This is a genomic window from Methylomonas sp. ZR1, from assembly GCF_013141865.1.
GTDB lineage: Bacteria > Pseudomonadota > Gammaproteobacteria > Methylococcales > Methylomonadaceae > Methylomonas.
This window is the reverse complement of sequence record NZ_RCST01000001.1, coordinates 749,729-807,399: the sequence shown is the minus strand read 5'-3', so window position 1 is coordinate 807,399 and position 57,671 is coordinate 749,729. Positions and strand designations below refer to the sequence as shown.

Sequence of the window (57,671 nt, the reverse complement as noted above, 5' to 3'; positions counted from 1 at the left end):
CTCTTGGGTTTGTCTGCCGGCTACGGCAGCAGCACGGCCCTGATTTCCCAACAGGGCGGCAGCCAAAGCATAGACGGGTACACCTTATCAGCCTTCGGCTCGTTAAACCTGACCGATAACTGGTACGTTGATCTGGTCAACAACCTGACTTATAACCAATACGATTCCAAACGTGTCACACTTTATAACGACGCCAACGGCACAGCGATTAATGAAACGGCATCCAGCCAAACCGATGGCTGGCAAAATCGCACCAGCCTCAGCAGCGGTTACGACATAGCGGTAAAAGAATGGACATTCGGCCTTAGAGGCCGCACGGAATACGGTTACAACTTTGTCAACGGCCGCAAGGAACAAGGTGCAGGTTTAGGCATGAACATGATAGTCGGCGAGCTGGACAACGAGTCGTTGAGCAGCAGTATCGGCGCGATGGTCTCGCATGCGCTGAGCACGCCGGTGGGCGTGCTGGTTTCGCAAGTGAATGTCGAGTGGGAGCATCAGTGGTTCAACAAAAACTCCTTGATTACCACCCGCTTCGTCGATTCGCCTAACAATGCCTTTACCACCAACAGTTTTAGCGTCGATAAGGACTACATCAATCTGCGCGCCGGTTTATCCGCCCAACTGCCGTTTGGCGGCTCGGCGTTCGTGCAATACGACACCACCTTCGGCCAGGAATACGTTTCCCGCCACGCCTTTAATGTCGGGATACGCATGGAGTTTTGAGATACGCCCGCAACTACTTTATAGTGGCGAGCATGTTTTGCCGGCGGAATTAAGCCTCGCCAGACCGAATCTGCGTGATGATTAACCCGGCCCTTAAATACCCGGTCACCTATATGCCCTTGGCTATCGAAGGGCATATCCGTCTGGGCTTAGATGAACTCAATTTGATCGGAATATCCGTGATCAATAGGGCCGGGCTAGTAACATGAAATGTGATAGACATATACACGCTACGCCACGGTTATCGAGTGTCCATGTTTTGGCATTGCAAAAACATTGCCGAGTACCGAAGCGCAAACCCAGCTAAAAAGCAAACTAAACAAATACATGCCTTTATTCTCCTACAAAGCTGTCAACAGTCAGGGTGTCGCCGAAGAGGGTGTGCGTAATGCTGCAGACGAGCAGGCCTTGCTGCTGGAATTGCAAAACCAGGGCTTGATTCCTATCCGTATTGAATTGGCGAAAGATAAGACCTTTCTGGGGTTCAAACTAAAGTCTGCTACCGTCAAACTGTCGCAAAAAGAAATCGGTATGCTGACCGGCGAATTGGCGACCTTGCTGGAATCCGGTTTGCCGCTGGATCGGTCGTTAACGATTCTGATGCAGTTGACCGAGGAAAATCCGAAACTGAATAAACTAGTCGGCGAAGTGCTGGAAAAGGTCAAAGCCGGCAAGGCACTAGCCGATGCCTTGGAAAGCCAGAGCGGGGTGTTTTCCAAATTTTATCTGAACATGATCCGCGCCGGGGAAATGGGCGGCAATCTGGGCGGGGTGTTGCTGCGCTTGTCGGAATACATGGAACGTTCGCAGGAACTGAAAGACACGGTCAGCACCGCGTTGATTTACCCGGCCATTTTGTTGCTGATGTCGCTGGCCTCATTGTTCGTAATGCTGACCTTCGTAGTCCCGCAGTTTAAGGAAATGTTCGATAGCGCCGGCCAAGCCTTGCCGGTGCCAACCCAGATAGTGATTGGCCTGGCCGAGTTTCTGCAAAGTTATTGGTGGGTACTGCTGATTGTTATTGTCGGCAGCGTGCAAACTATAAAATTGCAGTTGGCCGATCCGGCCGGCAAGAAAGCCTGGGACGGCCGGCTACTGAAGTTTCCGTTGTTCGGCGAGATCATCCTGACCATGGAAATAGCCAATTTCAGCCGTACCTTCGGCACGTTATTGGGCAACGGCGTGTCGATTTTGAAATCGCTGGGCATCGTCCGGGAAACCGTCGGCAATATAGTCTTGGCCGATCTGTTGGAGCATGCCGAAGCCCAGCTCAAGCAAGGCCGGACCATGTCGGACGCCTTGGCCCAGCAAAACCTGTTTCCCAAACTGGCGGTGCAAATGATTAAAATGGGCGAGGAAACCGGCAAGCTGGAGGAAATGCTGATGCGGGTAGCTACCATTTACGACAAGCAGCTAAAGACCACCATCCAGCGGATGCTGGCGCTGTTGGAACCGGCCTTGATCATTTCGCTGGGCTTGATGATAGGCGGCATCATCGTTTCCATCTTACTGGCTATTTTGAGCGTAAACGATCTGGCGGCTTAGGCGCATGGGCGAATGAATTCGCCGGTACCATCCATTTTTATAGAAGGAGTTTTGCAAATGAAACACATGTTACGCCGCCACGGCGGTTTTACCTTGCTGGAATTATTGGTGGTATTGGGCATTATCGCCATGCTGGCCGGGATTGTTGGCCCGCAGGTGATGAAACATATGGGCGCCTCCAAAACCAAGGCCGCCAGAGTACAAATCGAGGATCTGGCGGCGTCGCTGGACATGTACAAACTGGATGAAGGCCGCTACCCCACCAGCCAACAAGGCTTGGCCGCGTTAGTGGAAAGACCGGCCGATGCCAAGCGCTGGAACGGCCCCTACCTGCGGAAGGACAAAATCCCGCAAGATCCTTGGAATCAGGATTATCACTATGTCTTCCCCGGCCAACACGGTAAGTTCGATTTGTTCAGCTATGGTGCCGATGAAAAAGAGGGCGGCGAAGGCGAAGATCAGGATATCAACAGCTGGGAATAAATGACCGCCCTGCCCGCCCGCCAACGTATGCAAGGCTTTACGCTGATCGAGCTGATCATCGTACTGCTGATCAGCGTGCTGGCTTTTGCGGTGGTCGGCAGCAATATCGGCTCCGGCAACCGCAGTACCAAGCTACAAGCCGTCGCCAGGGATATGGCCTCAGCCCTGCGTTACGCGCACGGCCAGGCACTGATGACGCAAAAGCCGGTCAGTGTCGCCATCGACCTGCAAGACAACAGTTACCGCATCAGTAACCACGACAAAACTTATCCGTTTGCCGAAGAGATTGACGTGTCCTTAGTGGTCGCGGAGGAAGAGTTTAGCGAAGGCGAGCAAGGCCATATTCGTTTCTTCGGCGACGGCTCGTCCACCGGCGGCAGAATCACGCTGGAATGGGGTAATCAATTGCGCCGCATCGACGTTAACTGGATTACCGGCCAGGTCAGTATTTCCGATGCAGCGGCATAAAGGCTTTTCCCTGCTGGAAATTCTGGTCGCCTTTTCCATCATGGCGATAGCGTTGACGATACTACTGCGCATCTTCGGCACAGGCGTTAACAATGCCGTCATTTCCGAGGAATACACTATCGCGGTGCAAATCGCCGAATCGCTGATGGCCCGCACCGGGGTGGAGACAGAGCTGACAACCGGCGAAAGCCAGGGCACGGAAGGCGATAAATACGACTGGCAAATCACGGTCAATCCGGCGACGCCAGTGCAATCCCGTGCCAGTCTGAGAGATACGGATCCCGATCAACAAAAACCGGCGCCGGTGTTGATGTCGGTGCGGGTAGTGGTGGCGTGGGGTGAGGCAGAACAACCGCGTGCCGTGGAATTGCATACCTTAAAACTACAACAACCAGGTCCGGGCTAGTGTCGCAACGTTCATCGGTAAAAGGATTTACGCTGATCGAAATGCTGATAGCCATCAGCTTGCTGGGGATCATGGTGGTCTTGCTCTTCGCCAGTTTGCGGATAGCCGCGGAAAGCTGGAACAGCGGTGAAGCCAAAATCAGCGAAGTGAATAAAAAAGCCGTGGTTTACCAATTCTTCAAACGGCATTTGAGCAATACCAAACCCTTCCCTATCATCCAGGAAAACCAAGCACAAAACGACCAACAACTGGCATCGCAAGAATTGCCGAAACTGGCTTTCGAAGGCTTGCCGCAAAGCATCAGCTTTGTCTCTGCGCTGCCGGCCGCGTCGGCACGCAAGGGCTTACAAGTGTTTCATGTCGGCCTGGACCCGCAGCAGCCGTCGACCCTGAAAGTCGCATTAACCCCTTACCGGCAAACCGAATCGATACCGGCCGACGCCGAACCGGTCGTGCTATTGGAAAACTTACGGCATTTCAAAATCAGTTACTTTGGCGCATCGGCTGACAACGTTGACGGTAATGGTGCTTGGCTGGACGAATGGCAAGGACAAGCCACCGGCCAGTTACCCAAACTGGTAAAAGTCAGCATCGCACTAAACGACGACAGTTTTTGGCCGGACATGATATTTGCATTAAAAATCAACGGCCAGCCGAACGCAGAAGCGTTGCTCGGCGAGCAAAATCAGCAGCCCGGCATCGCGAATGAATAGCATGCTTCGTGCACAGGCAACCCATCGGCAACGCGGCCTGGCGCTGGTAATCGTCATTTGGATTTTGACGCTGCTGAGCCTGATGGCCGGCAGTTTTGCGTTAAGTATGCGCAGGGAAAGCAGCGTCGCCGGCGCGTTGAAAAACAATGCCCAAGCCCAAGCACTGGCGGAAACCGGTTTAAACATTGCCCAATTCATGCTGCAACAGGCCGATCCCGAGCGGCGTTGGCACGCGGATGGCAGTATCTATCGAATACCGGGCAACGATAGCGAAATTCGGATCCGAATTATCGCCGAATCCGGCAAAGTCGATATCAACGCCGCGGAGGAACCTTTATTAAAGGCCTTGATTAGTTCGGTAAGCGACGACAAAAAGCTACAGCAGAATTTGTTGGATGCTCTGCTGGATTGGCGAGACGCCGACGATGATCCGCGTCCGCAAGGCGCCGAGAAAAAACAATATCGGCAAGCCGGGCTGGCTTATCAGCCCAGCAATCAACCTTTTCAATCCCTGGAGGAGTTGCAATTAGTGCTGGGGTTCAACGCGGATATTTTCGAGCAGCTGCAACCGTGGATTACCATCTACTCCGGACAAGCGGAATTAAACTTGCGGCGGGCACCGTCGGAGTTACTGGAAATGGTTGGTGACAACCTGAAGGCACAGAATATTCATGATGTATACTTGGACAAACGCTTGTCTGAATCGGCTGCGGCAGACGATAGCACGGCCGATCAGACCGATCCGGCATTGGCGGATGAAGAGCAAACGTATACTATTATGGTACAAACCCTGCTGGAAGATCAGGCGACGGCCGCTATCGAAGCAGTGGTAAGAATCCAGAACCAAGACCCCAGCCAAGCGCCCTACCAAATCCTGGATTGGAAACAAGGTCAGCAAGTATTGGCCTTATTCGACTCGGCCAAGGAATCCCAGCTCATTACCGTTCAAGATGAATTTACAAACCAGCATTGATTTCGATCTGAAACGTTTCTTCCAGTGGTGGGGGCGAGAATTGGCGTTTTTGGTACCGAGTCGTCTCAGATCCTTGCTGACAGACCGTAGTGGCGCACTCGTAATCAGCGCCGCCGACGCGGATTTTCAAATCCGTTTTTACCGCGAGGCCGAACAGCAAACCCCGATGACATGGCGCTTGGACAGCAACCTCGCGGATAGTTATCAAACCTTGAAGGCCCAACATCCGGATTTTGAAAAAGCCGAATGTATCTTGCGCCTGGACAATACCCAGGCACTAAAAAAAATCGTCTATTTACCCGCTGCGGCGCAAGAGAATCTGCAGCAAGTTGTCGGGTTTGAGTTGGACCGTTATACGCCGTTCAAGGCCGAGCAAGTCTATTTTGCCGCCATACCGCTCGGCAAAACCGAGCATGGTCAAATTGAAGTATTACTGGTATTTACACCCAAAACCGTACTGGACGAGCAACTGGTCAAACTACAGGCTTTGGGGATACAGCCGGTGCGGGTGGATTTTTGCCATGCCAGCACCGTGTGCCCTGCCGACGCGCCCGCTTACAATTTACTCCCGGAACGCTACCGGCCGCGCGGCAACGCCTTAGCTCAAGCCATGCATTGGCTGCTGAACAGCTTACTGTTACTGTTGTTTCTGGCAGTTTTGATTTGGCCGGTGTGGCAGGAAGGTCAAGCCGTCGATGTCTTGAAAAATCACATCAAAACGCTGGAAAAAGAAACTCGCGTAATAGAAGAACAACAGCACGAAATCGATGCCTTACGCCAGCAAACCCAACGTTTGATAGACATTAAAACCCAGTCTCCCGCTCTGGTTGCGGTATTGAACGAACTGAGCTCCTTGTTAAAAGATGACAGCTGGTTGACGCATTTTCAATTTGCGGACAAACGTCTGCAAATCCAGGGTCAATCGCCGGGCGCGTCGTCTTTGATCGGTTTGTTGGAAAGTTCCGGATATTTCAGCAATGTCAGTTTCGTCTCGCCGTTGACCCAGGATAAAGCCACCGGGCGCGAGCGCTTCCAAATTAGTATGGATGTTAGCCCGCCACCCGCCGAGCCTGCTGAGGATACTGAGGCGACGACCACCAGCCAGCCTGCTCCAGCAGAATCCGAGGCAAATGGAGGGTCCGAGCAATGAATCAAGCGCGCTATCAGCGCTGGCTGGCACTGGCTCTACTTGGATTGGTGTTATTTACCGTGATATTTTTGGTACTGCTGCCTTTATTCAGCAGCTGGCTGGATTACCGCGAGCAAAAAAACGACCTGTTGTTTCGTTTGCAACGCCAACAAGCCATTGTCGCCCGCCGCGACAGCGTTGCCCAAAACCTGGAATCATTGAATCAGCAATACCAGCAGCAAGGCTATCTAAGCGACAGCGACACCGAAGCCTTGGCCTCAGCTGAGCTGCAAAACATCGTCAAAACCGCGGTAACAGAAGCCGGCGGCCAACTGACCAGCACGCAAGGTTTGCCGGGCAAGGCCGAAGAGGATTTTGTGCGCATCGCGGTAAAAGTGCGCATGAGCGGCAGCATTGAAGCATTGCGCGCGGTGCTGCACAGTCTGGATACCAATATGCCCTTGCTGCTGGTCGATCAATTGGACATTTCCCCGGTACGCGGCGCGCGTAACCGCAGCACCAACAAAATGGACCCCAGTTCTCAGTTGAATGTCAGTTTTGAAGTGATCAGCTTTATGCGAGCCAAAGCCTCATGAATCAGAAGCTGATCAGATTGCAATTACTGGGTTGCGGCACGCTGAGCCTGCTGTTGGCAGCGGAATGGACGTATAGTCAATATACGTTAAAGCAATTGCAAACACTGCTTGAGCCGCGCCCGCAAACCGAATCCCCGGCCGAGCAACTGCCCAATATCGCCGATAATAGCGGCTCTGCGGAAACCTACAGCGATATTGTCGATAGACCTTTGTTTGTGGAAGGCCGAAAGCCAGTCGCCGAAACCAATCCGACCGACAATTTGCAAACTCAAGATTCCGGACAAATCGACGATTGGGAGTTAATCGGCGTTTACGATAAAAATAACAAGCCGACCGCCTTGTTTAGAAAGCGCAACGAAGCCAAAAAGTTTTTAAAAATAACCGAAGAACAAAGCATATCCGGCTGGCTGCTGAAGCAAATACACGCCGACCATGTGCTGCTTCAGCAAGGCAGCCAGGAAAAATCGGTCGTATTGAGAAAGCCGCGTGCGCAAGTCAAGCCTCCGGTACCGGGCAAGCCAGCCGTACCGCCCAGACCGCCGCAGCCCAACGCCGTTGCCAAACCTATAGAACCAGTACCTAATGAAAATCCCGAGAACATCAATGACAACTAAAAAAATCAACATTCCTCCAATGTTGGCGTTGGCGCTGTCCATGACCGGCTGTGAATTTATCGGCCCGCAGTTGCATGAAAAACTGGCTATTGCCGATCACAAACCGGCTCAAGAAGATACTTTGTTGATTCCGGAACTGGCTAACGAGGCCAATAAAAACGCCGAAAATAGAATCACCAAAGTCGAAATGTACCCTAGCGGCGACGCAAGCATCGCCCCGCAAGCCAGCCACCAAGGTGGCGGCAAAACCAGCGGTAAGGGCGAATACAGTTTGAATTTCGATGACGCCGATCTGGGCGAAGTGGCGAAAGTAATACTCAGCGATATTCTCGGCCGGAACTACACCATCAGTCCGCAAGTGGTCGGCAAAGTGACTTTGCAAACCTCCAAACCCTTAAGCAAGGACGAGCTGATCCCAACCCTGGATATGCTGCTGAGCTTGAATAATGCCGCCCTGACCGAACAAGGCGGCATGTATCTGATTAAACCGTCTAACGAAGCCTTGTACAGCAGCTCAATCAGTTCGCTGTCCGGCGCCAAAATGCCCAATGGTTATCAGGTGCGGGTAATTCCGGTCAAAAATGTCGCGGCCTCGGAACTGGCGGAGATATTGAAACCGTTATTGCCGGAAAAATCGTTGCTGCATGTCGATCCGAACCGTAATCTGATATTGGTCGCCGGTTCCGGCGCGGAAATCTCCAGGGCGTTGGATGTGGTCAATACCTTTGATGTCGATATTTTAAAAGGCCGCTCCTTTGCTTTGTTTACACCGGCTAACGTCAGCGCCGGCAAAATCATTGAAGAGCTGGAGCAAATCTTCAACACCAAAAAATCCAAAGACGACGAAGCCAGCTTTTTCCGCTTTATCGAGATAGAAAGGCTTAACGCCGTATTAGCTGTCACCCATCAAGCCGGTTATCTGAAGGACATTGAAAACTGGGTATATAGGCTGGATCGCATTAACACAGCGGCAGCCGGCGGCGTGAATGTCTACCGGGCGCAACATGTCAGCGCCACCGATTTGGCCGAAACTTTAAGCAATATTTTCGGTAGCGGCGGTTCCGGCAAATCCAGCAAGGCTTCTATCGCCTCCGGCCGCAAATCATTATCGGCCACCAATAAAAAGTCGGATAGTTCATCAAGTAGCAGCGCAGGCGGCGCCAACCGGCAGCAGGATTCGATGAGCGATAGAACGCTCAGCGACCGAACCAAAGATAAAAGCAGCAGCGGCGCACTCGGCGGTAGTTTAAGCGGCAGTTCGGGTGGCAGTAATAACAATGACATGCCCAACGTCAAAATCATCGCCGACGAAGGCAATAATGCGCTGATTATCGTCGCGACCGCCCAGGAATATGCAGTGATTGAGCGCGTGTTAAAACAGCTGGATGTGCTGCCTTTACAAGTGATGATCGATGCCACGATTGTGGAAGTTACGCTGAAAGACGATTTAAAGTATGGATTGCAATGGTATTTTAGCCACAATAACGGAGGAAATAACGATACAGCTGGAGGCTCTGCACAAGGCTTGAGTCTCACAAATGTTGCTAAAGATGCTATGAAGGCATTTGGCACAAGTGGTTTCTCCTACGCTTTTTCTAGCGGTTCAAAGGACATTCAAGCCGTACTAAATGCCAGTGCTGTCAATAATAACGTCAATGTCATCTCCTCGCCGTCCTTGATGGTACTGAACAACCAGGAAGCCACGATCAAAGTCGGCGATTCGGTGCCGATACGTTCCTCAGTTTCCAGCAATTTGAGCAGCAACAATTCCAATAACGGTATCGTGCAAACCAGTTCGATCCAGATGATCGATACCGGTGTCAATTTGTCGGTTAGGCCCAGGGTGAATGCCGGTGGATTGGTGCTGATGGACATATTACAAAGTGTTAATCAGGCTATCAAAACCACGACCAGCGACACCATCGACTCGCCCACCATTCAAAAAAGGGAAATCGAGAGCAGCGTTGCGGTACAAAGTGGCGAAACCATTGTTTTGGGCGGTTTGATCAAAGAAAACAACGATTATTTGCGTGACGGCGTGCCGCTGCTGCACGAGATACCCTTAATCGGGCCGCTTTTCGGCGGTACGACGCGGAATAAGGACAAAACCGAGCTGGTGGTGCTGCTCACCCCCCGCGTGATGAAAAGCCGCCAGGATGCTAGGGATATAACAGACGAGTTCAAACGTAAACTGTCCGGCATCTATTATCAAAAACCTGTTGAAATTAATGTTGAAGTGGAGACGGTGCCATAGGCCCAAGCCTTTAGCCCGTATCTACAAAAAAACGGACGATAAACATGAATCCAATCTCGCCGGACCGGCTGATTTCGTTTTGGTCGCTTGCCCAATTGGAAGCCAGCGTGGTGATTCTGATGAATATCGTCGGCGCTTTGTTTTTGGGCATGGTGGTGGGCTACGAACGCTCCTACCACGGCCGAGCAGCCGGCATGCGCACCTATGGACTGGTGTGCATGGCTTCCGCGGCGGTAACGGTTATCGTCGGTTACCCGCAGTTCTGGTTTGGCGGCTTATTGCCGCTCACCACTACCGCCGACCCCACTCGGGTTATTCAAGGCATCGTGACAGGTATCGGCTTCTTGGGTGCCGGCGTAATCATGAAGGAAGGTCTGAACATCAGCGGCTTGACGACCGCCGCATCGATTTGGGCCTCTTCGGCGATTGGTATTTTATGCGGCGCCGGGTTTTATTTTGCGGCCATTTTGTTGGCTTTAATTGCGTCGGCGACGATGATCTGGGGCGGGCGAATCGAAGCAGCCTTACCTTCCCGTCATGCAGTGTCGGTGATTTTGCGTTTTCAAACCAGCTATCGACCTAATCAGACCGAGATTAACGATTTGGCAAATGCCTTGGGTTATCGATTGGCCGAAGGCTCGGTTGCCGTTATCAGCAACAATAAACACGAAGAATGGCATCTGGTTTTTATTGCAACCGGTAATCATAAAATATCGATTCCTGCGATTGCGGAAAGCCTGGAACGCTGCGATTTTCTCAGCGGTTATCAAGTCGCCTTTGCCCGAAACTGAGCGTCAGGAAACAGGGAATCGATAGGACGCCCTGCTTCCTCACCGCTTTTCTCAGTTGAATTGCCGGGTTATTCCAATACGTTTTTCACACATTGTCTGGCGAACGTATTAATCGACAGCGTATCGCTTAAGTATTGGTTGAACAAACCGCTGATATCGACCGGGTTGAGATAGACATAAACGCCGCAGCCGGTTAGCGCGATAAATTGCTGACTCAGCGTTTCAACGAATAAAGTGCGTGTGTTGCTGAGTTGGGTGATTTCGTTGCTTGAGGTTTTCATGACATCCACCTAATTTGCTGGTTAAACCCAACAACCAAGCAGCATGATCCACGCCAAATCACTCATCGATTACGCTTCAATAGCCTGAACGCAAACCGGAATCCGTCCAAGTACCTCAAAATCCTGCTTTTTCTAAAACAAAAGAAAACCGACTGATTCTTTCTCTGGGTTGATGCTTTGAAGGAAACCGCTCTCCTCATGAGCTAAGCATGGAAAACTGTGCACTGACCTGGCAATTTTGTCGCAAAAACTGCCAGAGTTGTCACAAAACCGGCATTTTCAATCCACTCTGTCACAGTCGTTTGGCAGGCATTATTTAAGCTGACAGACAAGTTTCTACCAATCTCACCCAATAGGTCGCGCCTAGAGGCAAAATATCATCGTTAAAATCGTAACTGGTGTTATGCAGGGCACAAGGACCGGCGCCATGACCAATACTGCGATGATCACCGGCGCCGTTGCCGATGAAACAGTAGCTACCGGGTAACTTTTGCAGCATAAACGCAAAATCTTCGGCGCCCATCGTGGCTTTTTGCTCCAAAACATGCCGGTCGCCAACAATAGAGGCCATGACGCTACGCGACGTTTCGACTGCCTCACGGTGATTAACCGTCGGCGGATAGCTACGTTTAAATTCAAAATCACATGCCATTCCATGTGCCAGACAAATATGCCGGGCTACTTCCTGCATACGGGTTTCGATCAAATCCAGTAATTGGTTGGAGAATGTGCGTACCGTACCGGCTAGCTCGCAGGTATCGGCAATAATATTGGTCGCCTCACCGGCATGTAACATCGTGACTGAAATCAAACCGTTATCCAAGGGATGGGCGCTGCGGGTTAAGATGGTTTGAAACGCCATAATCATTTGCGCGGCCACCGGCACCGGATCCAATCCCAAGTGCGGCAATGCTGCATGGCAGCCTTTGCCCCGAATCACGATCCGAAAAGTATTCAATGATGCCATCACCGGTCCGGGACTCACCGCAAATTGCCCAGCCGGCAACTCCGGCCAATTGTGCATGCCGTAAACCGCTTGCATCGGAAACAGTTCAAACAGGCCGTCCTTGATCATCTCATCGGCGCCGCCACCGCCCTCTTCCGCCGGTTGGAATATTAGATAGACAGTCCCGTCAAAATAACGCTGGGTTGCCAGATATTGCGCCGCAGCCAACAACATCGCGGTATGGCCATCATGCCCGCAGCCGTGCATTTTGCCTGGGTACCGCGAGGCATGTGCAAAGCTGTTTTGTTCATGCATCGGCAAGGCGTCCATATCGGCACGCAAGCCGATTGCCTTGTCGGAACTCCCTGCTTTGATGATCCCGACTACACCGGTTTTACCCAAGCCGCGATGAATAGGAATCCCCCATTCGGTCAGTTTAGCCGCGACCAAATCCGCGGTACGCATCTCTTCGAAGCACAACTCCGGATGGGCGTGTATATCGCGGCGCAATTGGCGAATAACGGCAATATTGGCGACAATTTCCGGTATCAGTAAGGCTGACGACAATTCAGCATCGAGTTTATTCATGGCAAGGCGGTGTGCGGTCTAAGCCGTATCGGTTTTGCGCAGCTTTTCCACGAGCGTGGTTCTGCGCATATTCAGCAGTTTGGCAGCATGCGCTACAACGCCATTGCATTCTTCCAAAGCCTGACGAATCAATTCGTTCTCGAGATCGGTCAAATATTCCTTAAGATCGATACCTTGTTCGGGTAAATGCACGGCCGCGACTGCACCGGGTGTCGGCATCGCCAGCGCTTCTCGCTCAGCCGGCCGCACAATGTGAATATCCTGCTCCGGCAATACAATCTGCACGCCTTCCGGTACTTCATAGCCCTGAAATTTTTCCGGTAAATCACTGACATCGACACTAGCATCCGGACTAATGATGGCTAAGCGCTCGATCAAATTTGACAACTCGCGGACGTTACCGGGCCAACTGTGTTGCATCAAGGTGGCGATTGCGCGAGGCGATAAACTGACGGTACCCCGGTTGGCGGCTTCCATGCGGGCAATCAGGTCGTTGATTAAATAAGGAATATCTTCGGCTCTTTCCCGCAAGGCTGGCACTTCGATCGGGAACACATTCAGACGGTAGAACAAATCCTCTCGAAAGCGCTTCTCGGCGATTTCCTGTTCGAGGTGACGATGCGTCGCAGCAATAATCCGCACATCGCAATGGATGGTTTTATTGCTGCCGACACGTTCGAAAGTGCGTTCCTGCAATACTCTTAACAACTTAACCTGCATCGGCATCGGCATGTCGCCGATTTCATCCAAAAACAGCGTACCGCCTTCCGCCATTTCGAAACGACCTTGCCGCGAGGTCAACGCGCCGGTAAATGCGCCCTTCTCGTGGCCGAACAATTCGCTTTCCAGCAGTTCACCGGGAATAGCCCCGCAATTGACCGGCACGAATGGCCTGTCTCGCCGCGCAGAGGCACGATGCAGCGCTTGCGCCACTACTTCCTTACCTGTGCCGGATTCGCCGAGGATAAGCACCGTGGCGTCGGATTTGGCGACTTGATCGATCTGCGCACGGGTTTTTTGAATGGCTTTGCTTTTACCCGCCAGACCCTTATCAGGCAGCGACTTTTTACTGGCTTGCGCAGGCTGCGGCAAACTGTCCAATAGTTGGATCAATAGCGGGTAGACAGTCGGCCACTCCAAGGTTTTATTGACCATTTGCTGAATGGCGCTAACCACCTGCGGCCCACCGGCGTCCACCAGCAAAACCACAGGAATATCGCCGACGCTTTCGGTGACCGTTTTGATCAAGCTGGCTTGCTTGTCTCCGCCGCAGCCGACAAATACCGCACCGAAACTGTCATGATCTCTAAACGCCGCTTCAAAATCGCTACTGGCAACCGCCTCCACGCGATATTCCAAAAACCGGAGTATGCCTTCCACTTGCTGACTGCGGTGGGTGTTGTCATCAATGAGCAAAATTTCTGGCAAAGCCATGCGTATATTCTCTGCAAACTACGTTGTTTTAAGGCGGAAGGGGGGTTGCTGATTTTAAGTTAAGCATCGAATCCGGTTATTGTCAAAATGGCCCCATTTCAAGCTATTGCATAGTTTAGTTCATGTTATTTACATCGATTGACTAATCAGCCATCCCATTTTGCAGCTTGACAAATTTTCCACAACATAGAAACTAGCTCGATGTTTAACAACCAAGAGCCCCGTTGCCTTGAACGACATATCTTTGAGTATACTGTTCGGTATACTGGCAGCCTTACTGATTATTTCAGCTTTTTTTTCCGGCTCTGAAACCGCCTTGATGACGCTGAACCGTTATCGCTTGCAGCATTTGGTGAAAAAAAATCATAAGGGCGCGATTAAAGCCCATCAACTCTTAAAAAGGCCGGACCGTTTGCTGGGCCTGATCCTGCTGGGCAACAATTTTGTCAATATCCTGGCGTCGTCCTTAACAACCTTGATTGCCATCCGCGTCAGCGGAGATAACGCTATAGCCCCCGCTATCGGCCTGCTAACTTTCGGCATGCTGGTATTTTCCGAAGTAACCCCAAAAACCCTGGGCGCCCTCAAACCGGAGTTACTGGCGTTGCTGTCCTCCTGGATTTACATTCCGTTATTAAAGATATTTTATCCCTTGGTATGGGTGATTAACGCTATATCCAGCCTGTTGTTATGGCCATTCGGTATTAAAAGCTCGAGTAATACAGCTATCGAATCGCTAAATAAAGACGAGTTAAAAAGTATCGTTTCGGATGCCAATCATTTGCCGACGCGCTATCAAAACATGCTGTTGAGTATTTTAGATTTGGAATCCGCCAGCGTTACCGACATCATGACCCATCGCAATGAAATTATCGGTATCGATCTGGAAGAATCGGTAGAAGACATTATCGAACAACTACAAAATAGCCCGCATACTCGCCTGCCGGTATACAAAAAAAATATAGACCGGGTGATAGGTTTTCTACATTTACGTACGATTTTGGCACAAATTAGCGACCCTGATTTCGATAAACACAATATCACCAATAGCCTGTCCAAGCCTTTTTTCATTCCGGCCAGCACCTCGATTCACAAGCAAATGCAAATCTTTAAGGCCGAAAAACTCCGTATCGGCTTGGTAGTAGACGAATATGGCGATGTACAGGGCTTAGTGACGCTGGATGATTTATTACAGGAAATCGTCGGTGAATTGGTCTCCGAAGAACCCGATATAAAAATGCAAAAAGACGGTAGCTATCTGGTGGATGCCGGCGTAACCATCCGCGAACTCAATCGCATCACGCATTGGGATTTGCCCACCGAAGGCCCGAAAACATTGAATGGCTTGGTAATCGAATACATGGAAACCATTCCGGAACCGGGTACCAGCGTGAAACTGCATGGGCATATTATTGAAATAATTAAGCGCGATGAAAACGCGATCAAGCTGATTAAATTCAATCCCAAACGCTGACCAAAATTTATTTTAGGCAAAAAAAAGGCGGTTATTTTTAATAACCGCCTTAGAAGCAATAGGAAGAAATATAACGCAACTTTAAACTATCAAACCGAACTAAAAAGTTAGGTTAATCATAGTGGCGAAAATTTCAAATTCAAATGTGACATATTGTCGCAGGTTGAGTTTGAGCGTTAAACAGTTCAGCGGTATGTAAATTGCTCGCTTACCTCAACCAACCCTTCCTTTTAAAGAAAATAAACGGCAATAATACCGAGATAGTCATCAATCCGAGTGCAAAAGGATAACCCAGCATCCACTGCAATTCCGGCATATTCTCAAAGTTCATACCGTAAATACTGGCAATCAGGGTGGGCGGCAACATTGCCACCGAAGCAACCGAGAAAATCTTGATCACCTTGTTCTGATTGATATTGATAAAACCGACGGTGGCATCCATTAGGAAGTTAATCTTGTCGAACAAAAACGCGGTATGGCTATTAAGCGATTCTATATCGCGCAGAATTTGCTGCGCATCTTCCAACTGCGTGGTATTCAGCAGTTTGCGGCGAATCAAAAACGACACGGCGCGCTGAGTGTCGAGCATATTCCGGCGGATTCGGCCATTTAAATCCTCCTCTGCGGCAATATCAGTCAAAATATCCGCGGCTTCTTCGTCGCTAATATCCTGGCTCAAAACTTTTTTGCTGACAATTTCCAACTGCTCATAAATATTCTCCAGCGCGTCCGCGGAATACTCGGCTTCGGCGCCGTATAAATCCAGCAACATATCCTTACAGTCAGAGACAAAGCCTGGCTGCGTGCGGGCCCGTAAACGCTGTAAGCGAAACACCGGCAATTCTTCGCTACGTACCGAGAACAACATGTCGCCACGCAATATAAATGCGACCGGCACGCTGCGAGACTTACCTTCGCGATCCAGTAAAAAATCCGAATGTATATGAATTTCGTGCTGATCCTCGACGTAGAACCGGGCACTGGCTTCCAAATCGGTCAAATCCAGGGGGTCCGGCAACTCCAGGCCATAATGTTGCCCAATAAGCAGCCTTTGCGCTTTGCTTGGCGCCAACAAATCGATCCAAATCGGCTTGATTGCATACAAGTCGTGGCGGCAGGTGATAGCGACCTTAGCGAGGCGACCTTCGACCAACTCGAATGCGCTCATTTGTCCCACGCCACAATGCGGTTCTCGGTCGCCGACCAATTCCTCGCGCAAGGTATCGGACAATTCCCAAAGCACATCGTCCTGTCTGGCTTCCTCGACCTGCTGCCAAACCAAGTTCGCATCTTCCAGGTCCAGAGCATGCAGAATTTGCCCAATTTCGATAGCAGACAGCCGCGCCAACAGACTACGCAGTTCCACCATGTGCTGCTTTTGTACCAAAGCAGTGATTAGCTTACGGCGCGGCATGGGCTGATTGTTCAGCATGCCTTCGACAAGCTTATGTTTTTTCAACAAATCGTTGATTGTTTGTAACGACAAGAGCAACTCCGGAATAAAGCAAGCACCAAATTTTTTATTCGGCGGGTATAAAACGGCTAACTTTAAACCAAAACGCTGACAAAAAATCCTTCGCCGCTCTTCGTTGAACGGCGAACTTCAGTAAATTTAGACAAAAGCACTTAATTTTGATGACACATCAAACGATGGATTGATGCAAACCATCTGCTTAAAGTAGTCACTGACAGATAATTTACACAATATGCAAGTCCAGGCGCCACGTAAACAGACGCGGCGATAAGCAAGCAATTCCGAGTTAAATACGACCGTATTGATCTTCGTAACGGACGATATCGTCTTCGCCTAGATAGCTGCCGGACTGGACTTCCACCATTTCCAATGGAATCACCCCCGGATTCTCCAGGCTGTGAATAACCCCCAAAGGGATATAAATCGATTCATTCTCGGTGACTAAAATTTTCTCACCGTTTTTATCCACCCAGGCAGTACCTTTGACAACTACCCAATGCTCTGCGCGGTGATGATGCTTTTGTACTGATAATTTGGCGCCGGGCTTCACGACAATACGCTTGGTTTGATGGCGCTCACCGGCATCGACCAAATCGTAATGTCCCCAAGGTCTGTAAACTTTACGATGCACACTGGCTTCACTGCGTTTCAATTTTTTCAGTTGATCGACTACTTCCTTGACGTCTTGCACCCTATCCTTCGCGGCAATCATGACCGCATCGTCGGTTTCAACCACCACCAAATTATCCACACCGATCACCGCTACCAATTTGTTGGCCGAGTGAATATAGGAGTTGCAAGTATCCACCGTTAACACATCGCCTTTGATGGCGTTGCCGGCTGCATCTTTATCCGTTACGTCCCAAAGCGCGGACCAAGAACCGACGTCATTCCATTCTGCATCCAACGGGATCACTACCGCCTTATCGGTTTTCTCCATCACCGCGTAATCGATGGAATCTGATGGACACGTCGAAAAAATCTGCTTATCCAAACGCACAAAATCCATATCCGGTTTTGCCGCCCGCAAAGCTTCTCTACACACTTCCAGCATTTCCGGATTGAATTTTTCCAGCTCACGCAAAAAGCAACCCGCTTTAAAAGCGAACATGCCGCTGTTCCAAAAATATTCGCCACTTTCCAGATAGCGCTGCGCGGTTTGCAAATCGGGCTTTTCAACAAATGCGGCAACTTTATAGGCTTCACCATGACGGGTATCGCCGCGCTTGATGTAGCCATAGCCGGTTTCCGGCTCGGTCGCGACGATGCCAAACGTCACCAAAAGATCCTGTTTCGCCAACAGTTCGGCTTGAACCACCGCCCGATGGAAAGCGGCACGATTACCGACCACATGGTCAGCCGGCAAAATCAACAATACATCGTCTTCGGAACGTGCACTTAATGCCGCCATCGCTACGGCCGGTGCGGTATTTTTGCCGACAGGCTCCAAAATAATGGCAGCCGGTTTGATGCCGATTTCCCGCATTTGCTCTGCGAGCATAAACCGATGATCTTCATTACAAACCGCAATGGGTGCCTGTAAGCCGGCAACGCCATCAAGCCTTAAAATGGTTTCCTGAAGCATGGTGTTGCCGGACACCAAGGGCAAAAATTGCTTGGGATACTGACCACGAGACAAAGGCCATAGCCGAGTTCCTGAACCACCTGATAATACTACCGGGATCATAATGTCGTTTTCCTTACGGGCTGAATGAAAATGGGTTGAGCTAGTCTAACATTTAGGTAACTGCTGGGGTCAAGCCTTGGATCAGGTAATTTGACTCACAAATTTGCCCCTGCGTTTTCATTGAATTGTCACAATAAGCTCAGCGTAGCCGTTTAATCACAACAAGCTATCGCGAGCTGTTTCAATTTTTGCCGGGCCAAATCGTAATCTCCATCCGGGGTTTCGGTATACATCACGACGAGCAACTCAGCGGATGCATCACCTGACAAACGTTTCAGCAATTGCCACCATTTCGCCAGATAGGCATTGGCGGTATTTTTGTTGCCAATCCGATACCAACGCTCAACCAACAAACTCCGATGCGTACTGTTTAGTACCGCTTCTTCAATATCGCCGCTTTTATCGGCCGCCCACTGCATGGCAATGACGTCGTCATGCAACATCCGCCAAATAGGATGTTTTTGCGGCACCAGATAATTTTGCGAATTGACCAGTTCACCACCTTGGGTTTCATCGCCAAAATTGGCAAAATACATACCGACTATCGTTTGACCATCGCTTAAATAAACTTTGGCATCCGCCACCACGCCCTTAAAATTGGGCTCCCAACCCCAATCGGGCGCTGCAACCGGCTGCCAATCAGGCAAAGACGGACTGCTAAAGCGCTCGGGTACCTCGATGTGGGCGGCCTGTAGTGCGGATAGGCCTTGTGACGCAAACGGCCAAATGAAAACGCATAAAGCGCTTATCGTTAAAGCCGGCCAATAATGTTTGTAAATCGTTGCAGCATCAGCAAGGTAAGAGTCACCCGCCAAATCCGGGGTCGATGCGGCCGCTACCCCAGCATCCGAATCGTGCCAAAAAGAGCCAAAATAAAACAACGCAAACATGACGATCCCAAAAAACACCCAGCCGTAAACGATGTGATCGACACCCGCAGCCAGCTTCATGTTACTGAAGTGGCCTATCATCACAATCAAATAGGCGCGCAGACCGTTAGCTAAAATCGGCACCAAAAACGAGAGCGTAATGAAGATAGTCCGTTTCTTGTAGCTGCTGTAATTGAGATACGCATAGACCGAACCCAGTGTTAGCGAAGAAATCAAATAACGCAAACCGCTGCAACCCTCTACCACCGACCAGTTACCCGAGGTTAGCGTAAAAAACAAGCCTTCCCGGTAAACACTCATTCCGGTCAGCCGTATCAGCGTAACGACAAAGGTGGCGGTGTATTCCATTAAAGGCGGAATAAATGCTTCCCCGAATGGCACCATCAAAAATAAAAACACTATCGGAAATAACATTTGCGCGACGGTATGACTGCCAAGCACGGCCCAAAAACCACCGACCAAAACACCAACCACGGCCCATTGCTGAATCACCGCCACATGCACCAAATCCGCAATTAACCAGCCAAATCCGCTAACGATAATAAACAGCAAACCTAACGGGCTAAAAGCCGGCCGTAAATCTTTATAGAACTCCCGGCGCGACCAAATCAACCAAAGACTAACCGGGGCCACTAAAAAACCGTGCGTGAATGTGTCTGACCGAGACCAAATAGCAACAATTTCTGACCAGGTCTCAAAAAAAGCCGCTACTGAAACCAGGGTAACCAACACGACGCCCAGCAGCGGTTTACGCCAGTGTTCAGGCAGTCCTAAAGCTTTTAACATTCTATTTCCTCTGCTATTTAGTGGTTACTCAACTACGAACGCCCGCGTCGTCTATATGCTACAGAGCCTAGACTCATCCCAATGTTTAGCGAATGGCTATTTACCGCTGTTATCATAAGCCTGCTGCTATGTCGACCACATCTAAAGTTTGCACAGTGGTTTTCAGCTAGTTCACTAATCTCTGCTACGATAAAAGTTCAGTGCGTTGGTCGACCCAATATTCAGGCTTTTTAATTATTAAACAAAATCCATGGTAGTTCTGTTTTTTTTAGGTTTCTGGCTGGCCTGCCTTACCGGCTTATGGCTGTGGAAAAAACCCTTATTTATCGCTACCTGGCGTGAGCCCTATTTTGCCGATACGCCGGTTTTAATCGAAAGCGACGACTGGGGCCCGGGTGGCGACTTCCACGCAGCCCGTTTAACAGAGCTGCTCTCCATGCTGGCTCAACACAAAGACGCTGTAAACCGCTCTGCGATACTTACCGCCGATATGGTGTTAGCCGTTCCGGATTTAGCAAAGATCGAATCCACGGGCCAATACCACAGGCGCATGCTGGACAAAGACTTCCCGGCCATTTTTGCAGCACTGCAACAAGGCATACAACAAGACACTTTAGTGCCGCAGCTGCATGGCATGGAACACCTGAACGGCAAGGCCTTCGCGGAATTATGCCGACAACAAGACCCCCGCCTGGCAACCGCCCGCGCAACTAAGGATTGGTGGGACTGGGAAAAACTGGATTCGCCGCTACAAGGCCACTATGTAGACGGACGCAATTTACCTACCCAGGCAATTGACGCTGCGGAAGCCAATTCACTGGTCGCAAATGCCATGCAATGTTTTACCGGCATGTTCGGCTATCCCAGCCTCAGCACAGTCGCCCCCTGCTATTTATGGAACGATGAGATCGAACAAAGTTGGCAACAGCAAAATATCATCGCGATTCAAACTGCCGGCTACCGCTGTACCGGGCGCAATGAAACCGGACATTATTTTCAGGATCCTCCGCTGATACGGGTCGGCAATACCAATCGTTTCGCACAACTTTACCTCGTTCGCAACGTGATGTACGAACCTGTTGACGGCAAAAACACACCGGCCAGCGCGTTTGCCGAAGCTGAAATGGCTTATCGCCAAGCCCTGCCTGTAAGTATTTCCACACATCGCTACAATTACACGCGCTCAGAGGACGAATGCCAACAAGCTATACGTGGGTTAGACCATCTTTTAGGGCAAATCAGGGCAAATTTGCCCAACGTTCGCTTCTTGGCGTCCCCGGAACTCGGCGAATTCTTGCAAAACAAAACCGACAATATCGTGAATCGTTTCAATCAGCGTCAATGGCCAGCAATTTGTTTAGCTGCGACGTACCGCAAAACCGGTGCATTTCTATACCGTGTATACTACAGACACAGAAAATTAGCGCTGATCGGTTATTGCACCGGATTAATTGTACCGGCGTGGTTGATCTGCAAAACCAGTTTATAACCACTCTAACGTATCGAAAATTTTGATTAGCCCAAAATGAAAATCAGCGCCGTCATTCCAGCGTATAACAGCGCGACATTCATTCGTGCCGCCATCGAAAGCATCCAGGCGCAAACCAGCAAAGTTGACGAAATCATCGTGGTGGATGATGGCTCCACGGACAACACCGAACAAGTCCTTAAGACGTTTGCCCATACCGTCATTTATCACAAACAAGCCAATCAAGGCCCGTCCGCCGCGCGCAATAAAGGCATAGAATTGGCTAGCGGTGACTGGATTGCATTTCTGGATGCCGATGATCAATGGACTGTGGACAAAACCACCAAGCAAACCCAAGCATTGCAAACCAATCCGGAACTCCACCTGATTGCCGGCGACATGACGGAAATCGACAACGACGACCAACTGCTAACCCAATCGGTGTTAGCCAAACATAAAATGTTGGACTATTTCCAACAGCTGGCCGGAAAACCAATTCCCAACGCCCTTGCTGCGTTAGTGAAAAAAAATTTTATACCGACGGGTACCGTTTTGGTGAAGCGCCAAACCTTGCTTGAAGCAGGCATGTTCAATACCGAGATTCGCTATGGAGAGGACTTGGAATTGTGGGCAAAAATTGCCACATTTCACGCAGTAACGTGCCTTCCCGACATTTTGATGCTGCGCCGGCAGCACGGCAACAATGCCACGCAAGCCAGCGAAGGTATGTTAATAGACTTGACCAAGGTGACTGAGTCTATTCGGAACTTTGCCTCGCCCCAATTAACTGCTCAAGGCATTTCGCCGAATAGTCTGGTGGCGGAGGCACAATGGACGCTTGGCTACTGGTATTTCAGCGGCGGCAATAATGCCAAAGCCAGAGAGGCCTTTAAAAAAAGTCTCTCCCAGGATTTCACACTTAACAATCTACTCTATCTGATTTTCAGTATCTTGCCAGCCAGCTTAATTAATGCGCTACGTGTCATTAAACAAAAATTCGCAAAATCCTGAGTATATGAGAATATTCCTTAACGCTTTCTACGCTGATATTGCCAAACTCTGATTTCATGTCGACCAACAACCTCCCAAAAAGAATTATCTATGTCGAAAACGGAATTGGTTATGGTGGCGCCATTATCTGTTTGAGGCATTTAGTCAGAAATCTTGATCGTGATCGCTTTCTACCTCTGGTTGTGACAGGACGCAGCGGTCCGCAATATCGGGAGATTGCCGATGAAGCCTTATGGAAACACATCCCGGACCGCCATATAGACATCGTGGCGTGGCGTGCAAAAGCGGAATCGATTCAATGGTTAACGAAGGTGTCTCCCCTGCGGTTTTTCGTCAATCAACTGATAGCCAGAAGCGACGATTTATTTAATTTTTTACCGTTTTTTCTCGACTTGCTTTGGACTGCATGGCGGTTCAAAGCGGACCTGATCCATGCCAATAACGAGCCGCTTTGTAACAGAGCCGCACTCTTGGTAGCAAAGATTTTGCGTATCCCCAGTATTTGCCATGTCCGTGGCAACCCTGACGGACCGCATTCAGCGCGCTGGGCTTATTCCCTACCCGATCATTTTGTGTCCGTCTCCCATTGGGTTGCCAATAGCATGCGTGAAAAATTAGCCGTGCACGACGAGAAAATTAGCGTGGTCTATGATGGCATCGCTTTGGATAAGCTGAACAACCAAGCAGGCGGCTCCTTATTTAGGCAACGATTCGATTTACCTGAAAATATCTTTATCGTAGGTTTAGTAGGCTTACTTATTCCTTGGAAAGGGCAACAACTATTTATCGACGCGGCTAAAATACTGCAAGACCAAATACCCCATTTAAAAATGCTGATTGTCGGTGGAACGCCAGACGATTGCATCCCATACGAACGAGAGCTTAGAGAACGTGTAAGACAGGAATCGTTGTCGGATACCGTCCACTTTATCGGCCACGTCAGCGACATGATAGAAGCCTACAAAGCTCTGGATATTGTGGTCTCAGCATCCACTAGCCCCGAACCATTAGGTACGGTCGTCATCGAAGCGATGGCGTTAGGCCGGCCAGTGATCGTACCAAACCATGGAGGCGGCGCGGAAATGGTTGAAGATAATCAAACCGGACTGTTATTTAACAGCGGTGACGCGGAAAGTTTGGCAGCGTCTATCCTTAAGTTTTACCGCTCCAGCGAGTTGATGAATCGGTTAGCCAGTAACGCCCGGGGCAAAGCATTAGCCACCTTCGACGTCCGGCAGCACACAGAAGCGATACAGTCCATATATCAAAAGTTTTTATAAAACAGTACTCAAGCAAATTCATGCGCCAGAAAAAAGTCAGATTACTTCCATTGCTATATATTGCCTGTATCCGGAATGCGGCAGCCGACTATCCGAAAACAGACGCCGATTACGCCTTCCTGCCACCCTACTGCAAGGCGCGCGCATCCGATCAAAAATCGCCTGACTACCAAAGCTGGAACCGAAAGCTCGGCGACGACTTCATTCATATCCACCACTATTGCGCAGGCTTACACACCATGAATTTAGCCTTCAGAACCCATGACGAGGCAGAAAAACAGTCTAAATACCGCGCGGCAGTGGGAGATCTTCTATATGTACCGGATCACGCCTCGCCTACTTTTAAGTTAATGCCAAAAATATTTTACGATGTCGGTCAAGCCTACCAATTCATGGGTGAAATTGATGAAGCAATTGCCGCCAACTTAAAGAGTATTTCGCTTGATAAAAATAACTCTTTTCCTTATGCCGCCTTGAGCAGTTTGTATCAAAGAAAAAACATGAAAGCAGAAGCTAAAACCATTTTAGAAAAAGGCTTGGAACACAACCCCAACTCGAAAATATTGCTTAAACACATGAAGAATTTCAAATAATCCCCATCTCTAATTAAAAGCTTAACCGCTACCGATTGGATTATTCAGTTAAAATAAATACCCATGTTACGAATCGCCAAAAACTTATATACCTACAGAGAGCTAATAGCCGCACTCACCTGGAAAAACATCGTTATCCGCTATAAGCAAGCATACCTCGGAATTTTATGGGCTGTATTAAAGCCTATTATGTTAATGCTGGTATTTACCTTGGTTAAGGGTTTTGTGGGCATAGAAACCGGGGGCTTACCTTATCCGCTTATTACGTTTGCAGCACTAATACCTTGGGTATTTTTTCAGGAATCAGTTTCTGAGGGCGTCAATAGCGTAACTTCGAATGCCAATTTGATCAAAAAAATATATTTCCCGCGTGAAGTGTTTCCATTAACCGCGATGGTTACTAAACTAGTGGAATTAGTTATCAGTTTTGCGATATTGGCGGCCATGATGATTTATTATCATGTCATGCCCACTCTGCATGCAGTCTGGATCCCGGCTTTCGTGCTATACACGATGATAGTCGCCTTAACAATCAGCTTCTTTGGCGCAGCGATGAATGTATACTACCGCGATATAGCTCAAGCAATACCAATAGCATTATCTTTATTGATGTACGGCTCCCCAGTCATCTATCCGTTGAGCTTGGTACAAAAGAAATTAGTTATCGAACAGGCAGCGGGCGAATGGTCCAATGATTTGTATTTTTTATACACACTTAATCCATTAGTGGGCATTATAGATGGATTTCAAAGTGTTTTAATTAGAGCAACAGAGCCCGATTTAAATGTAATTTATCCGGGGTTAATTTTGATTTTGGTAATACTACCGTTCAGCTATTGGTTTTTTAAGCGCGCGGAAAGTTGGTTCGCCGATGTCATATAAGATTCGGCAAAAAACTTCAAAATTACATCATTAATTAACATATATGGCCATCATAGAAGTCAACCACCTCACCAAGGAATATCAACTCGGTCACCTTACCAGTTTGAAGGAAACCGCTTTAAACACCATGAGACGCCTCGCCTTCCAACCGGTTCAGGAGCGCGAGAGTTTCAAAGCGCTTGACGATGTCAATTTTCACATCAATGAAGGTGAAGTGGTCGGTATCATCGGGCATAACGGCGCAGGTAAAAGTACTCTGCTCAAGCACTTGGCCAATATCAGCAAACCCACCAAGGGCGAAGTCATTGTTAAAGGCAGCGTAGCACCGCTGATTGAAGTGGGTGCCGGTGTCAATCCGGAACTAACCGGCCGAGAAAATATTTATCTTAATGGCGCCATCCTGGGTATTCCCAAAAAAATCATTCAACAGAAATTGGATGAAATCATTGATTTCTCCGAGCTAGAACAATTTATTGACACACCGGTTAAACGATATAGTTCCGGCATGACGGTAAAGCTGGGCTTTTCCATTGCCACTAGCATGGAAGCAGATATATTAATTATTGATGAAGTATTAGCAGTTGGGGATTTAGCTTTTCAAAGGAAATGTTTTGATCGAATGGAAGATCTTATTAGACGCCAAGGTAAAACTGTTCTTCTAGTCAGCCACAACATACGCCAAATTGAACGGTTATGTAATAGAGTTATATTATTAAGTAAAGGCTCAGTTATAGGTGATGGTGACGCCAACAGCTTATGCGCAAAATTTTATCAGGCAAATGACAAAAAAATAAGCATTGACAGCTCTACCACACTTAGCTTGGCAAATAACAACGAATGGGCAACAGGAGAGATACACCTAGTAGATATTAAACTCCTCAACTCTTCAGGCAACTCAATTACAGAATTAAAACACACTCAAGCCGTTACCATTAAATTAGTTTATGAAGTTAAAAATCAGGTTCGATATCCTATGTTTGGAGTGGGCATTCACACCACTGACTTTATTTATCTAGCCACTCAGCAAAGCATAAACCAACTAAAAATAGAAAAACTTGATATTGGCATATATGAATTTAACTTTGAGATTGAATCATTTCCATTTATGCCTGGAGTCTACTCGATCAGAGCGGGAGTCGCTGAAGGATCAGCCAGTAGAACTATTTTTTATGCAGAAAACCTGCTACATTTTCAAGTAACATCTGAAAACCTAGCAGACAAAACTTGGAATGAGGGGTTAGTGTCTCTTCCCGGCACATGGACATTCACAGCAGCCTAGTCAACATATTACATTGAGAGAAAAAAGTGACCTCTAAAAAGTATATATATGAAATTCCAGATAACGAAAACCACCCAGCTAAAAAAGTTATTAAATGGATAAAAAATAATTCAAAGGTACTTGAAATTGGTTGTGCTAGCGGAATTCAATCTAGAATATTGAAAGAAAATTTGGGCTGCAGAGTTACAGGACTCGAAATAGATCCGTCAGCTGCAGTAGATGCTAAACCATATTGCGAAGACGTTATAATTGGAAGCATTGAGGAAATTGATTTATCATTAGCACTAAAAAATGAAAACTTCGATGCCATTCTCTTCGTTGATGTATTAGAGCACCTGATAGATCCTTTAGCAACTCTAAAAAAAATACTTCCTTTTCTTAATGAGAATGGTGTTGTAATTGCATCCATACCTAACATTAGTCACTCAGCAATATGCTGGGAACTTGCTCACGGGAGATTTGATTACCAAAAATATGGACTACTAGACAATACTCATATACGATTTTTTACTAAAAAAAATATAATAAAATTATTTGAAGATGCCGGATACCATATTATTTTATGGGATCGCGTCATTAGGACCCCAGAAGAAACTGAATTTAATGTGCATTGCTCTTCTGCAAAAGATGAATCTTTTTTTGACTGGATTAACGATCTTAACCCAGAGTCCAATACATATCAATTTATAGTAAAAGCAATACCCACATCAAATACGGAAGAGTCTCTGTATACGAAACTAGACAATGTAGACCAATTAGTCTCGAAACTATCAGAACTAAACAAGCAAAATATGTTGCTAAAATCTAAAATTGACTGGCTTGAAAAAAATAGATTTGGCCCTTTTACAAGTTTATTTCAAAAATTAATACATCGCGCCTAATTCATGAATGATAACCCAGTAAAAGCAATTGCATTCTTCCTCCCCCAATTCCACCCAATTCCAGAAAACGATGAATGGTGGGGCAAAGGGTTCACTGAATGGACGAATGTCACAAAAGCAAGACCATTATTTCCGGGTCATTATCAGCCTCATCTACCTGCAGATCTTGGTTTTTATGATTTGCGTTTACCGGAAGTACGGCAACAACAAGCTGAGCTTGCCGGAAAGTATGGAATTTCGGGTTTTTGTTATTATCATTATTGGTTCAACAAGAGACGGATACTCGAACATCCTGTCAATGAAATATTAAATACTGGGAAGCCTGATTTTCCATTTTGTCTTTGTTGGGCTAACGAGAACTGGACCAGAACCTGGAGTGGCGGATCAAAAGACGTGCTTTTAAAACAAAAGTATAGCCATGAAGATGATATAGATCATATTCATTCACTTTTTAGTGCTTTTCGTGACCCACGTTATATAAGAATTGACGGAAAACCTTTGTTTCTAGTTTATCGGACTGAATTGTTACCAGACCCCAAAAAAACTGCTGAAATTTGGCGAGCAGAAGCCATTAAAAATGGCATCGGCGATCTTTATCTAGTCAGAGTAGAAAGCTTTGTAAACAACATTAACCCTGAAACTATTGGTTTCGACGCAGCAATAGAATTTGCTCCAGACTGGGCCAACCTTGGACCAAGGCTGTTTAGGACTGAATTACTTAAAAAAATATCCAATATCGGATTATTCCCTAAGGTTTTTAGTGATAACCAAGTGGTAGATTATGATACTTTAGCTACCAGCATGATGCGAAAGAAAAATCCTGATTATGTAAGGTTTCCGGGAGTCACTCCCTGCTGGGATAATAGTGCTAGGAAGAAAAAAAATGCTGCAATTTTTATTAACTCAACGCCTGATAAATACGAGCAATGGCTTGCAAGTTCAATTCAAAAAGCTTCTTTATTTGACTCTAAAATACCGAAATTAGTCTTTATTAATGCGTGGAATGAATGGGCTGAAGGGAACCATCTCGAACCAGACCAAAAATGGGGTCATGCATATCTCGAAGCAACATTTAATGCCTTGAATGATCCGAATAAAGAGCGAAAAACTTTGCGTACCCATCCAAATCCATTGAATATATCTCATTATCTTAGGTATCTATATAATAGAAACATAGGCTGGCGTCTACAGAAATAAGTCGATGAAAAATGACCTATCAATATCGTTTGATAAATTAACGGTTATCCTATTAAATTGGAACGGCAAAAAAGACACTTTGGAGTGTTTATCCTCGCTACAGCTCCTTAAGCATCCTAATTTTAATATTATCGTCGCCGACAATGGTTCCAGTGATGATTCCGTGAAGACTATACGCGCCGAATATCCGGATGTCTTTGTATTAGAAAATGGAGCCAACTTAGGTTTTGCCGAAGGGAATAATAGGGCCATTCGTTACGCTCTGGATCAAGACGCCGACGCTGTTGTATTGTTAAACAACGACATTATCGTCGATCCCAACCTCTTACAAGCATTTCACGACGCATATAACTCCTTGGCTAATCCAGGCATTCTGGGTGCGGCGAGCTACTATTACGATAATCCTAAGGTAATTTGGGCTGCGGGCGGTTTTTGGGACTCAACTATTCTTGATCTCAATCATATTGGGCTCGGTAAATCCGCTCAGGAATTACCAAGCAATAACCCCTACGAAGTAGAGTATGCCGTGGGTTGCGCCCTGTTTGTACACAAAGATGTCATTTCAAAAATAGGCTTGATGGAGCCATTATTCTTTTTAAATTTCGAAGAGAACGACTGGTGCCAACGCGCCAGGAAAGCTGGGTTAATTAATTACTCCGTACCAGACGCGAAAATTTGGCATAAGGTTTCCGCATCGTTTGGCGGTGAATCTCCGTTATGGAAATATTATATGACCCGTAACCTGCTTTTATGGTCAAAACGGCATTTACCCACTAGCGAGCATCACGCAGTTATTCTAAAAACCATTAAGGCCTGCTTCCCTTCTCTCGCATTTCTATCATGGAAAGCACCATTAACGCTAAAACAGCGTTATTGGGCATTTGGTATGTGGATAAAACAAGTATTCGACCGATTTAATGATCCATTTTATATTGCTCAGTTTTATGGAATAAATCACTACTTTATTAACAAATTTGGTGAATGTCCGCCCGAGTTAAGAATTAAACTGCGCCCAGCAGCTTGATTTAATATATGTCTGCTAATAGCATCTCCCTGCCCGCTATCAGCGTCATCATGACCGTTTACAATACTCAACGGTATTTAACGGAAGCCATTCAGAGTATTCTGTCGCAATCTTTTACTGACTTTGAATTGGTGATCGTCGATGACGGGAGCACCGATGGCAGCCCGGAGATTTTGAAAAATCTCGCCCAACAAGATTCGCGCGTTAAACTCATCACTCAAGTCAATGCCGGCATAGGTGCAGCAACCCAAAGAGGCATTACCGAAAGCCAAGGTGAATATATCGCCATCATGGACTCCGACGATATTTCCCTCCCTGATCGATTAAAGCTACAGAAACAGTTCCTCGATCAGCATCCAGACATTGACGCGGTCGGTAGCCAATGGCGAATGCTGCACGCCGACGGTCGAGATATTGGTATCGATACGCACCCTATTGATTCAGATAGAATTTCGGTGTTGATGTACGCTTTTTTTTCGCTGCATCATCCCACCACGATGATTAGACGACACGCATTGGAAAAAGTGGGTGGCTACTCCGTAGACCGCAGTTGTCTGGTACCCGACTACGACGTATTTATGCGCATGCAATTGGCGGGATGCCGGTTCGCGAATCTGCCGGAAATTCTGTTCATCTGGCGCTTAAATCCAGCCAGTACTACACACCACAAAGCGCGAGCACAGTGTGCGTCGGTAGCGGAGGTTCGCGATGCGGGATTTAACCAACTGCTATTAGACGATCCACGACGAGCTGCGGACACCGCAAAAACGGTTATTTGTTCTTTTCCAACCGGCACATGGCAAGACGAAAGAATCAAACAACTATTACCCGAGCAGGGACCGTCATTGTTGTATCGCACCTGGCGGAATCTGCCAGACGCTACCTCGGGAGACCGTCTTAACAAGGCGCTGGTCTTGTGGCTGGAAAAGCCGGAGCTCTATTGCGAAACCTTGCGCGAACAACTACTCGCCAACGACAAGCCTTGGTTGGCGGCATTACTCAATGCCTACCGCGGCATCGAAAACCTAGACCCCGCCCTGAACGCCACTACGCTGGCGATTATCCCCAGCAATCAGATAGCGGTAAGTTTATTCGTCACCTATAACCAAGCTGGCGAAGATTTCAATCAACGTCTGCAACAAGCCTTCGCCTTGAAGGCTCAGGCCAAGTTTTCGATAGAAATTATTGTAGTTTCGGTCAAACCAGAACTTAGCCTGAAACCTTTTATCCCGTTACTTGCCACTCATGATTGTATTTTCGATGAAAACGGCCTTGCGTGGCACACGGCATTGCATAGGGCTAAAGGTGCTTATTTTGCATATTTGGAAGACAATTTTAGATTCAATATCGATGTAATATTGAAAATCCTGGCTAGTCACATCCAGCACAAAACATCTATTTCATTTATGCCGGATACTCGCTATTTTAGCGAAGCATGCGATGAAAAAGGTCAACCGGCTCTAGATAATCAATTCCATCCAGTTTGGACACGTAGCACTCTACTTGGAAAAAATCGTGTGCAGTCTAGTCACTTTATTCATCATCGCTCTTTATTAGACAACTTAAAAGGCAATTTAGCAGAGCTGGGGGTGGCAGCAGGGCGATACTTGGGTAGATATTTGGCAATTAGAAACGAATTTAACATTATCGATGGAGCTGTAAGCTATTTTATGCCAGGAATAATTTTAAACGCCAACCCATTACCTTTATTTCAACAAACTATTGGCGATTGGTACCTGGATTATGGGATGACAAATTTTCCAGACCTTGTATTCCATGACAACTTGTCAAAATCTGAAATTGCACATTATGCTCAAACCCTTTCAACAGCTTGGCTCAACAAAAATTTATATATATACCAAGGTAATATATCGGTACTGGAAAGCTTCTACCTCAATCGTGTCAATTTAGCGATCAGGATACCATTATTTAGATACTTACTCGCACACAACAAGAAAACTTATTTACTCGCCTTCTGGCGGAAGAAGGATTATCTAAATGCAACTTTGGCTTTATTTTATTGTGTTTATCAGACCATAGCTGTTCGTTTGTTTTCTCCGTATAAAAAATGAAAACTCTACATATTTTCCATAATAGTGATTTAAAAAACGGGGTTGACAAAACCACCTGCACCTTGATGGTCGCATTAAAAAAACTAGGCGTCGAACCTATCGCGGTGGTGCCCAAAGCTGGCAATGTCACGGAATATTTGCAGTCTCAAGCGATTCGTTACTGGCTGGTCCCATATTCCTGCTGCTTAAGCCGAACAGAGCGGGCGCAATTTAAGTTTTACGGAGATTCTTTTGCACAATTAGACAATTTAATTACGTTGATACAGCAGGAAAACCCTGACATTATTCACATTAACACCGGTCATTTACTGCATGCCGGTATTGCAGCTGCCCGTCAAAGAGTACCGGCCATTTGGCATATTCATGCTCCATTTGCAGAAGATTTGTCCCGTTATGAATCCAGCATTGGCACCGGCGGCTATATTCACCTTTTAAAACAATTGAGCAGCCGCATCATCGGCGTATCAGACGACGTTGCTAAATCGCTATCGGAACATTTGCCCCCAGACAGAATAAATACGCTCTACAACGGCATCGATATAGAAGAATTGCGTAGTTCTGCGAAGTCGTCTTCAACCGATATTCGCGCGGAATTGGGCCTTTCCGCAGACTCGAAATTGGTAATCGGCGTGGGCCGCATCTCTGCGCAAAAGGACTTTGCTGCCTTTGCCAGAGTAGCCGCCAAGGTCGTTACGTTTAAATCGAATTGTTATTTCCTTATCGCCGGCCCAAAACAGGAACCGGAAGCTGTACGCCTGTTGGAAGACGAATTAGAGCGTGGCCAATTAAGCAACAAGTTACATATACTCGGACCGCGAGATGACATTGCCGCCCTGCTGGCACAAAGCACTATATTTCTCTCCACGGCAATTTTTGAAGGCCAAGGCATTGCCGCTCTGGAGGCAATGGCTTTGGGTACGCCAGCGGTCGCGATGGCGTGTTCGGGTCTACGGGAGTGCATCGTTAACGAACACGACGGCATTTTGGTCGAGCCGGGGGATGAAAATTCCACCGCTACGGCCATTTTGCGCCTGCTGGACGACCCGGAATTGGCTCAAAAACTCACCGCCAACGCCCGTATCTCCGTCGCTGAAAAATTTTCCAGCCAAAAATACGCTAAGCAATTTTTGAACATCGCCAACGCTGCGCTGGCCTACGGCCCGGCGGCGATTTCTGATCAAGAACTTGATCTGCTATCGGGATTATTGGGACAAATTAATAATGCCCATCTGCGTTTGCTAGGCTTTGAACAGCAAACCTTAAATCAACGTATAAAAGGCATTCTCTGGGAATGGCGCCAACAGCTAAAGGCAATATTCCAGTAAAAGCTCGAATTGCCACAATTTGATTTAAAATAAATTTCGCACAATCAACGGCCTGATTCAGGCGAATCCAGTATGCGACAAACTACTGATATATCTCAAGCTAAACCACTCATTTCCGTGATTATGCCTTGCTATAACTCGGCACATATCATTGAAAAAACCATCGCCAATCTGTATCAACAAACTTTCAAGAATTTCGAATTGATAGTCGTTGACGACGGTTCATCGGATAACTCGCTAGAGGTTTTGCAGACAATAACAACGCTGTATCAAAATATATTAGTTATTTCCCAACAGAATAAAGGCCCCGGCCCTGCGCGCAATCGCGGATTGGAAGCCGCATCGGGAGAATTTATCGCCTTTCTGGACTCCGACGACAGTTGGCACCCTGAGTTTCTGGCAAAGCTTCATCATAAGCTTGAAGAAAAACCGGATAGCGTACTCGCATACTGCGGCTGGCAAAATATTGGTCTGAGCGCAGAAAAATCCCAACCTTATATTCCGCCTGATTACGAAGAAAATGATAAGTTTGCCGTTTTGTTGCGCAGTTGCCCTTGGCCAATTCACGCCGCATTGACGCGCAAATTTGCCATCGATCAAGTTGGAGGTTTTAACGAACACTGGCTAACCGCTGAAGATTTCGATATGTGGATCAGAATTGCAATGTTCGCCCATATTGTCCGCGTTCCTGAAGTATTGGCTTATTATCACCATCAACAAGGCGAACAAATTTCCAGCAACCGACTTAGGGCCATACTAAATCATTGGGGCGTGCAAAAAGGCTTGCTGCGAGATTTTCCCGTAATATCGCAAACGCTGGGTAAAGCTAAAACCGATCTTTTGACAAAAGGCCAGTTATTGCAAAGAGCTTATGAGTTTTATTGGAAAAACGATTTACCTAGCGCGCATCATTTATTTAGAAAAACCTTGGGTTTGGGGTATTTTGGTATGAAGGACTTAAAATATATTCTACCCAGTTTACTGCATCTAGCGCTTTACCTGGCTCTAATAAAAAAAATACGGAGTTAATATTCCATCAGCCTTTAAAACCGACAAAGATTAATCGTGAGCCCAACATCCTTATTTCGCTTCCCATTCCAGGCTATGGGTACTCAATGCGAAATCCAATTGATTGCCACGGAGCATAAACAGGCCAAGCGTATTGCCGATATAGTAACAGCCGACGTGCAACGCTTGGAGGGCTTGTATTCCCGGTATAAACCCGACAGCCTGCTTTCAAGCATCAATCAAGTCGCAGCCATGGGAGGCCGCATTACCGTGGATGAGGAAACGGCTGGCTTACTGAATTATGCTGCAACCTGTCATCAACAAAGCGACGGCCTGTTCGACATCACGTCCGGAATTTTACGGCAGGCTTGGCGTTTCGAGTCCGGCCAGTTGCCGGATGAACAACTAATTAAAACACTATTGAAAAAAGTTGGATGGGACAAACTACGCTGGCAGGCGCCGCTATTAGAGTTCCCATTGGCCGGCATGGAGTTGGATTTTGGCGGCATTGTCAAAGAATATGCCGTAGACCGGGCTGCGGTAATTGCACGGAATGCCGGCGCTCGCCACGGCTTTATCAATCTGGGCGGCGACATCAAACTGATAGGCCCACGTCCGGACGGCACTGCCTGGCGAGTGGGTATCCATCACCCCCGCCAAAGGCAGGCATTAGCAAGTACTTTGACGCTACATAGCGGCGCTGTCGCCAGCAGCGGGGACTATGAGCGCTGCATTATCGTCAACGGCCAGCGCTACGGACACATCCTCAATCCGAAAACAGGCTGGCCGGTTCGGCATTTGGCATCTGTCAGTGTCGTCGGCGAATTCTGCGTAGTGGCCGGCAGCGCGTCAACCATCGCCATGCTCAAGGAAGAACAAGGCCCAAGCTGGCTGGAACAGTTGGCATTGCCGTACTTATGGATAGACGTACACGGCAATTCCGGAGGTTCGTTAGCCGTTGCAGACCCAGCAACCCGCTGAGTTTTATCCGTTACCGATACGGTGCCAATTCAATATACCCAAAAATACGGCATATCCCTTGCCATTGCGGCATAAGCCTTAAAACCGGTAGTTTGGCAGCACTCATACCCTCGTGCACGCCCCGCCGAACGGGAATTCATAATTGGCACACCTATTGCTTTATCTAAAAAATAATAAAGCACTGTTTTGTTGCCTGCCCCACCCAAACAATTTCCGGGGTATCAATTAAAGCCCCCGACCCATTCAAGATTTTAAGGACGCGCTAAAAAACTCTCTCGCTGGATGAGGGATGGAGCGCTTTTTACCAGTCGTTAACAAGCTGCCACGGATGGCGGCGCCTTACGAATCGGCTAGCCGAGAGACCCGCCGACGTAAACACAAGATAACATCAGCAACAAATAATGGAGCGGTAGTTATTACGCCATACCGCGATAGTGATGCTCGATAAGCCCAGCCGCGCGGAATAGCCGCAGAGCTCCCGCATTCGGACAATTTAGAGTAAATGTTTGATGGCTTGTCGCTCTTCTTTTAACTCTACTTCGTTTTGACGCAATCTTGCCAAGCTGAACTCGTTAAGATCCAAGCCCTTAACGATGCCGATCTGCCCATCCACCACCGTCACCGGGAAGGAATAAACCAATCCTTCCGCAACACCATAGCTACCATCGGATGCGACCGCCATACTCACCCAGTCCCCCGGATCGGTACCGAAGGCCCAAACCCGCATATGCTCAATCGCCGCATGCGCCGCAGACGCCGCGCTGGACTGGCCGCGTACTTTGATAATTTCCGTACCTCGGTACTGCACAGTGGGGATAAATTCATCAACAAACCAGGATTGCTCGACCAAAGAGAATACATCCATGCCCTTGACCTTGGCATGATGTAAATCAGGATATTGAGTGCAGGAATGGTTACCCCAAACCGCCACGTTTTTCACGTCTCTGCTCAGCACCCCGCATTTCTCGGCCACCTGACTTATCGCACGTTTATGATCGAGCATGGTCATCGCCGTAAAACACTCCGGCGCTAAATCCGGAGCGTTATGAATAGCGATTAGAGCATTAGTATTGGCCGGGTTGCCGGTCACTAAAACCTTGACATTCCGGTTGGCTACTTCATTCAGCGCCCGGCCTTGGGTGATAAAAATCTGCGCGTTATCCAATAACAAATCGCTACGCAGCATCCCCGGTCCGCGCGGTTTTGCCCCTACCAAAAAGGCGTAATCGACGTTATCGAATGCCACTTTCGGATCGTCGGTAATGATGATTTTGTTGATCAACGGAAACGCGCAATCGTTCAACTCCATCACCACGCCTTGTAACTGCTTCATAGCCGGTGGAATTTCCAACAGACGCAGCACGATAGGCTGATCCGGCCCCAGCAATTCGCCAGACGCCAAATGAAATAGCAAGGAGTAACTAATCTGACCAGCTGCACCTGTTACAGCAATATCCACGGGCGTTTTCATCTGCGTTCCTCTTTATTGATTGGATTCTTCCACACCCGACCCAACGGCAGGCTTTTCCAATATGACATAAAGTTTTTGAGCAAACAATCACTAATTCCTGCCTGCCAAAACCCGCTTGGATTCTGCGGCGAGGTAAATATTATTCTGTATAATGCCGGCGGCTAACCTTCTCCCACCGGGCCACCACTATTCATATCAGGTAGCTTAATGAAAAAATTGTTATTCCAGTTCGACACCGACACCCATCCCTCGGCTTTCGATACCGTAGTCGCTTACGACGGCGGCGCGGACCATGTCATTGGTTACGGCAACATTACCCCCGATAACGTCGGAGGCCTGGTCGACGGTACGATCTTCACTCGCGCCCCCAAAGACAAAAAAAACACGGCGATTTTTATCGGCGGCAGCAATATCGAGGCCGGCCAGCGTTTACTGATAGCGGTGCAAAAACATTTTTTCCCCGGGTTTCAAGTCTCGGTGATGCTGGACAGTAACGGCAGCAACACTACAGCCGCCGCCGCCGTCGCCAAACTGAGCAGCAGCGCAAGCCTGGCCGGCAAAAAAGCGGTGGTATTAGCTGGTACAGGTCCGGTCGGTCAACGTGCGGCGGCAATGATGGCGCTGGAAGGCGCGCATGTCAGTATCACGTCCCGACACATATTTAACGCGGAAAAAGCCTGCTTCGCGATGAAGGAGCGTTTCGGCGTAGATCTGACACCCTTAGAAGCCGCCGATTACGACAGTCGCGCAGCCGCCATCCAAGACGCCAACGTCGTATTAGCGACCGGTGCTGCCGGTGTCCAATTATTAAAGCCGGAACATTGGCAAAACAATCCAAATTTGCAATTGTTGGCGGACGCCAACGCCACGCCGCCTGTCGGCATTGGCGGCACGGACGTACTGGATAGAGGCGAACAGCGACACGGCAAAATCGTCTGGGGCGCCATCGGCTTCGGCGCGCTAAAACTAGCCTTACACCGCGCCTGTATCACCAAGCTATTTGAAAGCAATAAGCAGGTGTTCGACGCGGAAATCATCTTTGCACTCGCTAAAGCCATGGCTTAAGGTTCTGCCGGATCGATATGTCCGCAGTCCAGCCAAGTTATCGTGAACACGCAGCCGCCATTTTTCGCGCCGGCGTTGCGGCGGCTGATCCGTATCTTGCCGTAAAACGTTTTCTCAGAGCCGATAGCGAACTGCTGCATATGGGTTCGGAACAAACCGGCTACCGCAGCGGCGACTGGCGACGCATTCATTTAATTTCATTCGGTAAAGCTGCTTGCGCAATGGCCGATGCGGCACAAACGATAATTCCCGAGTCTTGGCTTGTCGCTAAAGGCATTGTCGTAACCAATTACGACAACATTGATGTCGTCGAAAATTGTCAGGTATTCGGCGCCGGCCATCCGCTACCGGACGCTGCTGGGTTGCATGCGGCAAAAACCATCGCCACCCGCCTGAGCGACACGAATCCCGGCGAGTTGGTATTAGTGTTGATTTCCGGCGGCGGCTCGGCATTGCTGCCCTACCCGGTCGCCGACATCAATTTGGCGGATAAAATCGCCACCACCCGTCTATTACTGGCCTCCGGCGCAACCATCAATCAGATCAATTGCGTCCGTAAACATCTGTCTCAACTCAAAGGCGGCGGCTTAGCCAGGCTTGCCGCGCCCGCCGATTTGCATGCACTGATTCTATCCGACGTACTGGATAACGATTTAAGCGCCATCGCCAGTGGCCCCACCGTGCCCGACGACACCACTTTCACAGACGCCGTCGCAGTATTGGAATCGTTCGGCATATGGCAGAAAATACCATCCAGCGTGCAAAACTATTTGCAACAAGGCGCTCAAGGCTTGCAAATCGAAACGCCTAAAGACAGTGACCCGCTCTTCCGGCAGACGAGCCACCATTTGCTTGGCAGCAATGCCATTAGCGTTGACGCTGCAATCGACAAAGCACGCAAATTGGGCTATGACACCCAGCTTTACAGCAAACAGTTGAGCGGCGAAGCGCGCTTGGTTGCCGAGCAAATAGCACTGCATGCACTATCCGCAGCAGCCGGCATGACGCAACCAACAGCCTTGATCGCCGGCGGCGAAACCACTGTGACCTTAAAGGGAAATGGCAAGGGCGGCCGCAATCAGGAAATGGCTCTTGCCTTCGCGTTGGCCGCCGAAAAATACGGGCTGAACGGCGCTTGGACCTTTCTCAGCGGCGGTACTGATGGCCGCGACGGCCCTACCGATGCCGCCGGCGGCATCGTCGATGACGGCACTTTGCCACGCATCCGCGCCGCCGGACTCGACCCAGCGGCCCTGCTCGACGATAATGACTCATACCCTGCCTTGCAAGCGGCGAACGATTTACTGCTCAGCGGCGCAACCGGCACCAATGTCGCCGACCTGCAAGTCCTGCTGCTGCATCCCCACGAATAACCCGAACTTACTTTAGGAGACCCCATGTTTAGCGAATCGATGACCATCAAAGGCTTTGACGACGAACTATTTCAAGCGATGGAACAAGAACGCCAACGCCAGGAAGACCATATCGAACTGATCGCCTCGGAAAACTATGCCAGCCCCCGAGTTTTGGAAGCCCAGGGCACGGTGCTGACCAACAAATACGCCGAAGGCTATCCAGAAAAACGCTACTACGGCGGCTGCGAATACGTCGATGTCGTTGAGCAATTGGCGATCGACCGCGCCAAAGAATTGTTCGGCGCCGATTACGCCAACGTGCAAGCTCACTCCGGTTCACAAGCCAATATGGCAGTGTTCATGTCCTTAATTCAACCCGGCGACACCATCCTGGGCTTGAGCCTCGCCGACGGCGGCCATTTGACTCACGGCGCCAAACCCAATTTCTCCGGCAAAATCTACAACGCCATCCAGTATGGCCTGAACAAAGACACCGGTGAAATCGATTATGAACAGGTCGAAGCGCTGGCCTTGGAACACAAACCGAAACTGATCATTGCCGGCTTCTCGGCGTATTCGCGCATTTGGGACTGGCAACGTTTTCGCGACATCGCCGATAAAGTCGGCGCTTACTTCGTTGTAGACATGGCCCATGTCGCCGGCCTAGTCGCAGCGGGTTTATATCCCAATCCGGTGCCGATTGCGGACGTGGTCACCAGCACCACCCACAAATCCCTGCGTGGCCCACGCGGCGGCTTGATTTTGTGCAAAAGCAATCCGGACCTGGAAAAAAAGATCAACTCCAACATCTTCCCCGGCATCCAGGGTGGTCCGCTGATGCACGTGATCGCCGCCAAAGCCGTAGCGTTTAAAGAAGCCCTGACCCCGGAATTTAAAACGTATCAGCAGCAAGTCGTGAAAAACGCCCAAGCCATGGCGGAGGTTTTTATCAAACGCGGTTTTGATGTGGTTTCCGGCGGTACCGACAACCATTTGATGTTGGTCTCGCTCATCCCTAAAGGCATCACCGGCAAAGCCGCCGACGCCGCATTAGGCCGGGCCCACATCACCGTCAACAAAAACGCGGTACCCAACGACCCACAGTCACCCTTCGTCACCAGCGGCATCCGCGTCGGCACCCCTGCCCCCACCTCGCGCGGCTTCAAGGAAGACGAAGTTCGCCAAGTGGCGGAATGGATGTGCGATGTGATGGATAACCTGGAAGACGAGAGTGTGATTGATGCGGTTAGGGAGAAGGTGCATTTGTTGTGTGCTAGGTTTCCGGTTTATTCAGCCGGATAAGGTTATGTGTCGCTATCGCGACGGCTTAATTTAATGTCGGGTCTCGGCCCGACAGCCGAGATACTTTTCTTTGCTTGTCCAAAGAAAAGTATCCAAAAGAAAAGACACCCGGATGCCGCTTTGATCCTGCGCTCCGAAGCTTTTGAACGGGGTTGCCGAAAGGGGCTTCCTGCCCCTTCGGCAACGCGATGCATCCCTGCATCGCCCCTACGGGCTAGTCCGTTCAAAAGCTCCGGTGCTCGGCGCGGCATACGGGAGAAAAAACCATCCCGAGATTTGAAGTAAATTCGTTTTATAAAAAATCTAGCGTTAATGCCGTGAAAGGGAATTGAGGAATTGATGGCTCCGAATACCCTCGATGAATGTAGGCCGTTATTCATAACAATCCACTATTTGGCAATAACCAGTGAGTATTCACCAACAAGTCAATGACGCTATATTTCTAGCGGAACACAATCGTCATGTAGGCGCATTTACACTTATTTTGCTTGCGATCGGAGCTTCAGCTCGAAAGGTTTTTCCAGAGGGTACGAAAAAAGACCATTTAGCTTTCAAGCTTTTTCTTGGTGGACGACTTCGTAGAATTTTACTTTATGACTATCAACCACCGGAATATTCTCTCTCAACAGGGTTTACATGCGTCGTCGGAGGCAAAGAAACAGACATTACTGACATACTATACAAATATTTTAGATGCTCATTGGCCCATGAGGGAAAGCTCGCTACAGAGGTTAAATTCAACTCTTCCCAGGGTAACCCAAATGGATACCCTCAGCGTCCCAGAGGGATGGCGCAACTAGCATCATGGTCTGAAGGGGAAGACGGTGGAAAACTTACTTTGGATCATATATGGATAGATATACTGCTAGAAGTAATATTCCATGCTCCATGCAATGCGTCAGAATTCGGACTCTCTTACTTTACCCTCGTGCCAATGCAGTGCATAGATGAGTCGGATTTTCAACAAAGTTTTATGATCAATTACGAAATTTCGCCAAGAATGTATTACCTGCTAAAAGAGATAGTTTGCGAGCTTTCTCCGAATTTTGTTCTTGGAAATAGCGAATCAATCTGGCGTAGTGAACTTGAGCGACTGTCTGAGTCAAGGCGGATTTCTGATGCTTTGGCTGAACTTTCTCGCAATAAGCTTCTTACTTCTCATGGAGAATTCTTACCAAATACAATTAACGCGCTTCAGGAAATTGCACACTCCTTTGAGCGCGTTCCAATATAAGTTTTCAAGACCCGACGATGCATGTAGCGATTCCGCTGGATGAAACATAGCGAAATCCGGGTAACCGAAGCTATCAAAACCTCGATTTCGTTTCACTCCATCGAGGCTACATAATTTGTTCATTAATCGACTTTTAATACCGGGACGGTTTTCTCCCGTATGCCGCGCCGAGCACCGGAGCTTTTGGCGAGAATAAGGCCGTAAGTTGAAATTGGTAGGGCGTCAATAGGCGTAGCCGTATTGCGCCGTATGTTGGCCTTTAATCATTCGGCGCATTACGCTATCGCTAATGCGCCCTACATAATTTCGTAAACAATAAGCTGCGGAATTGGGGCGGGGGGCCTCCCGTATGCCGCGCCGAGCACCGGAGATTTTATCGAGAACGGCCCGAAGGGGCAGCGCATGGATGCGCTGCGTCGGCGGAGGGGCTGGGAAGCCCCTTCTGTCGACCCTCGATAAAAGCTTCGGCGCGCAGGATTAAAGCGGCATCCGGGTGGCGTTTCTTTTGGTGACTTTTCTTTGGCCAAACAAAGAAAAGTTACTCGGCTGTCGGGCCGAGACCCGACATTAAAACCAGCCGTCGCGCTAGCGACACATAATCCCGACGACTTGAATTATCAGGAATGATGCACCCGTTCCGGCACAATCACCCCATCCTCCATATACAATACCTTATCCATCCTTCCCGCCAATTCCGGATCATGCGTCACCACCAAAAAACTCACCTGTAATTCCTGGTTTAACTCCAACATCAGCTGATAAATCTGCTCGGCGGTTTTACTGTCGAGATTACCCGTCGGCTCGTCGGCCAGCACGCATTTAGGCTGATTAATCAAAGCCCGGGCTACAGCAGCGCGTTGCCGCTCGCCACCGGACAATTCGCCGGGTTTGTGCAGCATGCGATGCCCCAAGCCGACACGCTTGAGTAACTCGGCAGCTTGTTGTTGGGCGTGCTTGATCGATTGGTTGCCGATCAACAGCGGCATTGCCACATTTTCCAGGATGTTAAATTCACCCAGCAAATGATGAAACTGGTAGATAAACCCCAGTGAACGATTACGAAGCTGACTCAGTTTGCCGGCGCTAATCTTGTTCAAATCGGCGCCATCCAGCATCACCGAGCCGGAGCTGGGTTTTTCCAGGCCGCCCAGTAAATGCAGCAAGGTGCTTTTGCCGGAGCCGGATGCACCCATGATGGCGACGCGCTGACCGGCATGAATCGCCAAATCGACGCCGCGCAACACTTCGACATTCAAATCGCCCTGCTCGTAACGCTTGGTTAACTGCTGGCACTGCAATACGATGGCATTATTCATAACGCAACACCTCGGCAGGATTGATACGCGCCGCCTGCCAAGCTGGATACAGCGTCGCCAGCAAGGACAATAAAAACGCCACGCAGGCTATCCAATACACATCGGTCCAGATCAGTTTTGACGGCACTTCGCTGATGTAATAGACGTCGGCAGCCATGAACTGCACGCCAAAGGCTTTTTCGATGGCTGGCACAATGGTTTCGACGTTCAGCGCCAGCAACACGCCACCGACGGTTCCCAGTAGGGTACCTATGCTGCCGATGATGCAGCCCAAGACAATGAAAATGCCCATCACCGAACCGTTGGATAAACCCTGGGTTTTCAGGATCGCGATGTCGCCGCGCTTGTCGGTGACCACCATCACCAGCGTGGATACAATGTTAAACGCCGCCACTGCGACGATCAGCAGCAAAATGATAAACATTGCCCGCTTCTCGGTTTGCACGGCACGGAAGAAGTTGCTGTGGGCCTTGGTCCAGTCGCTGACCCGAAACTCGTCGCCCAGCGTATCGGCCAAGCCTTGGGTGATGCGCGGGGCATTGAATAAGTCATCCAGCTTTAGACGCAAACCGGATACTGCCGACTCCAATCTGAACAATTTGCCGGCATCTTCGAGATGCATCAAAGCCATATTCCGGTCGTACTCATACATGCCGACCTTGAACACGCCCACCACGGTAAAGCGTTTCATGCGCGGCAGAATCCCGGCCGGCGTGGAGTTGATTTGCGGAGTGATGATGGTGACTTTGTCACCCATCATCACGCCTAAATAACTTGCCAATTCTGCCCCCAAGACAATACCAAACTCGCCGGGGACCAAATCGTTCAAGCTACCGAACATCATTTTATTGGCCACTTCAGACACTTTGGCTTCATATTCGGGTAACACGCCCTGCAACAAAGTGCCGCTGACTTGGCGGTCAGCATTCACCATCACCTGGCCATGGATAAACGGTGCGGCACCTTCGACATGCGGCATGCTGCGAGTACGTTGCTCTAAAGCTTGCCAATCATCCAGTTGACCGAAGCGGCCGGTAATTGTGCTGTGCGCGGTCATGCCCAGGATGCGCTCGCGCAATTCGGCTTCGAATCCGTTCATTACCGACAGCACGGTAATCAAGGCCGTGACACCCAGGGCGATACCAAGCACGGATGTTAAGGTGATGAACGAGATAAATTGAGTGCGTTTTTTAGCACGGGTATAGCGCAACCCGATATACAGGATGAGAGGTTTAAACATGCTTAGGCTTTTGGGGGTTTACAAGCGGCGCAATAACCGTAAAGGTAAAGGCTGTGATCGGTCAGTGTATAGCCCAGTCTCAGGGCAATTTCCGATTGACGTTTTTCGATGACTTCATCGGTAAATTCGTCGACTTTTCCACACTTCATGCAGACGACGTGATCATGGTGGCCGCCGCTATTTAATTCGAATATCGAGTTGCCACCCTCGAAATGATGGCGGTTGACCAAGCCGGCAGCTTCGAACTGGGTCAACACCCGGTAAACCGTCGCCAGGCCAATTTCCTCGCCTTCCGCTAACAAGATTTTGTAGACCTTCTCAGCCGACAAATGCCTATCGTCCTGTTGTTTTTCCAGAATCTCCAGAATTTTGATTCTGGGCAAGGTCACCTTTAAGCCCGCATTACGCAAATCCTGAGTTTCCACAAGCCCCCTCCTTTAAACCGATAATCCGCGACATTGTATCGTTTTTTGCGCCAAGCCGCTGACAGAATTATGGGATAATGGCCCATCGTTTGTCGTCAGACTCCATTCTCTTCTCATGAAAAAATCGACTTTTTTGCTAGCCGCCGTCACCAGTTTATCGATCAGCGCTTGCAGTACCATCCTCACTAATTTGCCTGGCGTTTACACCCTGGATATTGAGCAAGGCAATATCATCGATCAAAGCATGATTAACCAATTGCGGCCTAATATGACCAAGCGCCAGGTCTTGTATATCATGGGTTCGCCTATGCTGTCGGATGCCTTTCATGAAAAACGCTGGGACTATTTGTACTCCGAACAACCGGGCGGCGAAGACCGGGTGCAAAAACGGGTGTCTTTATTTTTCAACGGTGACAATTTGATGGGCGTGCAAGGCGACTTTAGACCCAGCTCGCTGCCGGTTGTCAAGGAATCCACGGAAACCAGTGTCGAAGTACCAAAACGCGATCTGGAACGCTCGATGTGGGAAAAAATTAGCGGTTTATTCGGTAGCGACGAACCCGACACCTTTGCCCGCAGAAAAAATCAAAATGCTGCCGAACCCAAAGAAGCCGCCAGTTCCGCAGAGAAAGGCAAAGAATTGGTAGAAGAAAACGCCGACAAACAATAAGTAAAACGCCCAAACGTCTTACAGCAATAATGCACCGGCAATGGCGATGAAATTGTCGGCGGCCTGAATCAAGGCCGGCGCGGTTAAACTATGAATCCCATAAACATCGCTGGCAGTACCGAAATCGCTGCGCACCTTTTGCAATAACAATTCGAAATCGCCGTCGCCGGACAATAGAATAATACGATCAGCCCGCGCGGCGTAGTCCATCACATCCAAGGTGATTCCCACATCCCAATCGCCCTTACTGGTACCATCGCGGCGCTGAATATAGGGTTTTAATTTGACGGTAAAACCGATATCTTTCAAGATTTTCTGAAAACCCTGCTGTTTGCTGTCACCACGATCAGTGGCGTAAGCAATGGCAGCGACGACCTGCTTACCTGCGGTTGCCTGCTGCCAAAACGCACTGTAATTGAAATGTTTCTGGTAGCGTTGCCGGGTGGTGTAGTAAATATTCTGCACATCGACAAAAATCGCTACCTTTTCCATCCAGCGCTTACTTCAAAAAAGAACAGCAGTAATCGCTGGCAACACTTACCTTCATCGTGAAAGCGGCATTGCCAGGCACATTGAAAGACTCGCCGCCTTTCACCGCTTGCCACGCATCGTTGCCAGGCAACAACACTTGCAGTTCGCCTGCCAGTATTTCCATCAATTCGGGATCGGCCGTGTTAAAGGTATATTCGCCCGGCTGCATAAAACCCAAGGTTTTCGAAGAGCCATCGGCAAATTTAATGGTGCGGCTATTCACTTTGCCATCGAAATAGACGTTGGCCCGCTTGACGATGGTGACGTTATTGAATTCTGACATGATGCACATCTATTGCTAGTAAAAAAAGGAGCGCAATCATAGCAGATCGGTTTGTTTGCGAATAACAAAAAGCCGCGGTGCACTGGGCTTGTCGTGACTGCTAAGAACAACTTCCGCAGTAAAACGACTTCCATCCAACTGCCGACACCATGCCGCCAACTGCTCTGCCTCCAGATCGCCGCCGGCGTGACCCGGATACGCCAACACCGTCATCACGGCACGCGGCGCCAATAAACTACGCGCGGCATCCAAGGCGGCCAGCGTCGAATCAATTTGGGTGATTATGGATTTATCGGCGCCGGGTAAATAACCCAGATTGAACATCACTGCTCTCACCCGGCCAAGCCATTGCTCGGGCACATGCGACAGCATATCGGCATGACTGGCCAGGCGTAAGGTCACCCGGCGCTGTAAATCAGCCTTAATTAAACGCTGAAAACTATTGCCCAGGGCTTGCCGTTGAACATCGAATCCAAACACATGACCGCTCGCCCCAACGCTCTGCGCCAGAAACACGGTATCGTGGCCGTTACCCAGTGTCGCGTCGAGCACCACGTCGCCCGGTTCTAGGTAAGAACCAACAATATGGTGAGCAGTTTCAAGCAGGGATATAGGTTTTGTCATAGCGGCGTATATCGCAACCGGGCGGCAAGCCGGCGTGCTGTTGCAAGTAATCGGCAAACCGGACAACGTACCAGGGAATCGCCAAGCTGCCCTTGGCGCCAAAGCCATTGAAAATATGCAGTTGCGGATATTTGGGATGCGTGCCGATAAACGGCTGTTTATCGCGTGTAGCCGGCCGGATTCCGGCGCGATGCTGATAAACATTAAGGTTTTGTTGTTGTGGGCAGACCGCACGTAAGCTCGCCAATAAAGCGGTTTTCGCTGCTTCGGTCGGCACATGATCTACTTGATCTGTTTCGAAAGTCGCACCGGTCTTAAAGCGCCCGGACTCCAATGGAATCAGCCAATGCCCGTAATTCAAAATCTGTTGCGGAATATCTTGCCTACTTTCGCAACCCAGTATTTCACCTTTTGCCAATTGAAAAGGTAGATACTTGAACCATGGATTGCTAAGCGCCTGATAACCTTCACAGAAAACAATATGCCGCGGATAGATTTCCTGCCAACGCAGCGCCGGCTCGAGGTTAATTTCTGCGTATTGCAGAGTGTATCGCCGATAACAGTGCTTGTTCCGTAAAAAATCATGCAACCGACTCAGCAAAGCCTCGGTCCGCAAATAGCCGGTCTGGGCTTGTTGTAACACACCGTAAGGCGCGTTAACTCCCATCGGTGCCGGCGCCAATCCCGACAAGTAAGCACTATAATCCGCCTGACTCAAACGGCGTTCGGCAATTTCAAGCTCTTTGGCGGTGCGCAGAATTTTCAGCATTGGCATTTGCTGATAGAAGGCTTGCCCAAACTGTCTCTCAAGTTGCCGATAAGCATGCATTGCGGCCGGCAGCAGATTTTCCACATCCACCTGCTTTACCAAGCGCTGCCCGGTAACCGGATTGATCAAACCAGCCGCGACTTGCGAGGCGTTCTCCGCACCGCCGTCCACCACCAAGATTCGCATTTGCCGCTGCCATAACTCCCAAGCCAATAAACTGCCAGCCAAACCCTGACCGATCAGCAGTACATCAATTTGCACGGCAATTATTGGGCTTGCAAGGCCTCGCCTTTAAAAACAATGCCTTCCCAACCATCACGCATAAAGTGTCTGATATTTTGATGATCGTCGCCGGACGGGTTACCCAATACATCTTGGCGATAATAATCGCCGAAGAGCGCCAGAGTTTGTTCGACAGTCAGTTTATGCAATTTGGCGAATGCAAAAATCTTGCAAGAGCCCTCATTACGACCCGCTTCGTTTACCAGAGGCTGTTGCACGCCGTTACTAAACTCGGTGGGTTGGTATTGATAATGCTCGGCAATAAGCGCAATGACTTCCTGAAATTCGACCGCTTGCCCGGACTTAACACGTTGTAAAAAATCGTTCACTGTCACTGCCTTACTCCCAAAGTTTTATTAATTTTTGGTTAATTTACTGTTTGATTCGAACAAAACACAGTCATTCCCGGTTATAATCGCATGAAATGTCTAGGTGTTTCTCACCTAAGACTGCGTTTGGGATCGTCTTATTCTTGTTATATTCCGTTACTAGAATCCCGCCTTACTTTGGCGTTTGGCTCGAAAAGTGCGGTTTGCAACCTCAATAACATCATAAAGGAATACATTTTGAAACAGATAATTACTCTTTTCTCGTTTTGTCTGCTTTGCTCCTCCACTGCCCTGGCAGAACCGGAAACCCCGATCCCACCTGCACCGCCAATAGAGCCCATTAACAACACTACAATCAGCCCTGCACCTACGGTGACTATCGAGCAGACCAATTATGCGGCTTACCAACTATCGCCGGGTGATGCATTGGAAATCACGGTCTGGAAAGAAGAGGGTCTACAACAATTGCAAATCCTGATTTCCCCGGACGGCACCATTATTTTCCCCTTGATCGGTACCGTCGGCGCCGCCGGCAAAACCATTACCGAGCTAAAAGATAATTTGACCAGCAGGCTGGCCGATTACATATCCGACCCCTCGATTTCGGTTAAATTACTCAACAACCAGGGCAACTCCATCTTTGTGATCGGCAAAGTCAACAAACCCGGACAAGTGTTTTCCGGCAGACGCCTGGATGTGCTGCAAGCGCTGAGTCTGGCCGGCGGCCTGACCGTGTTTGCCAAGGAAGGTTCGATTAGCATTATTCGCCGCACCGGCGATCAAGTTAAAGTGTTTCCTTTCGACTACAGCGATGTGATTGATGGCGAAGACCTGGAACAAAACATCCTGCTGGAACCGGGAGACACGGTTACCGTACCCTAAGCGGAATTAGATAGAAGCACTATCTATGAAGATAAAAACGGATTTTTTGCTACCTGCGTTGGTTTTATTCAGCACCGATGGCTACGCGCTGGATTTGTTGTTCAAACCGGAGTTCAGCTTTAAGGAGCGCTTTGACGATAATGTACGCATGCAGATTCATCCAAAGCATAGCAATTTTATCAGCACCCTTTCTCCAGGTGTGATGTTCGGCTATCTTGCCGACGACAACGAATTAAATACCCGTTTTAAGTGGAATGAGTTGATTTACAGTAGCGACTCGGCGCTGGATTTTTCCGAAAAACTGGTCAATCTTAGCCACAAATACCAAAGCGAACGTTTCAAAACCGATCTTGCGGCAAGCTATGCGGAAGAATCCTCGATTAATAACCAACTCGACCCTACAGTAATCGACCCAACGCAGATCAACGAAGCAGGTGGCGTGCAACTTCTCGTACCACGGAACACCAAATCAGTCTCCCCGACTGTCACTTATAACTTGAACGAAAAAAGCTCTCTACAATTGGGTTATAGTTATCAGGATGTGGCGTTTGACAGAGCGCAAAATCTGATAAATAACATTAATTACTCGGATTATAGTTTCCAGCAATATTCGGCAACGGCCAGCCATGCCTACACCGAACGCTTGTCATTTAACCTGACAGGTGCGTATTCGGTGTATGAATCGGCAAACGAGAGTCCAGGAATCGGTCTTTTCAATCCTTTTCCTTTTCCTGTACCATTGCGATTTTATCAAACCGCGCCAATAACAACAGGTTTCAGCCAAAAATCGACTACGTTCACTTACCAGGCGGGTGTGCAATATCTATTTGACGAGCAGACCCAATTAGCATTTTCAGCTGGGATTCGCGACACAACAACTGACAGCACTCAATTCACCAGCTCGTCAAACCCTGCGCCAGAGCTTAATAGTCGGTCTTCCTTATCCAAAAACACCATAGGCAACGTATTTTCGGCAAGCTTGGCTCGTAAAAGCGACTGGGGTGACTTCAGCTTAAGTGCCGGACAACAGCTCAACCCGGCCAGCACCGGCCAGCAACAAACCTCAACCACCTTTTCAGCCCGAGGCCGATACAATCTCACGGAGCGCTTATCCACCGGTATCAACGCCAATTACTTGCTATCCGAATCGATATCCACATTTAGTAACGATACCAGCAGAAGCAATAACCGCACATTTATTACCCTATCACCCAGTGTTCAGTGGCGTTGGACGCCGGAAATCAATTTGGATCTGTCTTATAGCTATCGCCAGCAAGTGTATGAATCAAACAACCAGACCATCACCGGCGATAGCGTACAACTACAATTCTCTTATCAACCGCAAATCAATCGTCAGGTGAAATAGCGTGGAAAATCAAGCCATCGACATCAAGGACTATCTAAAAATCATCAAACGACGTAGACGGTTTTTAGTTATTCCGTTTCTAATCATTGCGCTGATCAGCATCGTTTTGGCAGTACTGCTACCGGCTGTGTACCGCTCGACCTCCACCATTTTGATCGAGGCGCAAGAAATTCCTGCCGAGCTGGTGCATTCCACAGTGACCACCTTCGCCGACCAGCGGATTCAGATGATCAGCCAACGGATAATGACCCGACCGAATTTGACGGAAATCATCAAGAAATACGATCTCTATGCCGAGGAACGGCAAAAAAAGCCGGAAGAAGTCATTCTGGAAAAAATGCGTAAAAGCATCAAAGTAGAAACCATTAGTGCCGACGTCGCCAATAACAAAAGCGGCCCTGCCCAACAAGCTACCATTGCCTTTACGCTAACATTTGATGATAAATCACCCGCGCTCGCGCAAAAAGTCGCTAACGAATTGACTTCCTTGTTTCTGAAAGAAAACATCAAATCTCGCACCGAATCCGCTGAAAATGCGGCGTTGTTTTTGAGCGAAGAATCAAAGCGCCTTAAAGCCAAAATCCAGGAAATTCAACAAAACCTGGCTACGTTCAAGGAAAAGAACCTGAACCAACTGCCGCAAATCAGCGCCATGAACCAACAAGAACTGACCTCCTTGAGCAATCAGTTATTGCAATTGGATAGCCAAGAAAGGACACTCCAAGATAGGCGTTATTATCTGGAAGGCGAACTGGCGCAAATCGATCCTAACACCATGGCTACCAACGCCGTGGGCAATCGGGTGTTCGATATGAAAGACCGTTTGAAGGAACTGCAATCGCAATATCCATCGGTGTTATCCAACCATTCTGCGAACCATCCCGATGTGATTAAAATCAAACGGGAAATCGACTCATTGCAAAAAGAAATCGGCTCCAACACCGATCTGAATGCGATGAACGGCGAACTAACCGACAGAAAAGCGGAATTGGCCTTGTTGTTGAAACAGTATTCGGACAAACACCCTGACGTGGTGAAACTGCAAAAACAAATCAGCGCCTTGCAACAAAGCTTGGCTAGCGCGAAACAAAGCGACTACAGCAATGCCAGCATTCAACCGGATAACCCGGCCTATATCACCTTGAAGTCGCAACTGGCTTCAGTGAATACCGAAATCGAATCGTTGAATTTCACACGTAGTCGCGTACAGAGCAAAATGGAAGAGTTACGCTCAAGCCTACGCCAATCGCCATTGGTTGAAAAAGAATACATGGATTTGATCCAGGATCTGGACAATACCAATCTGCGCTACCGTGAAGTGAGTGCGCGAGAAATGGAAGCGCAAATCTCGCAACAATTGGAAATGGAAAGAAAAGGCGAGCGTTTTACTTTAATCGACCCCCCCCAAGAACCATTACAACCGGTTAGCCCGAATCGAATTGCGATTATGGTACTGGGCATGGTGTTGGCAGTGGCAAGCGGCTTAGGAGCGGTGGCATTGACCGAAATGCTGGATTCGACCGTTAATAGCCCAAAAGCGGTCGCGGCGATTCTGGGTGTGGAACCTTTGGCGTCGATACCTTATTTCGAAAGCCAGAGGGAACATCAAGCACATAGAAACGAGCGACGGCTGTTGTTGATAGGCATGGCAATAGCCGGCATTCTGGCTATCGTTGCATTTCATTTTATCGTCATGCCGCTAGATGTATTTTGGTACAAATTACTACGTGTCGTGGGCAATTAATCATTTAAGGGAAAATTCATGAACCCCATTGAAAACCTCGTGGAAAAAAGTAATCCTGCCGCAGCCGGATTAGCCAATCAACCCGGCGACAAAGTCAGCATCGCTTACACCAAAACGCGGGTGCACACTCCGGATCAAAACTTACTGAAGCAAAACCGGATTATTTCCGCGGCGTTACCTGGAAAATGGCTGGAATCCTACCGCATGCTACGCACCCGCTGCTTGCAGCAGATGGATGCGATGGAATGGAAAACCATGGCTATCACCAGCCCCAGCGAAGGTACCGGCAATAGCTTAACAGCCGCAAATTTAGCCATCAGCATGGCGATGGAACTTGACCGCACAGCCCTGCTGGTGGATGCCAATTTCCAAAATCCCAGCATTAATCAATTATTCGGCATTCAGCCGGGCACAGGTCTTAGCGATTATTTGTTGAACGACACCGAATTGAGTTCCATGCTGATTAATCCGGGCATCGAACGTCTGGTAGTTTTGCCGGCCGGCAAACCTTTATTCAACTCAACTGAGATGTTGCGCTCACCGAAAATGGTACGACTGGTTAACGAACTGAAAAGCCGTTATCCCTCGCGTATCATTATTTTCGATATGCCGCCGATTTTGTCGCACGACGATACGCTGGGTTTTTCGCCTTATGTGGATTGCGTGTTGTTGGTGATCGACGAGGGGCATACCAAGACGGATCAATTGAAGCACGCGGCCTCTTTGTTAAAAGACACCAACGTACTGGGGACAGTATTCAATAAAGCCACCGACATTAAAATCGGCTATACCGGGGTTTAAGCCTTTAAGCCGGTTTGACGTGGCTACCGCAGGTAGCCACGTCCCTACATTTCCTATCAGAGTTTACTCAAAACATCCTTCGCTTCATTCAAGCCATCGAATTCCACTTTTTTATCGACCGCTTTTTGCAAATATTCGCGGGCTTTAACCGGATCATTTTGCTTGAAATACACCATACCCAAATGATAATTGCTGATCGGCGATTGCGGATCGCGTTCAATCACTTTCAACAATATCTCTTTAGCCTTATCGTAATTGCTTTGTTTATAGGCAACCCAAGCAACCGTATCCATCATATTGGGATTATTGGTTTGCAATAAAGGTTCGGCCAATTTGGCTGCCCGTTCCAAACTATCCGGACCGGCGGAAAAATCCGACAAATAACTGGCCAGATTATTAACCGCAACCACCGAATCCGGATGCAGCTTGTAAGACTCTTCGTAAAGCGCCAGCACCTGCTCATGCTGACCGTCACGATGATACAAACGCGCCAAGTCGTCGACCAATTCCAATGCCCCTTTAGTTTTTTCAATCCCTTTTTTGTAGATATTGATGGCTTCGGCCTGGTTTTTTTGTGCCAACTCGATCAAGGCCAAGTTCCGATAAGGGCTATACCACTCTGGTTTGATATTCAAAGCCTTTGTGTAAGCTGTTTTTGCTTCGGCAAATTTCTGTTCGTTCAGATAAGCACCACCCAGCAAATTGTAAGCAACGAAATGATCTGGTTGCTGTTTAATGACTTGCTGCAATTTACCGATAGCCTTATCCGACTGCTTCAATACCAAATAGCTTTTGACCATCTCGGTCAAAGGCTCAATCGCATCCGGCTTACGCGCCAAGGCCTGTTGAAAGGCTTCGGTACTGGCTTCCAGCTTGCCTTCCGCCTGATAGCCCAAGCCGGACATGTAAAAGCCGGTGGCATCCTTATCGGATAGCTGCTGCACCTGTTTGGCAATCTCTTGCGCTTTATCCCAATGCTTTTGCGACAACTCCATTTTAAACAGCGCCTCCAAACCTTTCAGACTTTTCGGATTGGCTTTCATCAGTGCTTCAAGCTGCTGCTTGGCTTGATCTTGGTGCCCGGCTTTCATATGCAAGCCAACCAAATCCAGCCGGGCGGTCTCATCGCCCGGTGCGACGGCCACTACTTTTTCCATGTTTTCTCTGGCCAGCTCTTCCTCGTTATTGCGCAGATGAGCTGCGGCCAGCATTTTCAACACACCGATATTGTTGGGTTGATCAACCAATACCGAGCGGAAATCGGCAATCGCGTCGGGAATTTTGTTTTCACCCAAAGCAAACTGGCCGCGCAGCGTCAAAGCCTCGGCATCGCGCGGATTGTTATCCAACACTTCCTTGATCAAGGCCTTAGCCTCCTCGCCGCGCTTGGTCATTGCATACAAAGCCGCTAATTTATTTCGTGCGGTGATGCCGCTGGGTCCCAATTTATCCTGATCGACGACTTCTTTCATAGTCGCTTCGGCCTTATCGACTTGCTTTTGGGCCAGCTGGATATTAGCCAGTTTGAATTTCAGTTCATACGCTTGCGGCTTTTGCTCTATCATCGGTAGCAGCTCTGCAATCGCCACTTCCGGACTGCGCTTTTCCAACAGGAAGTCGACCAAATAAGTTTTGGCGGTATCGTTGTCCGGCAATTTGCTAACCGCATCGCGTAGAGTCGCTTCGGCTTTATCGACTTGTTTGGTACCGACCTGGAACAAGGCTAACGTACGGTAGTGCTGTAATTGCTGCGGCTCCAGTTTGACAATTTCCAACAACATGGCCTCTGAATCGGCAATCTGATTGTTTTTAGCGTACAAACCGGCCAGCATGCTGCGCAACGCCACATTATCCGGTTTCTTTTCAATAGTTTGCTTCAATAAAGTAATCGCTTCGCCTACTTTATCCAAACGCGCTTTAATCGAGGCCATCATCAAGGTCGCCGGCACATCGTCCGGACTGTTTTTCAAGGCGCGCTCCACAGTCATAATCGCGCCATCGCTGTTATTTTTGGCTGCTTGGACGCCGGCGAACAACACCAAAGCCTCGACATTGTCCGGTTCCTTGGCCAAAGCTTCGCCGACCATTTTTTCCGCATCGTCTACCGCGCGATTCAATAACAGCAGCTGACCAACCCGAACCCGCGCCATCACATGATTTTCATTGCCGGCAACCACGGTGCTGTATTCCTTAAAGGCATTTTCGATTTTGCCTTGTTTACTCAGGGCTTCCGCAATCTGGAAGTGAGTTTCCCAGTCCTTAGGATCGATTTGCAGCACGTTTTTATAGGCAAGCAACGCTTTCTCATAATCACCCGCTTGATATAGCTGTTTGCCTTCTTCCATGTATTTCGCTTTCCGTTCATCGGCGCCGTTACAGGCCACCAAGCCGGTCGATAACACAACAATGCCTAGATTTTTTAAAAAATTTTGTTTCGTTGTCATTAGTCTCTCGATAATTCGTGCATTTGATTATGTAGCCGCCATAATGGAGCGCCGCTTTTTGGGATTTTAACTTATTTACGCGACCAAGCCTTAAGGCTTTCGGTAAATCAGCGAGGGTCGAGGTGCGGCATGTTGCCGCACCTGAGTAGAGAAACTATTGGACGCCAGCCGGCGCTGTGCCACTATCCGCAGCAGATTGTTTTTGATATTTCCCGGCGTTCAACTTGTCCTCATATTCCTGGACGATAGTTTCCATTTCCACACTGTTGAATTGCAGCAAGGCTTCATTCTGCAGCATACTAGCCAGTGCGCCTTTGTCTTCGTAGCGTGCCAGCAATTCCTTGGCAGCCTCGTAAAGTTTCACATTATGATTATCGCAAACCCCCAATTGCTGCTCGGTTGCTTGCTGCTTGGTAGTTAATGCCGTTAATTGCGCTTGCAAATCGGCTTTAGCCTGACTCACTTCCTTATGCTTTTCCATCACGTCGGAGAGTCTGGCATTGCTTTTCTGCAAACGCTCGCGCACCTCACCATTGGCATTTCGCTGCACGGACAACTCACTGCTGATTTGTTCCTTAGCCGCCACCGCCGCGGAATGGGCTTTTTTCAACCGCTCAAGCTCCTGTAACTCCTCGGCTAACTTGGCCGATTCGGCTTTTGCCGCATCGCGTTCGGCGGTCAGACTTTTGACCATGGCTTGCAGCTTTAACACGGCGCCGTCGTTCTTGGCAGCCTCACGCGGCGCGGCCTGACTGGCGGACCAAGCGCTGCTGATAAGCACAAACAATACGGCCACTTTCGGAAATGTATTCATCGACAACCTACCTAGAATTGCGTATTCACGTCGATCTGCAACACATCGATACCGAGAGGAGGTCCGGTGATGATGTCCGCACTCAACCAGCGGCCGGTCAACCAAACGTTCTTCATCAAGCCATAGTTACCGCCGATGAACCAGCCCTTACTGTTAGTACCGCCGAGGTGGAAGTCAGAATCGGTGAATGCATCCAATACCGCATCGCGCTCCACGTACTTATAGGCAGCAAACACATTCCAATGCCCGGCCACTTCGGCTCTTGGCCAACCGAAATCCGCCCTAAACTGCCAGGCGTTGGTTTTACCCTCAACCACCGTACCGTTCAGCATCCGGCTGACCGCAGCTTTATTAAAGCCGACGTTTTTAGCGTAGTCACCGCTCAAGCGCAGATGGTAAGGGGCAAACAGAGTCATTTCATACGAAACATTGGCGTTGACGATATTGTAATCAGACGCCAAACCGACCATGCCCGGATTGGAAGCCAAAGCGCCGGTGCCTTCTCGGCAAATCGACGCCAAGGTATTGCCGCCCTGCATGAATTCCGGACGCGAAGCGGTGTTGCCGCGCGTATTGAGATCGCAAGTGCCTAAAACGCTGGTATTTTGCTTAGCTTCGACGTTGACGTAATCGAAATAAGCCAGCGCAGCCTTTAAATTGTCTTGATTGACAAAGCCCCAATCCACGCCGACTTGACCGCCGAACAACCATTTATCGCTGCTCAGCGCCGATTCTTGTAATGGAAACGCCCCGGCTGTGGCAAAAACGGAATGCGTGTGGTCGTCGTTAGCCATCAAGCTGTCCGATCCACCCAAACGGTGGCGCACGGTGCCGGCAAAACCTTCGAAAGATAAATCCGTATCCCACACCAATTCGCTACCGCCGGTAAACTCGCCACCGCCAGTGTACCAGGGGTTCTTGATCCGGCCACCGGACAAGGTCAGCCATTTGAATTTATTGTCGTCAATCGCATCGTACTGCAGATAGGCCCGGTCCACGGTGAAATCGTATTTTTGTCCGGTAAAGCCTAAAGACTGGTTGGTAGACACCGGGTCACGTTGATTACCCGTCGCCAAACGCACACCGGCTTTCATACCATCGGTAATCGCCGCATCAATGCCCAAGCGCAAGCGCTCGCGAAAATGCTGTCTGTCGGTAGTCGTATTCAAGAATTGATCCACACCCGCCGCGTTCAGACCGCCTCTTTCATTAACCGCCTGCCAATCAATATAAGAATTGGCGATGTTTTCCTTGGCCATCATCTCATGCTGAGAACGTAGGCGAATATCGCCAGACAACTTGAAACGCCTGGTCCACTCCGGCAACGCATTAGGCAAGCCCCACTGTTCGTTCTTGGCCTTTTGCATCACATCACCGACCACTTCTTCGCGCAACTCGCTACGCACTTGTTGGCGAATTTCGTCCTTTACAAAATCAGGCACATAAGCCACCCGCACTTCATCGG

General features: G+C 48.8%; 53 protein-coding genes (2 of these 53 running past the window's edge). 35 read left to right on the top strand and 18 right to left on the bottom strand.

Going from position 1 to position 57,671, the window contains the following annotated elements; genetic code table 11:
* From DDY07_RS03640 to DDY07_RS03585, 12 genes are all read left to right on the top strand, one after another.
* A protein-coding gene (locus DDY07_RS03640) for an autotransporter-associated beta strand repeat-containing protein (RefSeq protein WP_171694843.1) crosses the window boundary here: on the top strand, nucleotides 1–726 show its 3' portion. 5,571 nt of this gene lie to the left of the window's left edge; 726 of the gene's 6,297 nt are visible here — the last part of the coding sequence; its start codon lies beyond the left edge, outside the window; the stop codon is at nucleotides 724–726.
* A gap of 327 nt (nucleotides 727–1,053) precedes the next feature.
* Nucleotides 1,054–2,271, top strand: a complete 1,218-nt coding sequence (locus DDY07_RS03635; protein ID WP_171694842.1) for a type II secretion system F family protein — start codon at nucleotides 1,054–1,056, stop codon at nucleotides 2,269–2,271.
* Nucleotides 2,272–2,328: 57 nt separating this feature from the next.
* Entirely contained in the window at nucleotides 2,329–2,754 is a 426-nt protein-coding gene (gene gspG / locus DDY07_RS03630) for a type II secretion system major pseudopilin GspG (protein ID WP_033159576.1), read from the top strand.
* The gene (locus DDY07_RS03625) at nucleotides 2,755–3,222 is read left to right on the top strand and encodes a GspH/FimT family pseudopilin (RefSeq protein WP_033159572.1); all 468 of its coding nucleotides are present in this window, start codon (nucleotides 2,755–2,757) and stop codon (nucleotides 3,220–3,222) included.
* Entirely contained in the window at nucleotides 3,209–3,628 is a 420-nt protein-coding gene (locus DDY07_RS03620) for a prepilin-type N-terminal cleavage/methylation domain-containing protein (protein WP_171694841.1), read from the top strand. The genes DDY07_RS03625 and DDY07_RS03620 overlap by 14 nt, the downstream gene beginning before the upstream one ends.
* On the top strand, nucleotides 3,628–4,341 hold the full coding sequence (locus DDY07_RS03615; protein ID WP_171694840.1) for a prepilin-type N-terminal cleavage/methylation domain-containing protein: 714 nt from the start codon (nucleotides 3,628–3,630) through the stop codon (nucleotides 4,339–4,341). The genes DDY07_RS03620 and DDY07_RS03615 overlap by 1 nt, the downstream gene beginning before the upstream one ends.
* Nucleotides 4,334–5,314, top strand: coding sequence for a general secretion pathway protein GspK (locus tag DDY07_RS03610; RefSeq protein WP_171694839.1), 981 nt, complete (start codon nucleotides 4,334–4,336; stop codon nucleotides 5,312–5,314). Before DDY07_RS03615 ends, DDY07_RS03610 begins: the two co-directional genes overlap by 8 nt.
* Entirely contained in the window at nucleotides 5,292–6,464 is a 1,173-nt protein-coding gene (locus tag DDY07_RS03605; RefSeq protein WP_171694838.1) for a PilN domain-containing protein, read from the top strand. Before DDY07_RS03610 ends, DDY07_RS03605 begins: the two co-directional genes overlap by 23 nt.
* Nucleotides 6,461–7,039: a type II secretion system protein GspM gene (gene gspM / locus DDY07_RS03600; RefSeq protein ID WP_101052139.1), complete on the top strand. Its 579-nt coding sequence runs from the start codon at nucleotides 6,461–6,463 to the stop codon at nucleotides 7,037–7,039. The genes DDY07_RS03605 and gspM overlap by 4 nt, the downstream gene beginning before the upstream one ends.
* Nucleotides 7,036–7,653 carry a hypothetical protein gene (locus tag DDY07_RS03595; RefSeq protein WP_171694837.1) on the top strand — a complete coding sequence of 206 codons (618 nt, stop codon included), beginning with the start codon at nucleotides 7,036–7,038 and terminating at the stop codon, nucleotides 7,651–7,653. The genes gspM and DDY07_RS03595 overlap by 4 nt, the downstream gene beginning before the upstream one ends.
* Nucleotides 7,643–9,907, top strand: coding sequence for a type II secretion system secretin GspD (gene gspD, locus DDY07_RS03590; protein WP_171694836.1), 2,265 nt, complete (start codon nucleotides 7,643–7,645; stop codon nucleotides 9,905–9,907). Before DDY07_RS03595 ends, gspD begins: the two co-directional genes overlap by 11 nt.
* A 44-nt stretch (nucleotides 9,908–9,951) precedes the next feature.
* Nucleotides 9,952–10,698, top strand: a complete 747-nt coding sequence (locus DDY07_RS03585) for an MgtC/SapB family protein (protein WP_171694835.1) — start codon at nucleotides 9,952–9,954, stop codon at nucleotides 10,696–10,698.
* Between the two features lie 68 nt (nucleotides 10,699–10,766).
* Here the strand turns inward: DDY07_RS03585 and DDY07_RS03580 are convergent, their stop codons facing one another.
* The 3 genes from DDY07_RS03580 to DDY07_RS03570 form a co-directional block, all read right to left on the bottom strand.
* Nucleotides 10,767–10,979, bottom strand: coding sequence for a hypothetical protein (locus DDY07_RS03580; RefSeq protein ID WP_033159564.1), 213 nt, complete (start codon nucleotides 10,977–10,979; stop codon nucleotides 10,767–10,769).
* A 316-nt stretch (nucleotides 10,980–11,295) separates the two neighbouring features.
* Nucleotides 11,296–12,513, bottom strand: coding sequence for a M20 aminoacylase family protein (locus DDY07_RS03575; protein WP_216614701.1), 1,218 nt, complete (start codon nucleotides 12,511–12,513; stop codon nucleotides 11,296–11,298).
* A gap of 18 nt (nucleotides 12,514–12,531) precedes the next feature.
* On the bottom strand, nucleotides 12,532–13,947 hold the full coding sequence (locus DDY07_RS03570) for a sigma-54 dependent transcriptional regulator (RefSeq protein ID WP_101052137.1): 1,416 nt from the start codon (nucleotides 13,945–13,947) through the stop codon (nucleotides 12,532–12,534).
* Between the two features lie 229 nt (nucleotides 13,948–14,176).
* On the opposite strand from DDY07_RS03570, the gene DDY07_RS03565 reads away from it, so the two are divergent.
* Nucleotides 14,177–15,421: an HlyC/CorC family transporter gene (locus DDY07_RS03565; protein ID WP_101052136.1), complete on the top strand. Its 1,245-nt coding sequence runs from the start codon at nucleotides 14,177–14,179 to the stop codon at nucleotides 15,419–15,421.
* 208 nt (nucleotides 15,422–15,629) lie between these two features.
* Here DDY07_RS03565 and corA read toward each other — a convergent pair whose 3' ends face one another.
* From corA to xrtA, 3 genes are all read right to left on the bottom strand, one after another.
* Nucleotides 15,630–16,907 carry a magnesium/cobalt transporter CorA gene (gene corA / locus DDY07_RS03560; RefSeq protein WP_033159561.1) on the bottom strand — a complete coding sequence of 426 codons (1,278 nt, stop codon included), beginning with the start codon at nucleotides 16,905–16,907 and terminating at the stop codon, nucleotides 15,630–15,632.
* A gap of 274 nt (nucleotides 16,908–17,181) precedes the next feature.
* Complete coding sequence (locus tag DDY07_RS03555; RefSeq protein ID WP_171694834.1) at nucleotides 17,182–18,582, bottom strand: mannose-1-phosphate guanylyltransferase/mannose-6-phosphate isomerase; 1,401 nt, start codon at nucleotides 18,580–18,582, stop codon at nucleotides 17,182–17,184.
* Nucleotides 18,583–18,734: 152 nt separating this feature from the next.
* Nucleotides 18,735–20,258: an exosortase A gene (xrtA, locus tag DDY07_RS03550; protein WP_171694833.1), complete on the bottom strand. Its 1,524-nt coding sequence runs from the start codon at nucleotides 20,256–20,258 to the stop codon at nucleotides 18,735–18,737.
* Nucleotides 20,259–20,508: 250 nt separating this feature from the next.
* On the opposite strand from xrtA, the gene DDY07_RS03545 reads away from it, so the two are divergent.
* The 13 genes from DDY07_RS03545 to DDY07_RS03485 all read left to right on the top strand — a co-directional run bounded on the left by DDY07_RS03545 (nucleotide 20,509) and on the right by DDY07_RS03485 (nucleotide 35,259).
* Nucleotides 20,509–21,747: a hypothetical protein gene (locus DDY07_RS03545; RefSeq protein WP_171694832.1), complete on the top strand. Its 1,239-nt coding sequence runs from the start codon at nucleotides 20,509–20,511 to the stop codon at nucleotides 21,745–21,747.
* Nucleotides 21,748–21,783: 36 nt separating this feature from the next.
* On the top strand, nucleotides 21,784–22,737 hold the full coding sequence (locus DDY07_RS03540) for a glycosyltransferase family A protein (protein WP_171694831.1): 954 nt from the start codon (nucleotides 21,784–21,786) through the stop codon (nucleotides 22,735–22,737).
* A gap of 56 nt (nucleotides 22,738–22,793) precedes the next feature.
* On the top strand, nucleotides 22,794–24,017 hold the full coding sequence (locus tag DDY07_RS03535) for a glycosyltransferase family 4 protein (protein WP_171694830.1): 1,224 nt from the start codon (nucleotides 22,794–22,796) through the stop codon (nucleotides 24,015–24,017).
* A 20-nt stretch (nucleotides 24,018–24,037) separates the two neighbouring features.
* A complete protein-coding gene (locus DDY07_RS03530) occupies nucleotides 24,038–24,610 on the top strand; it encodes a hypothetical protein (protein ID WP_171694829.1) in 573 nt (190 codons plus the stop codon).
* Nucleotides 24,611–24,673: 63 nt separating this feature from the next.
* Nucleotides 24,674–25,492 (top strand): ABC transporter permease, encoded by an 819-nt coding sequence (locus DDY07_RS03525; RefSeq protein ID WP_033158989.1) that lies wholly within the window; start codon nucleotides 24,674–24,676, stop codon nucleotides 25,490–25,492.
* A gap of 43 nt (nucleotides 25,493–25,535) precedes the next feature.
* Nucleotides 25,536–26,771: an ABC transporter ATP-binding protein gene (locus DDY07_RS03520; protein WP_171694828.1), complete on the top strand. Its 1,236-nt coding sequence runs from the start codon at nucleotides 25,536–25,538 to the stop codon at nucleotides 26,769–26,771.
* 26 nt (nucleotides 26,772–26,797) lie between these two features.
* A complete protein-coding gene (locus DDY07_RS03515; RefSeq protein ID WP_051670439.1) occupies nucleotides 26,798–27,652 on the top strand; it encodes a bifunctional 2-polyprenyl-6-hydroxyphenol methylase/3-demethylubiquinol 3-O-methyltransferase UbiG in 855 nt (284 codons plus the stop codon).
* Nucleotides 27,653–27,655: 3 nt separating this feature from the next.
* The gene (locus DDY07_RS03510) at nucleotides 27,656–28,849 is read left to right on the top strand and encodes a glycoside hydrolase family 99-like domain-containing protein (protein WP_033158991.1); all 1,194 of its coding nucleotides are present in this window, start codon (nucleotides 27,656–27,658) and stop codon (nucleotides 28,847–28,849) included.
* A 4-nt stretch (nucleotides 28,850–28,853) separates the two neighbouring features.
* Nucleotides 28,854–29,873, top strand: a complete 1,020-nt coding sequence (locus DDY07_RS03505; protein WP_171694827.1) for a glycosyltransferase family 2 protein — start codon at nucleotides 28,854–28,856, stop codon at nucleotides 29,871–29,873.
* 8 nt (nucleotides 29,874–29,881) lie between these two features.
* Nucleotides 29,882–31,945, top strand: a complete 2,064-nt coding sequence (locus DDY07_RS03500; protein ID WP_171694826.1) for a glycosyltransferase — start codon at nucleotides 29,882–29,884, stop codon at nucleotides 31,943–31,945.
* Entirely contained in the window at nucleotides 31,942–33,270 is a 1,329-nt protein-coding gene (locus DDY07_RS03495; RefSeq protein ID WP_171694825.1) for a glycosyltransferase family 4 protein, read from the top strand. The genes DDY07_RS03500 and DDY07_RS03495 overlap by 4 nt, the downstream gene beginning before the upstream one ends.
* Nucleotides 33,271–33,342: 72 nt before the next feature.
* Nucleotides 33,343–34,299 carry a glycosyltransferase gene (locus DDY07_RS03490; protein WP_216614700.1) on the top strand — a complete coding sequence of 319 codons (957 nt, stop codon included), beginning with the start codon at nucleotides 33,343–33,345 and terminating at the stop codon, nucleotides 34,297–34,299.
* A 75-nt stretch (nucleotides 34,300–34,374) separates the two neighbouring features.
* The gene (locus DDY07_RS03485; RefSeq protein WP_171697690.1) at nucleotides 34,375–35,259 is read left to right on the top strand and encodes an FAD:protein FMN transferase; all 885 of its coding nucleotides are present in this window, start codon (nucleotides 34,375–34,377) and stop codon (nucleotides 35,257–35,259) included.
* Nucleotides 35,260–35,752: 493 nt separating this feature from the next.
* Here the strand turns inward: DDY07_RS03485 and DDY07_RS03480 are convergent, their stop codons facing one another.
* The gene (locus DDY07_RS03480) at nucleotides 35,753–36,730 is read right to left on the bottom strand and encodes a malate dehydrogenase (protein WP_033158994.1); all 978 of its coding nucleotides are present in this window, start codon (nucleotides 36,728–36,730) and stop codon (nucleotides 35,753–35,755) included.
* Between the two features lie 207 nt (nucleotides 36,731–36,937).
* Between DDY07_RS03480 and DDY07_RS03475 the strand changes: the two genes are divergently transcribed.
* The 4 genes from DDY07_RS03475 to DDY07_RS03460 all read left to right on the top strand — a co-directional run bounded on the left by DDY07_RS03475 (nucleotide 36,938) and on the right by DDY07_RS03460 (nucleotide 41,686).
* Nucleotides 36,938–37,795, top strand: a complete 858-nt coding sequence (locus tag DDY07_RS03475; protein WP_171694824.1) for an NADP-dependent methylenetetrahydromethanopterin/methylenetetrahydrofolate dehydrogenase — start codon at nucleotides 36,938–36,940, stop codon at nucleotides 37,793–37,795.
* Nucleotides 37,796–37,812: 17 nt separating this feature from the next.
* On the top strand, nucleotides 37,813–39,168 hold the full coding sequence (locus DDY07_RS03470) for a glycerate kinase (protein ID WP_171694823.1): 1,356 nt from the start codon (nucleotides 37,813–37,815) through the stop codon (nucleotides 39,166–39,168).
* Nucleotides 39,169–39,192: 24 nt separating this feature from the next.
* Nucleotides 39,193–40,452, top strand: a complete 1,260-nt coding sequence (gene glyA / locus DDY07_RS03465; RefSeq protein ID WP_171694822.1) for a serine hydroxymethyltransferase — start codon at nucleotides 39,193–39,195, stop codon at nucleotides 40,450–40,452.
* Between the two features lie 406 nt (nucleotides 40,453–40,858).
* Nucleotides 40,859–41,686: a hypothetical protein gene (locus tag DDY07_RS03460; protein ID WP_171694821.1), complete on the top strand. Its 828-nt coding sequence runs from the start codon at nucleotides 40,859–40,861 to the stop codon at nucleotides 41,684–41,686.
* A 617-nt stretch (nucleotides 41,687–42,303) separates the two neighbouring features.
* Here DDY07_RS03460 and lolD read toward each other — a convergent pair.
* From lolD to fur, 3 genes are read right to left on the bottom strand one after another with little or no spacing between them, the layout of a single operon-like run.
* A complete protein-coding gene (gene lolD, locus DDY07_RS03455; protein WP_171694820.1) occupies nucleotides 42,304–43,002 on the bottom strand; it encodes a lipoprotein-releasing ABC transporter ATP-binding protein LolD in 699 nt (232 codons plus the stop codon).
* The gene (locus DDY07_RS03450; protein ID WP_171694819.1) at nucleotides 42,995–44,242 is read right to left on the bottom strand and encodes a lipoprotein-releasing ABC transporter permease subunit; all 1,248 of its coding nucleotides are present in this window, start codon (nucleotides 44,240–44,242) and stop codon (nucleotides 42,995–42,997) included. Before DDY07_RS03450 ends, lolD begins: the two co-directional genes overlap by 8 nt.
* A gap of 2 nt (nucleotides 44,243–44,244) precedes the next feature.
* Entirely contained in the window at nucleotides 44,245–44,667 is a 423-nt protein-coding gene (fur, locus tag DDY07_RS03445; RefSeq protein ID WP_026146882.1) for a ferric iron uptake transcriptional regulator, read from the bottom strand.
* 115 nt (nucleotides 44,668–44,782) lie between these two features.
* Between fur and DDY07_RS03440 the strand changes: the two genes are divergently transcribed.
* Nucleotides 44,783–45,337 (top strand): outer membrane protein assembly factor BamE, encoded by a 555-nt coding sequence (locus tag DDY07_RS03440; RefSeq protein ID WP_171694818.1) that lies wholly within the window; start codon nucleotides 44,783–44,785, stop codon nucleotides 45,335–45,337.
* Nucleotides 45,338–45,355: 18 nt separating this feature from the next.
* On the opposite strand, the gene DDY07_RS03435 is transcribed toward DDY07_RS03440, so the two are convergent.
* From DDY07_RS03435 to DDY07_RS03415, 5 genes are read right to left on the bottom strand one after another with little or no spacing between them, the layout of a single operon-like run.
* Entirely contained in the window at nucleotides 45,356–45,829 is a 474-nt protein-coding gene (locus tag DDY07_RS03435; protein ID WP_171694817.1) for an NYN domain-containing protein, read from the bottom strand.
* A 7-nt stretch (nucleotides 45,830–45,836) separates the two neighbouring features.
* Nucleotides 45,837–46,151, bottom strand: coding sequence for a pyrimidine/purine nucleoside phosphorylase (locus DDY07_RS03430; RefSeq protein WP_171694816.1), 315 nt, complete (start codon nucleotides 46,149–46,151; stop codon nucleotides 45,837–45,839).
* Between the two features lie 36 nt (nucleotides 46,152–46,187).
* Nucleotides 46,188–46,775: a class I SAM-dependent methyltransferase gene (locus DDY07_RS03425; RefSeq protein WP_171694815.1), complete on the bottom strand. Its 588-nt coding sequence runs from the start codon at nucleotides 46,773–46,775 to the stop codon at nucleotides 46,188–46,190.
* Nucleotides 46,750–47,805 carry an NAD(P)/FAD-dependent oxidoreductase gene (locus DDY07_RS03420; protein ID WP_367650848.1) on the bottom strand — a complete coding sequence of 352 codons (1,056 nt, stop codon included), beginning with the start codon at nucleotides 47,803–47,805 and terminating at the stop codon, nucleotides 46,750–46,752. Before DDY07_RS03420 ends, DDY07_RS03425 begins: the two co-directional genes overlap by 26 nt.
* Nucleotides 47,806–47,810: 5 nt before the next feature.
* Nucleotides 47,811–48,161: a HopJ type III effector protein gene (locus tag DDY07_RS03415; RefSeq protein WP_171694814.1), complete on the bottom strand. Its 351-nt coding sequence runs from the start codon at nucleotides 48,159–48,161 to the stop codon at nucleotides 47,811–47,813.
* 366 nt (nucleotides 48,162–48,527) lie between these two features.
* On the opposite strand from DDY07_RS03415, the gene DDY07_RS24395 reads away from it, so the two are divergent.
* The 4 genes from DDY07_RS24395 to DDY07_RS03395 all read left to right on the top strand — a co-directional run bounded on the left by DDY07_RS24395 (nucleotide 48,528) and on the right by DDY07_RS03395 (nucleotide 52,948).
* Nucleotides 48,528–49,037, top strand: a complete 510-nt coding sequence (locus DDY07_RS24395; protein ID WP_033159006.1) for a polysaccharide biosynthesis/export family protein — start codon at nucleotides 48,528–48,530, stop codon at nucleotides 49,035–49,037.
* A 94-nt stretch (nucleotides 49,038–49,131) separates the two neighbouring features.
* Complete coding sequence (locus DDY07_RS03405) at nucleotides 49,132–50,403, top strand: TonB-dependent receptor (RefSeq protein ID WP_253734395.1); 1,272 nt, start codon at nucleotides 49,132–49,134, stop codon at nucleotides 50,401–50,403.
* 1 nt (nucleotide 50,404) lies between these two features.
* Nucleotides 50,405–52,147, top strand: coding sequence for a lipopolysaccharide biosynthesis protein (locus DDY07_RS03400; RefSeq protein WP_171694812.1), 1,743 nt, complete (start codon nucleotides 50,405–50,407; stop codon nucleotides 52,145–52,147).
* A gap of 18 nt (nucleotides 52,148–52,165) precedes the next feature.
* On the top strand, nucleotides 52,166–52,948 hold the full coding sequence (locus DDY07_RS03395) for a CpsD/CapB family tyrosine-protein kinase (RefSeq protein ID WP_171694811.1): 783 nt from the start codon (nucleotides 52,166–52,168) through the stop codon (nucleotides 52,946–52,948).
* 56 nt (nucleotides 52,949–53,004) lie between these two features.
* On the opposite strand, the gene DDY07_RS03390 is transcribed toward DDY07_RS03395, so the two are convergent.
* The 3 genes from DDY07_RS03390 to DDY07_RS03380 all read right to left on the bottom strand — a co-directional run.
* Entirely contained in the window at nucleotides 53,005–55,392 is a 2,388-nt protein-coding gene (locus DDY07_RS03390; protein ID WP_171694810.1) for a tetratricopeptide repeat protein, read from the bottom strand.
* A gap of 154 nt (nucleotides 55,393–55,546) precedes the next feature.
* The gene (locus DDY07_RS03385; protein ID WP_171694809.1) at nucleotides 55,547–56,206 is read right to left on the bottom strand and encodes a hypothetical protein; all 660 of its coding nucleotides are present in this window, start codon (nucleotides 56,204–56,206) and stop codon (nucleotides 55,547–55,549) included.
* Between the two features lie 11 nt (nucleotides 56,207–56,217).
* Nucleotides 56,218–57,671 carry the 3' portion of a putative porin gene (locus tag DDY07_RS03380; protein ID WP_171694808.1) on the bottom strand. The gene runs 241 nt beyond the window's last position, so the window shows 1,454 of its 1,695 coding nt (coding positions 242–1,695); the start codon falls outside the window, past its right edge — the gene reads right to left on this strand; it ends in the stop codon at nucleotides 56,218–56,220.

Bases quoted from the DNA above. Each gene is read 5' to 3' on its own strand.
- DDY07_RS03635 (WP_171694842.1), top strand. From the start codon at position 1,054: ATGCCTTTATTCTCCTACAAAGCTGTCAACAGTCAGGGTGTCGCCGAA.
- gspG (WP_033159576.1), top strand. From the start codon at position 2,329: ATGAAACACATGTTACGCCGCCACGGCGGTTTTACCTTGCTGGAATTA.
- DDY07_RS03625 (WP_033159572.1), top strand. From the start codon at position 2,755: ATGACCGCCCTGCCCGCCCGCCAACGTATGCAAGGCTTTACGCTGATC.
- DDY07_RS03620 (WP_171694841.1), top strand. From the start codon at position 3,209: ATGCAGCGGCATAAAGGCTTTTCCCTGCTGGAAATTCTGGTCGCCTTT.
- DDY07_RS03610 (WP_171694839.1), top strand. From the start codon at position 4,334: ATGAATAGCATGCTTCGTGCACAGGCAACCCATCGGCAACGCGGCCTG.
- DDY07_RS03605 (WP_171694838.1), top strand. From the start codon at position 5,292: ATGAATTTACAAACCAGCATTGATTTCGATCTGAAACGTTTCTTCCAG.
- gspM (WP_101052139.1), top strand. From the start codon at position 6,461: ATGAATCAAGCGCGCTATCAGCGCTGGCTGGCACTGGCTCTACTTGGA.
- DDY07_RS03595 (WP_171694837.1), top strand. From the start codon at position 7,036: ATGAATCAGAAGCTGATCAGATTGCAATTACTGGGTTGCGGCACGCTG.
- gspD (WP_171694836.1), top strand. From the start codon at position 7,643: ATGACAACTAAAAAAATCAACATTCCTCCAATGTTGGCGTTGGCGCTG.
- DDY07_RS03585 (WP_171694835.1), top strand. From the start codon at position 9,952: ATGAATCCAATCTCGCCGGACCGGCTGATTTCGTTTTGGTCGCTTGCC.
- DDY07_RS03580 (WP_033159564.1), bottom strand. From the start codon at position 10,979: ATGAAAACCTCAAGCAACGAAATCACCCAACTCAGCAACACACGCACT.
- DDY07_RS03575 (WP_216614701.1), bottom strand. From the start codon at position 12,513: ATGAATAAACTCGATGCTGAATTGTCGTCAGCCTTACTGATACCGGAA.
- DDY07_RS03570 (WP_101052137.1), bottom strand. From the start codon at position 13,947: ATGGCTTTGCCAGAAATTTTGCTCATTGATGACAACACCCACCGCAGT.
- DDY07_RS03555 (WP_171694834.1), bottom strand. From the start codon at position 18,582: ATGATCCCGGTAGTATTATCAGGTGGTTCAGGAACTCGGCTATGGCCT.
- xrtA (WP_171694833.1), bottom strand. From the start codon at position 20,258: ATGTTAAAAGCTTTAGGACTGCCTGAACACTGGCGTAAACCGCTGCTG.
- DDY07_RS03545 (WP_171694832.1), top strand. From the start codon at position 20,509: ATGGTAGTTCTGTTTTTTTTAGGTTTCTGGCTGGCCTGCCTTACCGGC.
- DDY07_RS03540 (WP_171694831.1), top strand. From the start codon at position 21,784: ATGAAAATCAGCGCCGTCATTCCAGCGTATAACAGCGCGACATTCATT.
- DDY07_RS03535 (WP_171694830.1), top strand. From the start codon at position 22,794: ATGTCGACCAACAACCTCCCAAAAAGAATTATCTATGTCGAAAACGGA.
- DDY07_RS03530 (WP_171694829.1), top strand. From the start codon at position 24,038: ATGCGCCAGAAAAAAGTCAGATTACTTCCATTGCTATATATTGCCTGT.
- DDY07_RS03525 (WP_033158989.1), top strand. From the start codon at position 24,674: ATGTTACGAATCGCCAAAAACTTATATACCTACAGAGAGCTAATAGCC.
- DDY07_RS03520 (WP_171694828.1), top strand. From the start codon at position 25,536: ATGGCCATCATAGAAGTCAACCACCTCACCAAGGAATATCAACTCGGT.
- DDY07_RS03510 (WP_033158991.1), top strand. From the start codon at position 27,656: ATGAATGATAACCCAGTAAAAGCAATTGCATTCTTCCTCCCCCAATTC.
- DDY07_RS03505 (WP_171694827.1), top strand. From the start codon at position 28,854: ATGAAAAATGACCTATCAATATCGTTTGATAAATTAACGGTTATCCTA.
- DDY07_RS03500 (WP_171694826.1), top strand. From the start codon at position 29,882: ATGTCTGCTAATAGCATCTCCCTGCCCGCTATCAGCGTCATCATGACC.
- DDY07_RS03495 (WP_171694825.1), top strand. From the start codon at position 31,942: ATGAAAACTCTACATATTTTCCATAATAGTGATTTAAAAAACGGGGTT.
- DDY07_RS03490 (WP_216614700.1), top strand. From the start codon at position 33,343: ATGCGACAAACTACTGATATATCTCAAGCTAAACCACTCATTTCCGTG.
- DDY07_RS03485 (WP_171697690.1), top strand. From the start codon at position 34,375: ATGGGTACTCAATGCGAAATCCAATTGATTGCCACGGAGCATAAACAG.
- DDY07_RS03480 (WP_033158994.1), bottom strand. From the start codon at position 36,730: ATGAAAACGCCCGTGGATATTGCTGTAACAGGTGCAGCTGGTCAGATT.
- DDY07_RS03475 (WP_171694824.1), top strand. From the start codon at position 36,938: ATGAAAAAATTGTTATTCCAGTTCGACACCGACACCCATCCCTCGGCT.
- DDY07_RS03470 (WP_171694823.1), top strand. From the start codon at position 37,813: ATGTCCGCAGTCCAGCCAAGTTATCGTGAACACGCAGCCGCCATTTTT.
- glyA (WP_171694822.1), top strand. From the start codon at position 39,193: ATGTTTAGCGAATCGATGACCATCAAAGGCTTTGACGACGAACTATTT.
- lolD (WP_171694820.1), bottom strand. From the start codon at position 43,002: ATGAATAATGCCATCGTATTGCAGTGCCAGCAGTTAACCAAGCGTTAC.
- DDY07_RS03450 (WP_171694819.1), bottom strand. From the start codon at position 44,242: ATGTTTAAACCTCTCATCCTGTATATCGGGTTGCGCTATACCCGTGCT.
- DDY07_RS03440 (WP_171694818.1), top strand. From the start codon at position 44,783: ATGAAAAAATCGACTTTTTTGCTAGCCGCCGTCACCAGTTTATCGATC.
- DDY07_RS03435 (WP_171694817.1), bottom strand. From the start codon at position 45,829: ATGGAAAAGGTAGCGATTTTTGTCGATGTGCAGAATATTTACTACACC.
- DDY07_RS03430 (WP_171694816.1), bottom strand. From the start codon at position 46,151: ATGTCAGAATTCAATAACGTCACCATCGTCAAGCGGGCCAACGTCTAT.
- DDY07_RS03425 (WP_171694815.1), bottom strand. From the start codon at position 46,775: ATGACAAAACCTATATCCCTGCTTGAAACTGCTCACCATATTGTTGGT.
- DDY07_RS03395 (WP_171694811.1), top strand. From the start codon at position 52,166: ATGAACCCCATTGAAAACCTCGTGGAAAAAAGTAATCCTGCCGCAGCC.
- DDY07_RS03390 (WP_171694810.1), bottom strand. From the start codon at position 55,392: ATGACAACGAAACAAAATTTTTTAAAAAATCTAGGCATTGTTGTGTTA.
- DDY07_RS03385 (WP_171694809.1), bottom strand. From the start codon at position 56,206: ATGAATACATTTCCGAAAGTGGCCGTATTGTTTGTGCTTATCAGCAGC.